Below are 46,110 nucleotides of genomic sequence, written 5' to 3'. Positions count from 1 at the left end.
CGGTAGTTCAGTTGGTTAGAATACCTGCCTGTCACGCAGGGGGTCGCGGGTTCGAGCCCCGTCCGTTCCGCCACTTAATTGATAAGCCCTGAGTCTCTGACTCAGGGCTTTTTCATATCTGCATTTTGCGCTTTTCAGGCCGAAATCCTTCTCCTTTACCGTCTTATTTCCCCATATTGTTGCTGGAAAATCAAAAGTCTTATGCCGAACCAGGCGTTTCTGATCAATAAAAAAGTTGCCATAATCTTTCGCATACCGCATCTACCCGCTAATGAGAGAAAATATTATGAGCATCCCTGCATTTGGTTTAGGTACTTTCCGCCTTCAGGATCAGGTTGTTATCGATTCCGTAAGCACCGCACTTGAGCTGGGTTATCGTACTATCGATACCGCACAGATCTATGAAAACGAAGCGGCTGTTGGTCAGGCTATCGCTGCCAGCGGCGTGAAACGCGAAGACCTGTTCATCACCACCAAGATTTGGATCGCGAACCTGGCGAAGGGCGCGCTGATCCCAAGCCTGCAAGAAAGTCTGAAAAAACTGCAGACGTCCTACGTCGATCTGACGCTGATCCACTGGCCATCGCCAAACGATGAAGTGCCGGTTGCCGAATTTATGGCTGAGTTGTTGGAAGCGAAAAAGCTGGGGCTGACTCGTCAAATCGGTGTATCTAACTTCACCATCGATTTGATGCAGCAAGCGATTGACGCGATTGGCGCAGATGAAATCGCCACCAACCAAATCGAGTTGTCACCGTTCTTGCAGAACCGCAAAGTGGTAGAATTCGCACAGCAGCACGGCATCGCCATCACCTCTTACATGACGTTGGCCTACGGCAAAGCGCTGCAGGATGAAACGATCAAAAGCATCGCCGCACGTCACAAGGCGACCCCTGCACAGGTAGTCCTGGCCTGGGCGCTGAAGCTGGGTTATGCGGTGATCCCGTCTTCGACCAAGCGTGAAAACCTGGCGAGCAACCTGTTGGCGCAGCAACTGACGCTGACCGACGAAGATATGGCGCAGATCGCCGCACTGGAGTGCAACGGCCGTCTGGTGAGCCCGGAAGGTCTGGCGCCAAACTGGGATTAATCATTCCTCACGGCATCAGCTTAAGGCGTCCCTCGGGGGCGCCTTTTTATCGTTTGAGGTATTCGCTCACAAAATCAATGAAGCTGCGCAGGCGGTTGCTGACGGCGCTGTCGCTGTAATACACCGCGTTGATCGGCATAGCGACCGGCAGTGTCGCTTCCACCAGAATCGGGACTAAATCTCCACGTTTGATATCTTCGTCGCTCATAAAGTCCGACAGGCAGGCGATGCCGTTGCCATGCAGGCAGAGATGACGCTGGGTCTCTCCGCTGTTGGTGGTCAATCCCGGGGTGATTTCCAGCTGGCTGCCGTCTGAACAAGCCAGCGGCCAGCGGTTCAGGCTGGGCAGGTCGTTGAAGCCTATGCAGCAGTGATGTTCAAGATCTTCCACCGTTTGTGGCGTGCCGTATTGGGCCAGATAGGCGGGGGAGGCGAGCACATGCCGGTAGCTGGTCATCAGTTTGCGCGCTTTCAGCGTGGAATCGGTCAGTTCGCCGACGCGGATTGCGATATCCACTTTTCGCTCGATCAAGTTGATAAAGTTTTCCGAAGACACCAGTGATAACGACATTTCAGGATAACGCTCGCGGAACTCCGCGACTAACGGTGTCAGCAAGTGCAGCACCACCGGTGTTGCCGCATCGACACGCAGCAGGCCTTGCGGGCGCTGACGGCTTTCCAATAGCGCATTTTCTGCCGCGGCCATATCGTTCAGTACCTTCTGCACCTGGCGAAAGTAATTTTCCCCTTCTTGGGTCAGACTGATTTGGCGCGTGGTTCGGTTGAGCAACGTCACGCCCAGTTTGCTTTCCAGCTTTTTCACCGTTCTGCTGACCACGGAGTTCGCTTGTTCCAGGCGCTCCGCCGCCCGGCTGAAGCTGCCGCTCTCCACTACCGTGACGAAAGTGATAAGTTCATCAGAATTCGCTTTCATTTTTGCTCCGCAGGCAAACTCTATTTTCGATTATTCGCGATCCTGTCATTTAAACACGATAGGCGCAGGGCCGCTATTCACTTGAATACAACAGACTGTAAAACGCTGGGGCACACACCATGCGTTTACGCGCAGGTTTTGCGGCCCTTTTCGCATTTTTCATCCTCCATGCCCAACCTTTACACAGCTATACCGTCAGAAGATTGAAATCGCCGCAGGCGGCCCCTATAACTGAAAAGGTTATGCCTGTAAAAGCCATGCCCTCCGCATGGCTCAGGCGTATAATCAATTCATCGTTGGCGAGTATTCATCGCCAGTTTCATGTTAATGGGTAATAGGCGAATCGCGTGCCGAAACGAACTTATGCAATGAGGTATGTTGCAGGTCAGCCAGTTGAGCGAATCTTTCCAGGCGCCGTTAACCAGCCGCTGCCGCCTGGGGCGGCGCTGCCGACGACCGGCGCCTTGCGCGTCATGGTATGGAATATCTTCAAGCAGCAGCGAGCCGACTGGCTTTCGGTGCTGAAAAATCATGGCAAAGACGCACAGTTGGTATTGTTGCAAGAGGCGCAAACCACGCCGGAGCTGGTGAGCTATGCGACCGCCAACTATCTGGCGGCCGATCAGGTGCCGGCCTTTGTCTTGCCGCAGCATCCTTCCGGCGTGATGACGCTGGCGGCCGCTCACCCGGTTTACTGTTGCCCGTTACGCGAGCGTGAGCCGTTGCTGCGGTTGTCCAAGTCGGCCTTGATCACCGTTTATCCGCTGTACAATGGCGAACTGTTGATGGTGGTGAATATCCATGCGGTGAACTTTAGTCTTGGAGTCGACGTCTACAGCAAGCAGCTGGGGCCGATCGGCGAACAGATCGCCAGCCATCGGGGGCCGGTGATCATGGCGGGGGATTTCAACGCCTGGAGCCGCAAGCGCATCAATGCGCTGTATGACTTTGCCGGCGAGATGGCGTTACGTGAGGTGAGCTTCACCGATGATCATCGCCGCAAGGCCTTTGGCCGCCCGTTGGACTTTGTGTTTTACCGTAACCTGGGCGTCGTGGAGGCTTCGGTGCTGGTGACCAGCGCGTCGGATCACAACCCGTTGTTGGTGGAGTTTCATCCGGAAAAAGACTCGCCCGTCTGGTGAATCGCAGATAATAAAAAAGCACCCCGAGGGGTGCTTTTTTTGTGCCGGAAACTTAGGTGTCCGGCGTGAGCTTGTTGCCGACAAACAGGGTCAGCTTCAGACCAGGTTGCAGGTTGCCTTTGGCGAGCGTTGAATTCCAACGCATCACGTCGTTAATATCGACGCCGTGACGACGTGCGATACTGGCGAGCGAATCACCTTTACGAACCTGATAGGTGATACTGCTGTTACTGCCAGTATTGCTGGCCACTTGCAGGGTTTGCCCAACTTTCAGAGCGCTCTTGGCGCGTAAGTTGTTCCAACTCTGCAAATCGCTGGTCTTAACGTTCAGCCGCTTGGCAATGCCCGATAAGGTGTCGCCTGAGCGCACTTTATACGAACTGCCGCCGGACAAACCGCTGTTCTTCGCCAACTGCGTCGTTGGCTGAGTCACGGCGATCTGGCCATCGGCCAGCGAGTCTTTCAGCTGATCGGCATGACCTTTGGGAACCATAATGTAATGGGGCCCGTTGGGTGCCGTAACGCCTTTCTTGTAGCCTGGGTTATACGCTTTCATCTTGGTGACCGAAAGCCCTGCCATCTCAGCCGCCTGAGTCAGCTGGATCTGCTGCCCAACATCGATACGAGCCAGCGCACGGGTTTCATCCGTTTTCGGGAGTTTCACGCCGTACTTCTTGCTGTTCTTGATGATGTCGCTCAGCGCCAGCATTTTCGGGACATAGATTGACGTTTCACGCGGAAGCGACAATGCCCAGAAATTGGTTGGCTTACCCTGACGTTTGTTTGCCTTCACCGCTTGCATCACGCGGCCTTCACCACTGTTATAGGCGGCTACGGTCAGTAACCAGTCGCCGTTAAACATGCGGTTCAAGCGTTGCATCATGTTAAGCGCAGCGGTTGTCGAAGCGACGACATCACGTCGACCGTCATACCACTGATTGTTTTTCAAACCATAATTGCGACCCGTTTGCGGCACGATTTGCCATAGCCCTGCGGCGTTGGCACTTGACGTGGCGTGTGGGTCAAAAGCGCTCTCCACTATGGGTAGCAGTACCAGTTCCATCGGCATATTACGTTTCTTAATCTGCCCGACTATCCAGTACATGTACGGCTCTGCCCGTAATGTTACATCGTGGAGATAGCTCTTACTTTTTAAGTACTTTCTTTTCTGATCACGGATCCGGGAATTTTCCGGAACCTCCATCTTCAGCTCGTCGCTAATGAAGTTCCACAGGTCCTGTTGCGCGGCGGGACTATTGTTATCTAGCCACCGCGCCGAGCTCGCTCGGCCATTTGCTGTGTACTCTCCTGCTTCACCATCTTGACCAGCCGAAGACAAACTCTGTGCATGCTGTTCTGGCGCCGGTGCGTCCTGCCTGGACGACTGGCAACCCACTAGCAAGACTGAGGCGAGAAATATCGCTTTAGCCTTCATGTGTGTGTCAATGTAGTTGCTTAAAAGACGAGCAATAATACTTTGCTTCGCCAAATAACACAACTAAAAGCTTAGAAGTTATCTTTCCGCAGGCGTAATTCGGAAAAAACTGAATGAAGGCTTTCCGGTGGTGAATTAAAGCCTAATTTCTTTTGTAAATCAGCGTCATGGCAACGTAAAAACAGGTTAATTTTACGCTCTAATTGCAACGTGGTCGGCACGCTGGCTTGGCCTTTTGCCCTTAACGCTTCAACATGTTGTTGATATGTTTCAATCTCTCGATCTTCCGGCAAAATAGCCCGCGCAAACTTAAGATTTGAAAGAGTATATTCATGCGCGCAGCAAATTAAAGTGTTATCGGGAAGTTGCGCGAGTTGTTGAAATGAGTCGTACATTTGTTTGGCGGTGCCTTCAAACAGCCTGCCGCAGCCGGCGGAGAAAATTGTGTCGCCGCAGAACAGATAAGGGGCGCTATAGAATGCTACGTGGCCCAGCGTATGGCCGGGAACGGCGATGGTCCGGTACTGACGGCCATCGATGTTAAAGGTGTCGCCGTCACGGACGATGTGGTTAGCGCCTTTATCCGCGGTTTCCTGCGGTCCGTAGACCGCAAGATCCGGGTATTGCGCTACGATTTGGGCCACGCCGCCGACGTGATCGTGGTGGTGGTGGGTCAACAGGATCGCCGAAGGTGCCAGCTGCAGGCGCTGCAGCGCCTCGAGCACTGGCCGCGCCTCACCCGGATCGACAATAACGCAGTGCCCCTGCCGGTCATCCAATAACCAAATGTAATTGTCCTGGAAGGCGGGAATGCTGATAAGATTCATGGTGTACCTCTCGTTGGCAACGGCTTGAAAGAAGATAATAAATCATGAAACCAGCCCATACTCTACAAAAGCTTACCGGCCCGAAGTCCTGGGCTGAGCTGCCGTGGGGGGAGTACTATCGTGAAGCGCTCGAACGGCAGTTGCAACCCTGGTGGCCGAAGCTGTTTGGTTTTCATCTGCTGAAGATGGGGATGCTTAGCGCCGAGCTGGCCACGGACAAATGCGCGATTTCCCACCAGGTCAACGTCGGGCTGGAGGGGGAAGGGCTGCAGGTGATCGCCGATGCCTATCAACTGCCGTTTGCCGCCAAGTCGGTGGATGCCTGCCTGCTGGCGCACACGTTGTCCTACGCGGACGATCCGCACCGCATGCTGCGTGAAGTGGACAGGGTGTTGATCGACGACGGCTGGCTGGTGATCAGCAGTTTCAACCCGTTCAGCCTGTTGGGACTGGGCAAGTTGGTGCCCGGATTACGCCATCGCCAGCCCTATGTCAGCCGCATGTTTACCCAAATGCGACTGCTGGACTGGCTTAGCCTGCTGAATTACGAGGTGTTGTACCAGGCGCGTTTTCACGTGCTGCCGTGGCACCGCAAGGGCGGCAAATTTTTATGCACCCATTTGCCGGCGTTGGGCTGTATGAGCGTGATTGTGGCGCGCAAGCGCACCCTGCCGTTGACGCCCACGCCGATGAAACTGGGGGCGAGAAAACCGTCTCTCAGCCGCGCGGTGGGCGCGACCAAGAGCTATCGCAAGCTGCCTTAGGCTTCCGGTTGGTAACCGACATCTTCCTGCGTCGGCTTACCGGCCGCTTCGCGCGCCAACACGTCGCAACGTTCGTTCTCCGGGTGGCCGGCGTGGCCCTTGACCCATTCCCATTTCACGTCGTGGCGTTGAATGGCCAGATCCAGGCGCTGCCACAGATCGACATTCTTGACCGGCTTTTTGTCGGCGGTTTTCCAGCCGCGCTTTTTCCAGTTATGGATCCAGCTGGTGATGCCCTGGCGCACATACTGGCTGTCGGTGCTGAGCGTCACGGCGCAAGGCACGGTCAGCGCTTCCAGCGCCACGATCGCCGCCATCATTTCCATGCGGTTATTGGTGGTCAGACGAAAACCCTCGCTGAAGGTTTTTTCCGTCTGCTTATAGCGTAATATCGCGCCGTAGCCACCGGGGCCGGGGTTGCCAAGGCAGGAGCCGTCGGTGAAAATTTCTACCTGTTTGAGCATCTCTGGTAGACTCTTCCTATTAGTTTTACAAAAGCCAAGTCTGACATAAACGAGCGCTGTGAGCACTGCAATATGATCTCAACAACCACCAGACAGATTGTCCTCGATACCGAAACCACCGGTATGAACAAGCTTGGGGTGCACTACGAAGGGCACCGCATCATCGAAATCGGTGCGGTGGAAGTGATTAACCGCCGCCTGACCGGGCGCAACTTCCACGTTTACATCAAGCCGGATCGGCTGGTGGATCCGGAAGCGTACGGCGTACACGGCATCAGCGATGACTTCCTGGCCGACAAACCGACCTTCGATCAGGTTGCCGACGAATTCCTCGAGTTTATCCGCGGCGGCGAGCTGGTGATCCATAACGCGGCGTTCGATATCGGCTTTATGGATCACGAATTCCGCATGCTGCAGCAGGGGATTCCGAAAACCGAGACCTTCTGCACCATTACCGACAGCCTGTTGATGGCGCGTCGCCTGTTCCCGGGCAAGCGCAACAACCTCGATGCCTTGTGCAGCCGCTATGAGATAGACAACAGCAAGCGTACGCTGCACGGCGCATTGCTCGATGCCGAGATCCTGGCTGAAGTCTATCTGGCGATGACCGGCGGTCAGACCTCGATAGCGTTCCAGATGGAAGGCGACTCTCAGCAAAACGACGATGCGCAAGAAATCCAGCGCATTGTCCGCCCGGCGACGGCGATGAAAGTGGTCTATGCCAGCGATGAAGAAGTGAAGGCGCACGAAGCGCGTCTGGATCTGGTGGCAAAGAAGGGCGGCAGCTGCCTGTGGCGCGGGGCGTCGGCCGAATAACGGCGTTTTTGCGCGAAAAAACCTCATCGGGTGATGCTTCGTTGAAAAACTGTGCAAACGGTTCATTTGCGGAGAAAAAGGCGTTGACGGAACCGAGAGGCGTCCGTAATATGCGCCTCGTTCCCCCGCAAGAGGGAATGGCGCGGAGCGGTAGTTCAGTTGGTTAGAATACCTGCCTGTCACGCAGGGGGTCGCGGGTTCGAGCCCCGTCCGTTCCGCCACTATTCAGAAGCCCTGAGTTAGCGATAACTCAGGGCTTCGTCGTTTCTGCGCTCGGCAAAACGGCGCGGCCCAATCAACGGGGCCGGCAGGCCGGCCCCTTATTCTCAGAACAACACCGAGTAGTTCAAACCGAAAGTGCGTCCGCGGCCCTTATAGCTGTACAGCTCAGGCGAACCGTAAGTCGGGCTGTACAGGATCGGCGCGCGCTGGCCCCAGACGGTGGTGTACTCCTTGTCCAGCAGGTTTTCCACGCTGAAGCTGATTTTCCCTACCGGCAGGGCATAGCTGCCGAGGAAGTCGAGGGTGTTGTAGCCCTCGATCTTGCGGCCCTGGGTGGCGTTGGCCTTGGTGTAATCGCCATCGTCCGACACGTCGAAAGTTTGCTGAGATTGTAAGCGCAGATTCCAGTCGCCCGGCGCCCAGGCGACATAGGCGGTAACTTTGGATGGGCTGGCGGTATCGACCACCAGTTTCTTCCATTCGCCGTTGACCTTGGTTTCGGAGCGGATGAAGTTGAAGTTGGTGCCGGCGCTCCAGTCGCTGTCTTCAAAGAAATAATCCACCGCGCCTTCCAGCCCGTAGATACGGCGCTTATCCGCATTGACGTTGATGGTCATGTCGGTTTTATTGATGGCGATGCTCTTGTCGGACAACGAATAGTAGGCGGCGATCTGCGTGCGCAGGTTATCGCCGGTATAGCGCCAGCCCAGTTCGTAGGAATTGACTTTGATGCCTTCCAGTTTGGAATCGCCGACGTTAACGCTCTTCAGCAGCCGGTAGTGGCCGCCGTTCAGCGCGTAGGTGCCGTTGCCGTAATACTTGCCCGGATCCGGGATCTCGAAACCCTGAGAGAAGTTGAACCAGGTTTGCTGGCGCTCGGTCAGGTGCGCCAGCAGGCCGGCGTTGAACAACGCATTGTTGTAGTCGGTTTTCCCTCCCGGTATAGCGTCGGCGGAGGCGGCGGCGCCGGTGGCGATCGCCTGCTGTTGATTGTAGCCGATAAAGTCGTCGATCTTGTTTTCGGTGTACTGATAACGCACGCCGCCGCTCAGGGTGAAGATCGGGTTGATGTCGTAGCTGGCCTGCAGGAACGACGCCAGGTTGCTGGTGGTATAGCTGGGGTAACGGCCGGTGTTGTAAGCGTTCTCCAGCGTCATGCCGCCGGACTGTTGGGCCTTCGCCAGGTTGAAGAACTGTTGGTTGGCGTTGAAGCTCTCATGCTCGGCGTCGATGCCGTAAGTCAGCGTCAGCGCGTCGAGCGGTTTGCTGTTCAGCGTCAGTTTGCCGCCGTAGAAATCGGTTTTTTGCTGTGAAGCGCCAATGCTGCTGACGTAATAGTTCGGCGCTTTGCCCGCCAGCGTCGGGAACGGATAGAAGGTCAAGGTTTCGTCACGGTAATAGACCTGAGCCACCAGATCCTGGCCGAGGAAATCGGTGTTGGAGTACTGCAGGTTGATCAGGTGGCGTTCGGTGCCGGGGATGCGGTCGGAGTTTAAGTTGCCGCTGTTGTAAGCCTTGGCGTTGCCGGTCACCGCTGCGAAGTTTTCCCCCAGGAACAGGCCATGATCGCCGTCGGACTGGCTTTTGTAATATTGGGTGGTCAGTTGCAGCTGTTGGTGGTCGTCGATGTTGAGGGTGCCGGTGCCCATGACGTCAAGGCGATCGGAATACTGCAGGCCGGTTTGGGTATTGTCGATCAGCACCTCGTTGCCTTTGCCGTCGTACCAGCCGCCATAGCGCTGGTAAGAAACGGACAGGCGTCCCGAGGCGTTGTCGTTGCCGCCGCTGACCGCCGCCGCGACGTTCTCGTCGTGATCGCTATGGCCGCCAAAGCCGGTTTTGCCGCCGACCTGCAATTCGACCTGCTGCTCTTTCTGCCCTTTTTTGGTCACGATGTTGATCAGGCCGCCGGTGCTGCCGCCACCATAGAGTGCGGTGGCGCCGGAGATCACCTCAATATGATCGATATTGAACGGATCGATCGAATCCAGTTGGCGGCTGTCGCTGCGCGATGAGTTCAGACGTACGCCGTCGATCATCACCATCATCGAACGGCCGCGCATATTCATGCCATAGTTGGTGCGGCCCTGGCCACTGACGTCCATGCCGGGGATCAGCTGCGCCAACATGTCCTTGATCTCTTTGCCGCCCTGAACCTGCTGTTCGATCTCCTGGCTTTCGATCACCCAGGTGGTCTGCGCCATTTCCGCCGTGCTGCGGTGTGAACGGCTGGCGGAGACCACCATCTGCTCTTCGGCGCCGGCTTTCTGATCTTCTGCCCAAGCCGTCGGCGCAAGCATCGCCAGCAGACAAGGGTTCAAAACCCAAAGGTGTTTGCGTTTCATCGTTATTTATTTCCCAGGTGATATTGTTATTGCGTTATTTTTGAGAATGATTCTTTTATCAATAACGTTTCTTGTTATCAATAAAATCGTGATATGATTTTTTGCGATACATTAACGTAATTAATTAGTTTTATTAACATTTTACCCGCTGCGCGATCGAGCAACCCACGCCGTCAACACGGCAGCCGATCGGCCATAGGTGCAAGCGACAGCCGTTGCCGGAGAATCGAGAACATGTCCGCCAGCTATAGAATTTTTGATATCACCTTGAAAAGCAAAACGCTGATTTCACCTTCGCTGGTGCGCTGCGTGTTTGAAGGTGCGGATATTCATCGGATGAAGTTGGAAGCGCCGGATCAGCGCATCAAACTGCTGTTCCCGGCGGCGGACGGCCAGATCCCGCAGTTGGCCAATAGCCCGGACTGGTACGGCGATTACATGGCGATCCCCAAAGAGCGGCGCCCGGTGATGCGCACCTATACGCTGCGTGCGCTGCGCCGCGAACAGAATCAGATGGACGTCGAGTTCGTGCTGCATGGTGTGAACGGCCCGGCCTCCGCCTGGGCGACTCACGCCGAGCCGGGCGATGCCATCCAGACGGTCGCCCCCAACGCTGACTTCGATGGCGATAGCGGCGGCTACGAATGGGCGCCGCCGGCGCAGTTGCAGCAGGCGCTGTTGATCGCCGATGAAACGGCGGTGCCGGCGGCGATGGGCATTCTGGAGCAATTGGCGCAGCAGGCCAATCCGCCGCGCGTGCAGGCGTTCTTCGAAGTGCCGCAGGCGGGGGATTGTCTGGATTTGGTCCGTTTCCCGTTCGCCGAGGTTTACTGGCTGCCGCGCGACGTGGGCCGCCAGCTGGCGCACGGCACGTTGCTGGTGGAAGCGGTGCGGCAGCGGGTGGATATTCCCGCTTCGGCGTGCGCGCAAGCGCAGTCTTTGGCGGAAAGCAGCCTGAGCGATGAAGTCTTGTGGGAGCGGGCAGCGGGCGGCAACGCTTTTTATGCCTGGGTGGCGGCCGAGTCTTCGGCGGTGAAAACCCTGCGCCGTTATCTGATCGGCGAACGCGATCTGGACCGCGCTACCGTTAACTTTATGGCCTACTGGTGCTGAACGCGCCGCCCTTTTCCGGCGACGCTGCCGGAGAGGGGCAGGCCGCTGTTATTTCCCATCAACGAAGAATCGCTTGCCAGCGGGTAGTTCGGCCGTGCTATGTTCCGCTGAAACAAAGGTTACAGCGAGAACGATAATGCAACGGTTCGACGAACGCCTGCGCCGCGACTACCCACAGCTGACGCCGCAGGAGCAGCGGGTGGCCGACTTCATCTTCGATCACTATGACGATTTGATCGGCTACAACAGCGCCGAGCTGGCGCGCCTGAGCGGCGTTTCCAAAGCCACGGTCAGCCGCTTGTTCAAACGGCTGGGCTACCCCAACTATCGCGCCATGCGCGATGAGCTGCGTACCTTGCGCCAGAGCGGCATGCCGCTGACCGATAGCCGCGATGCGGTGCAGGGCGATACGCTGCTGGCGCGGCACTATAAGCAGGAAATGGCCAATCTCACCCGCTGGGTAAAACATATCGATGCCGAACAGTTCAGTGCGACAATCGCCGCGCTGGCGCGAGCGCGCGGCGTGATGCTGTTGGGGCTGCGCAACAGCTATCCGGTGGCGATGCACCTGCGTCAACAACTGATGCAGGTGCGTGAACAGGTGCTGCTGGCGCCGCAGCCGGGGCAGACGCTGGCGGAAGATCTGGCGGGCCTGACACCGCAGGACATGGCGGTGGTGGTGGCGTTCCGCCGCCGGCCGCGCCAGATAAAGGCGGTGCTGACGCTGTTGCAAAGCCGCGGGGTACCGACGCTGCTGATCTGCGAGCCGCAGGCGCAGGCGTTGTTTTCGTTGGCCGACTGGCAATTGACCGTGCCGCTCGACAGCGTGTCGGCCTTCGACAGCTATGCCGCCGCCATGAGCCTGGCCAGTTTGCTCAGCAATGCGTTGCTGCATGAGAGGCTGGCGCAGGGGCGGCAGCGCATTCATCACGTCGCTGAACTGTTCCAGACGCTGGACGAACTGGAGCTGCGTTAAGCACGGCAGATCATTTCCCTTCCTTCCCCCCTCCGCCGTTTAAGGCGGATCGGTCATCTCATTGTGTTACTTTGGTTTCATTAATTGATCATAAGAATCTTTTGTTTCAACTGAATCCCTATCGGGAGTAGGCTGTTGGGCAGCAAACAAACGTCATGTCGACGCTGAAGGCATAACTCAATAACTTACTAAGCTGACAGGGAATGAACATGTTGGATATCTCGCAATTCGATCAGATTAACCCGCCGGCGCGCCTGCTGATGGGGCCGGGGCCGATCAACGCCGATCCGCGCGTGCTGCGTGCCATGTCGAGCCAGCTGATCGGCCAGTACGATCCGGCGATGACCGGCTACATGAATCAGGTCATGGCGCTGTATCGCGCGCTGTTCCGCACCGAAAACCGCTGGACGATGCTGGTGGACGGCACCTCGCGCGCCGGTATCGAAGCGCTGCTGGTTTCCGCCATTCGCCCGGGCGATAAGGTGCTGGTGCCGGTATTCGGCCGCTTCGGACATCTGCTGTGCGAGATCGCTCGCCGTTGCCGTGCCGAGGTGCATACGATCGAGGTGCCGTGGGGTGAGGTGTTCAGTGCCGATCGCATCGAAGACGCGATTAAGCGGGTTCGTCCGCGCCTGCTGCTGACGGTGCAGGGCGACACCTCCACCACCATGCTGCAGCCGCTGCATGAGCTGGGCGATATCTGCCGCCGTCACGGCGTGCTGTTCTACACTGATGCGACCGCTTCCTTCGGCGGCAACCCGCTGGAGACCGATGCCTGGGGGCTGGATGCGGTCTCTGCCGGGCTGCAGAAGTGTCTGGGCGGCCCCTCCGGCAGTTCACCGGTCACCCTCAGCCCGCAGTTTGAAGAAATCGTGCGCCGCCGTAAATGCGTGGAGCAGGGGATCCGCACCGCCGAGCACGCCGACGGCGACGACGAGATGATCTACTCCAACTATTTCGATATCGGCATGATCATGGATTATTGGGGGCCGGAACGCCTGAATCACCACACCGAAGCCACCAGCATGCTGTTCGCGGCGCGAGAATGCGCACGGGTGATCCTCGAAGAAGGGCTGGATCGCGCCATCGCCCGCCACCGGCTGCACGGCGCGGCGCTGCTGGCGGGCATCCTGGGCATGGGGCTGGCGGTGTTCGGGGATCTTGAACACCGCATGAATAACGTGCTCGGCGTGATGATCCCGCCGCAGGTGCATGGCGAACAGGTGCGGCAGATGATGCTGAACGACTTCGCCATCGAAATCGGCACCTCGTTCGGCCCGCTACAGGGAAAAATCTGGCGCATCGGCACCATGGGCTACAACGCGCGCAAGGATTGCGTGTTGCAAACGCTGGCGGCGCTGGAGGCGGTGTTGAACCGCCTCGGTTTCGTCAGCAAGCAGGGCGAGGCATTGCAGGCCGCCTGGAACGTTTATGATGCAGGACATCATGGATGACGCCACTGGAGGCGCAACAGGCCGCCGCGCGGGTGATGGCGCGCTGTGACGAGCTGGCGGCGATCAGCGCGGAGCCCGATCGGCTCACGCGCCTTTATCTTTCTGCGGAACATCGGCGCGCCAACCGCCTGGTTGGCGAGTGGATGCGCGAGAGCGGCATGGCGGTTTGGCAGGACAGCGTCGGCAATATCTGCGGCCGCTATGAAGGGCTCATGCCCGGCGCTCCGGCGCTGCTGCTCGGCTCGCATCTGGACACGGTGCGTAACGCCGGGCGCTATGACGGTATGCTCGGCGTGCTTACGGCGCTGGAAGTGGTGGCGCGCTATCACCGCCAGGGGCGCCGATTGCCGCTGGCGCTGGAGGTGATCGGTTTTGCCGACGAAGAGGGCGCGCGCTTCGGCGTCACGCTGCTGGGCAGCCGCGGCCTGACCGGCCAGTGGCCCGCAGAGTGGCTGGCGCGCACCGATGCCGACGGCGTCAGCATCGCCCAGGCAATGCGCGAATTCGGGCTGGATCCGGCGGCGATTGCACAGGCGCACCGTGCGCCGCAGGAAATCTGCGCCTATCTCGAGCTGCATATCGAACAGGGCCCGTGCCTGGAGGCGGCCGATTTGGCGCTGGGCGTGGTGACGGCGATCAACGGCGCGCGTCGCCTCAACTGTATCTTTAGCGGGGAGGCGGGCCACGCCGGCACGGTGCCGATGGGGCAGCGCAAAGATGCGCTGATGGCCGCGGCGGAATGGATCACGGCGCTGGAAACTTTGACCTGCAACGCCGATCCGCACCTGGTGGCCACCGTGGGCTGCATCGAGAGCCTGCCGGGCGCGGTCAACGTGATCCCCGGCGAGGTGCGGTTGACGCTCGACGTGCGCGGCCCGCAGGATGCGCCGCTGACGGCGCTATTGGCGACGTTGCTGGCGCAGGCGCAGGCGATCTGTGCGCGGCGCGGATTGCGCTTCGCCAGCGAGGAGTTTTATCGCATCGACGCCACCGCCTGCGACGCGGACCTGCAGCATCGTTGGCTGGCGGCCGTCGCACAAGTACAGGGCCGCAGCCTGACGCTGCCGAGCGGCGCCGGGCACGACGCCATCGCTGTGGCGGCGCACTGGCCGGTCGGCATGCTGTTTGTGCGTTGCGCCGGCGGCGTCAGCCATCATCCGGCCGAAGCGGTGCGGCAGGCGGACGTGGCGCTGGCGATCCAGGCCTATTGCCTGATGATCGCCGGCTGGGAGAGCGGTTGATCAGTCCAGGCGCAGAAAACTGTCGGCGTCGCGCCAGGCCGGGAAGGCGCTGCGGTAACTCTGCAGACTTTCCAGCGACAGCTCGGCGTCCAGCCGCGCGGCTGCGCCGGGCTCCGCATCTGCCAGGATCTCGCCCTGTGGGCTGATGATCAGGCTGTCTCCGCTGTAGTTTAGGCCGTTGGCATCTTCGCCCACCCGGTTGCAGCCCGCCACATACACCTGATTTTCAATCGCCCGCGCCGCCAGCAGCGTTTGCCAATGGTTGCTGCGCGGCGCCGGCCAGTTGGCAACGTACAGCGCCAGATCGTAATCCTGCTGATAGCGCGCCCAGACCGGGAAACGCAGGTCGTAACAGATCTGCGGCAGGATGCGCCAGCCGCGCCACTCGAAGATTTCACGCCGGTTGCCGGCCTGGTAGTGCAGATGTTCGCCGGCCATGCGGAACAGGTGGCGTTTGTCATAGGCGTGTACCTGGCCGCCCGGTTCCACCAACAGGAAGCGGTTGACCGCCCCCTCGTCAGTTTTCAGCGCCACGCTGCCGCCGATTAACGCATGGCTTTTCACCGCCCAACCGTGCAGCCAGTCGATCACCTGCTGTTCGGGCAGGGCGCTCTCGCCGGCATCCATGGCAAAACCGGTGGTGAACATTTCCGGCAAGACGATGAGATCGCGCCCGACGATCGGTGCCAGCAACGCGTCGAAGGCGGCCAGGTTAGCGAGGCCGTCGCGCCAGACCAGCGGTTGCTGCAACAGGGTAATTTTTAAAGTCGACATAACCGCTCCGCAGCTGCATCCAGCGTGGCGTCCTGTTTAGCGAAGCACAGCCGGATCAATTTATGGGGGAAAGGATCGGCACAGAAGACCGACAGCGGAATGGCCGCCACGCCCACGTGCTCGGTTAACCAATGGCAGAACGCCACATCGTCCAGATCGGAGATGGCGCTGTAGTCCGCCAGCAAGAAGTATGTACCCGCGCAGGGTAAAATTTCCAGTCGGCTGCTCGCCAGCGCCTGCACAAAGCGATCGCGCTTGGCGCGATAGAACGCCGGCAGCTGTCGCCAGTGCTCCGGCTCGGCGCGCAGGCTATCCGCCAGGGCCAGCTGCGCCGGGGTATTGACCGAAAAGGTCAGGTATTGATGCACCTTGCGCACTTCGGCGCTCAGCGCGGCGGGCGCCACGCAGTAACCCACTTTCCAGCCGGTCATGTGGAAGGTTTTGCCGAAGGAGGACACCGCGATCGCGCGCTGGCGCAGCTGCGGGTGGGCCAGCACGCTGGCGTGGCCGCCTTTGGCGAAGCAGATGTGTTCGTAAACCTCGTCGCTGAGCACGTAGATTTCGCGTTCGGCAATGGCGTGCCACAGCTGCTGCAGGTCTTCCGCCTGCCAGGCGGTGGCGGACGGATTGTGCGGCGTGTTGACGATCACCAGACGAGTGCGCGGCGACAGCGCGGCGGCGAACCGTTGCCAATCGACGGCAAAGGCCGGCGGCTGCAGGGCGATGCGTTTGAGGACGCCGCCGGCCAGCGTTACCGCCGGCGCATAGCTGTCGTAGCTGGGATCAAAACAGACCACCTCATCGCCGGGGCGCACCAGTGCACTGATGGCAGCGAACAGCGCTTCGGTGGCGCCGGCGGTGATGGTCACTTCGCTGTTGGCGTCCGGCTGCCAGCCATACAGCTCGGCGGTTTTGTCGGCGATGGCTTCACGCAGCGGCGCCACGCCGGTCATCGGCGCATATTGGTTGGCGCCCTGGGCGACGTGCCAGGCCAGACGTTCTTTCAGATAGTCCGGCCCGTCGAAATCGGGGAAGCCCTGCGACAGATTGATCGCCTGGTGCTGCTGCGCCAGTGCGCTCATCTGGGTGAAAATGGTGGTGCCCAGAGCGGGCAGCTTACTGTCGGGAATCAATGCGGAAGTGCTCATAGCAGGTGAATACTCCAGGCGCTTATATTGCCGTCAATATAACACGATGCTAGTATTTGGCAATCAAGACGCTTAGATGGCTAAATGCGAAAAAGTGCTTAGCCTGCCTGCTGACTGCTTTAGCGAACGGGAAACGATAATAATGACGGAGAATCCGCAACTTGCCGCGTTACTGGCGGCCTGCCACTGGATTGGCGACAAAGGCTGGTGTCCGGCGACCGGCGGCAACATGTCGCTGCGCCTCGACGAACGTCAATGCCTGGTTACCGAGTCCGGCAAAGACAAGGGCAGCCTGAGCGCCGCCGATTTTCTGCGGGTGAATATCGCCGACAATCACGTGCCGAGCGGCCGCACGCCATCGGCGGAAACCGGGCTGCACACGCTGCTCTACCGCCTGTCTGCGCACATCGGCGCGGTGCTGCATACCCATTCCGTTAACGCTACCGTCCTGTCGCGGGTGGAACGCGGCGATGCGCTGGTGCTGCAGGGGTACGAAATGCAAAAGTCGCTGGCCGGCCAATGCAGCCACCTGGACAGCGTGGCGATCCCCATTTTCGACAACGATCAGGACATTCCCCGGCTGGCGGCGCGGGTGGCGGCCTATGCCGAGGCTACGCCGCTGCGGTACGGTTTTCTGGTGCGCGGGCACGGCCTCTATTGCTGGGGAAGCCAGGTGGCGGAAGCCCGCCGCCATCTCGAAGGGCTGGAATTCCTGTTCCAGTGTGAACTGCAACGTCGCTTGCTGGAGGCGAAATGATCCGCGCTATCGTGACCGATATTGAAGGCACCACCAGCGATATTCGCTTTGTGCATCAGGTGCTGTTTCCCTATGCCCGTGAACGGCTGGCTGATTTTGTACGCCGTCATGCCTCAGAGGACGAAGTCGCCGCGCCGCTGGCCGCGCTGCGCGCTGAAATTGGCGAGCCGCAGGCGGATCTCGATGCACTGATCGCCGCGCTGTACCGCTTTATGGATGAAGACCGCAAATCCACCGCGCTCAAGGCGCTGCAAGGCATCATCTGGCGCAGCGGTTATCACGAGGGCGACTTCCGCGGGCATCTTTATCCGGAGGTCGCCGGGCAATTGGCCGCCTGGCAGCGGCAGGGGCTGAAGCTCTACGTCTACTCTTCCGGTTCGGTGGAGGCGCAGAAGCTGCTGTTTGGCTACAGCGACGCCGGCGATCTGCAGCCGCTGTTCAGCGGCTATTTCGATACGCACGTCGGCGCCAAGCGTGAAACTGCGTCGTACCGCAACATCGCGCAGGCTATCGGCACCGCGCCTGACGAGCTGCTGTTCCTGTCCGACATCCGCCAGGAACTGGACGCGGCGCAGGCCGCCGGCTGGCATACCTGCCAGCTGATCCGCGATGAGGGGGATACGCAGAGCCGGCACCCGCAGGTAGGCCGTTTTGATCACATCGATTTAAGGGAGTTCGTCTCATGAGTGGATTGACCATTTTCAGCGATAAAGCGCCGCAGCAGCCGTTGTGGCAGAGCCGCGATGCGCTGGAGATCCAGCAGCAGTTGGCGCAGATCGGCGTACGCTTTGAGCGCTGGCAGGCGGATCGCGAGCTGGGTGACAACCCGCAGCCGGAGGCGGTGATCGCCGCCTATCAGCATGAGATAGACCGGCTGGTGGCGGAAAAGGGTTACCAGAGCTGGGATGTGATCAGCATGCGGCCGGACCATGAGCAGCGCCACGCGCTGCGCGAAAAATTCCTGTCCGAACATACGCACGGCGAAGATGAAGTACGCTTTTTCGTTGAAGGGGCGGGGCTGTTTTGCCTGCACCTGGACGGCAAGATCTTCCAGATCCTGTGCGAAAAGAACGATCTGATCTCAGTGCCGGCCAATACCCGCCACTGGTTCGATATGGGATCGGCACCGCATTTCACCGCGATCCGGGTGTTCGATAACCCGGAAGGCTGGGTGGCGCATTTCACCGGTGACAAGATCGCCGATGCTTATCCGCGCCTGGACTGAGCGCCGACGGGCGGGCGTTAACCCAACGCCCGCTGGAAAATCCCCGCTTTAACCTGCTGCGGCGTAATCACGCCGCTGTCGAATACCCACCCGCTGATGAGTGCCGCCGGCGTGACGTCGAACGCCGGATTGTAGACCGGCGCATCGGTCGGCGCCCACTGGCAGGCACCGAAGCTGCCTGAAACGCCGGTCACCTCGGCCGCGGCGCGTTGCTCGATCGGGATGGCGGCGCCGTCCGGGCAGTGCGGATCGTGGGTGGTGTGTGGGGCGGCCACGTAGAACGGGATGCCGTGATAGTGCGCCAGCACCGCCAGGCTGTAAGTGCCGATCTTGTTGGCGACGTCGCCGTTGGCGGCGATGCGATCCGCGCCGACCCATACCGCATCGATCTGGCCCTGCGCCATCAGGCTGGCAGCCATCGAATCGCAGATCAGGCGATAGGGAATGCCCAGCTCGCCCAGTTCCCAGGCGGTCAGGCGGCCGCCTTGCAGCAGCGGCCGGGTTTCATCGACCCACACCTGCTGCACTTTACCCTGCTGGTGGGCGCGCAACAGCACGCCGATGGCGGTGCCGACACCGGCGGTGGCCAACCCGCCGGTATTGCAGTGGGTCAGCAGGCGGCTGTCGGGCTTGACCAGTTCCGCGCCGTGTTCGGCGATGCGATCGCAAAGCTGACGATCTTCTTCTACCAACCGCAGTGCTTCGTGCGCCATTGCCGGCGCCCAGTCTGGCGCCGCCAGCGCCAGTTTCATGCGATCCAGATTGTTCATCAGGTTGACCGCCGTCGGGCGGGCGGCGCGCAGCGTGTGCAGCGCCTGTTCCAGTTCGGCGCGCGGCAGACCGCGTTCCGCGAGCAGCGCCAGCAGCAGGCTGGCGGATAGCCCGATCAGTGGCGCGCCGCGTACACGCAGGCTGTGAATGTGGCCCACCAATTCCTCCACGCTGTCGCAGGCGCGCCACCGCTTTTCCTGCGGCAGGGCTTGCTGATCGAGGATCCAAAGGCGGTTGTCTCGCAGGGTCAAACTGGTGGTGTTAAGCGCTTGCATCGGCGGTTAATTCCTTGTTGCGTGGTTATTGCATCTGAAACGCTATTCTGCCAACATGACTTCCGGATGTATAGACGTCCAGATGCTTTTACGTCTAAATAGATAAAATCGCTGGGGCCAGTGAGAGAGAACAGAGGGGTTGGGGAATGTCGCTTTATCGTACGTTTACGGCTGCCGATGCCGTTGAATACGCCCGTCAATACGGACAGGTGGCCGATCCGCAGGCGCTGGTGAGCGCCGACGAGATCGGTGACGGCAACCTGAACCTGGTGTTCAAGATCCGCGATCGCGAAGGCGTAAGCCGGGTGATCGTCAAACAGGCGTTGCCGTACGTGCGCTGCGTGGGCGAATCCTGGCCGCTGACGCTGGATCGGGCGCGCATCGAAGCGGAAACGCTGCTGATCCACGGTGATTTCTGTCCGCGACATACGGTGAAGGTGCTGCATCACGATCCCGAGTTGGCGGTGATGGTGCAGGAAGATCTCTCCGATCACCGCATTTGGCGCAGCGAGCTGGTACAGGGGCATTACCACCCGCTGGCGGCTGGGCAGCTGGCGGAATACCTGGCGCAGACGCTGTTCCATACCTCCGACTTTTATCAATCGGCGCAACAGAAAAAAGCGGAAGTCAGCCGCTTCACCAACCCCGAGCTGTGCCAGATCACCGAAGATCTGTTCTTTACCGACCCTTACATCGACCATGAACGCAATCAGTTCGAGGCGGCGCTGTTGCCGCAGGTGCAGGCGCTGCGTGAGGATGCGCCGCTAAGACTGGCGGTCGCCGGCCTGAAACATCGCTTCCTCAGCAAGGCGGAGGCGCTGCTACACGGAGATATTCACAGCGGTTCGATCTTCGTGGCGGAAGGACGGTTAAAAGCGATCGACGCTGAATTCGGTTTCTACGGCCCTATCGGCTTCGATATCGGCACGGCGCTAGGTAACCTGCTGCTCAACTACTGCGGCCTGCCGGGGCTATTCGGGCCGCGCGACGCCGCCGCCGGGCGCGAGCAGCGGCTGCAGGATGTGCGCGAGCTGTGGTTGATTTTCGCCGATCGTTTCCTGGCCCTGTGCCACCAGCAAAGCCGCGATGCGGCGCTGGCGGCGCCGGGTTATGCCGAGCAGTTTCTGCAGCAGGTCTGGAGCGACGCGATAGGGTACTGCGGCACCGAACTGATTCGGCGCACTATCGGCCTGGCGCACGTCGCCGATCTGGACAGCATCGCCGACGCCGATATGCGCCTCGACTGCCAGCGCCACGCACTGGGATTGGGGCGCACGCTGATCGTCAATGCGCCACATATAGAGCATATTGACGCGCTGTTGGCGCGTATTCGTCAGCAAGGCTGAAAGTCTTGGCAATGAGGCAAACCCGGCTGCGGCCGGGTTTTTTATTTTTTAATAACTTATAGGTATCAGCAATAGAATAGATAAATTCTTTTTAACTAAAAATATATTTTTCTCGCGTCTAATTTGTAAATTTAATTATATTTTTTGACCGTTGGTTACATGTCATTAATATTGTGCGAGACGTATCATTGATGATTATTTTTCAGGCCTCTGTTGAGGTGGCAAAAATAATAAATGGTAGCCTGTGCTTTTTTTGATCGTTTTATTGTGGGGGCGCAAAGAGAAAATAAGATTTTTTATAGATAAAATCTATCACGCCGCCGTTACTTTTTTGTGGCGTGGGTGCGTCTTGTTTTTGCATGAATAAAGTTGCGGCTTGATTATCTCAATATTACCTCCTAGATTGTTCGAAGGTCAGATAAGCACAAATAAATAACGCAAGGTTATTAACTATTAATCACCTTTGGCCTCGGCTTGTCTGATTATTTCTATTAAGACTGGAGTCCTCCATGCAATTAACGCCTAGAGAAATCGAAAAGCTAATGGTCTATACGCTGGCCGACGTCGCCTTAAAGCGAAAGTCCAGAGGGATAAAGCTTAATTACCCCGAGGCGGTGGCGATTATTACCACCGCGGCACTGGAAGGCGCCCGCGAGGGCAAAACGCTGGAAGAGGTCATGAACGACACGCGGCAGGTGTTAAGCCGCGACGACGTGATGGATGGCGTGGCGGATCTGATCCCGCACGTGCAGGTTGAAGCGATTTTCAGCGACGGTAGTCGTCTGGTGACGGTGCACGATCCGATCCAATAAGCGCGTCCCCTGAGAGCCACGGATAAACTTTATCAGCGCAGGTATTTTCGATGAAAAAGCATGACCAAGAAAAGCACGTGCCGCCGGGCGGCTATATCCTGTCCGAAAGTCCCATCACCTTCAATGAAGATCGCGCGGCCATTGTTTTAACGGTGCGTAATACCGGCGACAGGCCTATTCAGGTCGGCTCGCATTTTCATTTCTTTGAAGCCAACAAAGCGTTGCAGTTCGATCGTGCTGCCGCCTTTGGTAAACGTTTAAATATCACCGCTACGACGGCGATCCGTTTTGAACCCGGCGATGAGATCGAAGTGGCGCTTATTGCCATCGGCGGTAAACAAACGGTGTATGGCTTTAATAATCTGGTGGACGGCTGGGCGGGGGATAGCCCGGTAGCCGCCGGTGAAAGAGTAAAGAAAACTGTAGATGTAAAGCGAGCTATTGAACTGGGTTATAAAAATGTCGAACAGACGCCGACGAAGACGAACGGGGAATAAAGCATGCCAACCATTTCCAGGCAGGAATATGCCGGGCTGTTCGGCCCGACCACCGGCGATAAAATTCGCTTGGGCGACACGCAGCTGTTTATTGAAATAGAAAAAGACCTGCGCGGTTACGGTGAGGAATCGGTCTACGGCGGCGGTAAGTCGCTGCGTGACGGCATGGGCGCCGATAACCGATTAACCAGCGATAACGTTCTGGATCTGGTCATTACCAACGTGACCATCCTGGATGCCCGGCAAGGGGTGATCAAGGCGGACGTCGGCATTAAAAACGGCCTGATCGCCGGCATCGGCAAAAGCGGCAACCCGGCGGTGATGAACGGCGTCACGCCTGGCATGGTGGTGGGCGTCAGCACTGACGCCATCTCAGGGGAGCACCTGATCCTGACCGCCGCCGGCATCGATACGCATATCCATTTCATTTCGCCGCAGCAGGCCGCGCACGCGCTCTCCAACGGCGTGACGACCTTCTTCGGCGGCGGCGTCGGGCCGACCGACGGCTCTAACGGCACCACCGTGACCGCCGGCCCCTGGCATATCCATCGTATGCTGCGCGCCTTCGAAAATATGCCGGTCAACGTGGGGATGCTCGGCAAAGGGCATGCTTCCCATGCCGCGCCGTTGGTCGAACAAATTACCGCCGGCGTGGCCGGATTGAAAGTGCACGAAGACTGGGGCGCCACCAATTCCGCACTGCGCCATGCGTTGCGGGTGGCCGATGATATGGATATTCAGGTGGCGGTGCACACCGACAGCCTGAATGAGGGCGGCTACGTCGAGGACACCATCGACGCCTTCGAAGGGCGCACCATCCACACCTTCCACACCGAAGGCGCCGGCGGCGGGCACTCGCCGGATATCATCAAAGTCGCCGCGCAGATGAACGTTTTGCCGAGTTCTACCAACCCCACGCTGCCGTTCGGCATCAACAGCCAGGCCGAACTGTTCGACATGATCATGGTGTGCCACAACCTCAATCCCAATGTGCCGGCCGACGTGGCGTTCTCCGAAAGTCGGGTGCGCCCGGAAACCATCGCTGCGGAAAACGTGCTGCATGACATGGGCGTGCTGTCGATGTTTTCCAGCGATTCACAGGCGATGGGGCGGGTCGGTGAAAACTGGCTGCGGGTGATGCAGACGGCGCATGCGATGAAAGTCGCCCGAGGCAAGCTGCCGGAGGATGCGGCGGAGCACGATAACTTCCGCGTGTTGCGTTACGTGGCGAAGATCACCATCAACCCGGCGATCGCGCAGGGGATCAGCCATGTGCTGGGCTCGGTCGAGGTCGGCAAGATGGCCGATCTGGTGCTGTGGGAGCCGCGTTTCTTCGGCGCCAAGCCGAAGCTGGTGATCAAGGGTGGCATGATCAACTGGGCGGTGATGGGCGATCCCAATGCGTCGCTGCCGACGCCGCAGCCTACTTTCTACCGCCCGATGTTCGGCGCCATGGGCAAATCGTTGCAGGAAACCTGCGTCACTTTCGTCTCCGGCGCTGCGTTGCACGACGGCATCAAAGAGAAGCTGGGGCTGGAGCGGCAGGTGATGGCGGTGCATAACTGCCGGGCGATCTCCAAGCAGGACATGGTGCGCAATGCGGAAACGCCGCACATCGAGGTGGATCCCGAGACCTTCGCCGTCAAGGTTAACGGCGAACATGCCACGGTGAAACCGATCGCCACCGCCGTGCTTAATCAACGCTACTTCTTCAGCTAGGGATCGCCGCTCATGATCGTGATTGAAAAGATACTCGGCAATATCAAACGGGATGCCGACTGGCGCGAGCGCTTGCAACACGCCTCGCTGGACATGCTGACGCTCTCGCAGTGGGAGGCGCAAAAAAGCCGGTGTCGCAAAACCACCCGCGACGGTCGGGACCTCGGCATTTCCCTCGATCGTCATCAGGTGCTGGCTGACGGCGACGTACTGCTCTGGGACGAAGCGAACCGCAGCGCGGTGGTGGTGCAGATGAACCTGCGCGACGTGATGGTGATCCATCTGCAGTCGCTGTTGGCGACCGATATGGCGACGGTGCTGAAGACCGCGTTCGAACTGGGGCATGCGTTGGGCAACCAGCACTGGAAATCGGTCATCAAGGGGGACCGCATTTTTATTCCGCTGACGGTGGCGACCAAGGTGATGGATTCGGTGATGAAAACCCACGGTTTCCATGCGCTGCCTTATTCGTTCGTGAAGGGCGAGAGCATATTGCCCCATTTGACCCAGCCCGAAGCGCGCCTGCTGTTCGGCGGCGCGGAGGATTCCGCCACCCATGTGCATGTCGACAGCCCGTTCCTCGGTCAGCATGTGATCAAACTGAAATGAACGCCGTTCAGTTGATACGCATCCTGCAATTTGCCGACTCGGTGCTGCCGGTGGGGGCGTTCGCCTTTTCCAACGGCGTCGAGTCGGCGATCCAGGCCGGCATCGTGCGCGATGCCGACACGCTGCAATCGTTCACCCGCACCGCCTTGCAGCAGGCGGCGGGCGGCGACGGCAGGGCGGTGGTGGCGGCCTGTCGGGCGCTGCAGGCGGACGATCGCGAGGCGGCTCTCGGCCACGACTGGGCGCTGTTCAACCGCAAGCTGAACGAAGAAGGGCGCAGCATGGTGGTGCGAATGGGAAAAAAGCTGGCGGAAATGACGGCGGCCATCTGCGATGAGCCCCAGGTGCTCTGGTGGCTTGAGCAGATCAAAACCGGCCGCGCCGCCGGCACCTATCCGGTGACGCAGGCGGTGGTGATGACGGCGCTGGGCGTCGGCCCGCGCGAGGTGGCGGTGATGCACCAGTATGGGGTGGCGATGACCATTCTCAGCGCCGCCATGCGCCTGATGCGCATCACCCATATCGACACCCAACGCATCCTGTTTCAACTCAACCGCGACATCGATGTTTTTTGTGACGAAGCCGAACGCGGCGGCGTTGAACAAATGGCCTCTTACGCGCCGGTGACCGATGTCCTGGCCGCGCTGCACGTCGGCGCATTTACCCGACTGTTCAGCAACTAATGAATAAGGAACGATCAGAGTGAAAAAAATTACCCGCATTGGCATCGGCGGCCCGGTAGGTTCGGGCAAAACCGCAATCATTGAAGTCATCACGCCGCGCTTGATCGAACGGGGCGTCAGCCCGTTGATCATCACCAACGATATCGTCACCACCGAAGACGCCAAACAGGTCAAGCGCACGCTCAAGGGGATTCTGGACGAGGAAAAAATCCTGGGCGTAGAAACCGGCGCCTGTCCGCATACCGCCGTGCGTGAAGATCCGAGCATGAATATCGCGGCGGTGGAGGAGATGGAGGCCCGTTTTCCGGAAAGCGACGTGGTGATGATCGAGAGCGGCGGCGATAACCTGACGCTGACTTTCAGCCCGGCGCTGGCGGACTTTTACATCTATGTCATCGACGTCGCCGAAGGGGAAAAGATCCCGCGCAAAAATGGCCCGGGTCTGGTGCAGGCCGACATTCTGGTGATCAACAAAATCGATTTGGCCCCCTACGTCGGCGCCAGCCTGGCGGTGATGGAGCACGACACCCGCGTGGTGCGCGGCGAGCGGCCCTATATTCTCACCAACTGCAAAACCGGCGAAGGCATCGATGAACTGGTGGACATGATCATGCGTGATTTTCTGTTTACCCACGCGCCGTCGGCGGCGGTATGACGGCGGTCAGCGAAGCGGCGAGGCGCGTTGCCCAGCTCGGCGCCGACGCGCCGGAGTTGGCCGACTATCAGGATGAGCCGCCGCAGATGGCCAGCGGCGGCGTAGGCAAAACCGGTTATCTGCGGCTGGAGTTTGCACTGAACGGGCATCGCAGCGTGCTGCGGCGGATGGAGCGGCGGGTGCCTTTTCTGGTACAGCGGGCGCTGTATTGGGATGAAGCGCTGCCGCAGATGCCGTGCGTGTTCGTCATCTCCACCTCGGGGTGCATCTTGCAGGGCGATCGCCTGACGCTCGAGGTGCAGGTTGCCCCCCAGGCCTGCGGGCATATCACCACCCAGTCGGCGACCAAGATCCACGCCATGGAAAATAACTACGCGGCGCAGATGCAAATGCTGAGGCTGGAAGCCGGCAGCTATCTGGAGATGATGCCCGATCCGGTGATCCCCCACTGCGGTTCGCGCTTCATTACCGATACCCGCATTACGCTGCATCCGACGGCAACGCTGCTCTACGGCGAGATCCTGATGTCCGGGCGCAAACACCATCAGGCGGATCGCGGGTTCAGATTCGACGTTTACTCCTCACGCATCAGCGCCTGCAGCCCCGATGGCAAGACGCTGTTTGTCGAACGTTATGTGCTGGAACCGCATAAGCATCCGTTGCACGGCGTTGGCGTGATGGGGCCGTTCGATGTGTTCGGCAATGTCATCCTGCTGACGCCGCGCGAGCATCATCAGCGGATCCTCGATCGCATCGCACCCCGCTATGACGAGGTTGAAGGGATCGCCAGCGGCGTCAGCCGATTGCCCAACGAGTGCGGCCTGATCTTTAAGGCATTGGGCAAAGAGGCGCGTCAGGTGAAGGCGGCCATTCGCGTTTTTTGGCGCGTCGCGCGGGAAGAGATCCTGGGCGTGACGCTGCCCGAGCCCTTTATCTGGCGCTAATCTGCAGCGGGAAACGGTCATGACGACAAAGTGGGATTGGGCGGGGCTGTGCGTTCGCTGCCGGGTGGTGGCGGCGACGGATGCGGTGCTGCGCGGCTGTTCGCAGGTGATGTTTCAAAATAATCCGTTGACCGGATTGCTGTTTTTCATCGCCATTTTCGTCGGTGCCTGGGAGGAAGGGCTGCCGCAGGTGGCCTTCGGCTGCCTGTTGGGCACCGCCACGGCGACGCTGAGTGCGGCGTGGCTGGTGGACGACCGCGCTGCGTTGCGTTCCGGCCTGTATGGCTATAACGGCTGCCTGGTCGGCGCCGCGCTACCGACTTTTTTGTTGCCTTCCGCCTGGCTGTGGGTCGGCGTGATCTTCTGCGGCGCGATCTCGGTGATCGTCACCGTCGGCCTCAATCGGCTGCTGCGCACCTGGCAGATCGCCGCGCTGACCGCGCCTTTCGTGCTGACCACCTGGACGGTGCTGCTGGCCAGCTATCCGTTCAGCCATCTGCGACATGTGCGGCTGCCACCGGCGACCATTCCGGCCGATGGCGCGGTGTTCAACGCGCATCTCGAGATGATGGAGATGCTGAACGGCGCGTTGCACGGCGTCTCCCAGGTTTTTTTGTGCAGCAGCGTGAGCGGTGGTCTGCTGCTGCTGCTCGGGCTGGCGGTTTCGTCGCCGCGCGCGATGCTGCTGGCCTTTTCCGGCGCTTTGCTGGCGGTGGCGACCGCACTGGCGATCGGCGCCGATCCGCAGGCGGTTTTCGCCGGCCTGTACGCCTTCAGCGCAGTGTTGACGGCGGTGGCGCTGGGCTCCGTCTTCAATCCACCCGGCTGGCGGGTGCTGATCTATACGCTGCTTGGCGTGATTTTCACGGTGCTGGTGCAGGGGGCTTTCAATACCTTGCTGGCCCCACTGGGTATGCCGTCGCTGACCATGCCGTTCGTGATCGCATCCTGGCTGTTCTTGAGCGCCAATCCGGCGGTGATCGCGGCGCGGCGTTAATCCCTCGATTTGAACATAACGATAAAACAGGAGTGTGGGTATGACGGTAGTTTCTGAAGGATTGCACGGTGCGGCCCGGCGGCGGGCGGCATATCTGCTGCTGGGGCTGTTGGCGGTCAACGTCGGCGTCTGGCTGCTGGCGCTGGCGGTGTTCAAAGACAACGCCGCGCTGATGGGCACCGCCTTGCTGGCCTACAGCTTTGGTCTGCGCCATGCGGTGGACGCCGACCACATCGCCGCGATCGACAACGTGACCCGCAAGCTGATGCAGCAGGGCAAAACGCCGGTGGCGGTCGGCACCTTCTTCTCGCTCGGCCACTCGACCATCGTGGTGCTGGCCTCCGCCGCCATTGCCGCGACGGCGATGATGTTCAGCCGCCAGATGAGCTGGTTTCACGAGACCGGCGGCTTGATCGGCACGCTGGTATCCGCGCTGTTTCTGCTGACGGTGGCCTTTATCAATCTGCTGGTGCTGATCTCCGTGTGGCGCGCTTTCCGGCAGGTGAAAGCGGGGGCGCTGCCTGCGCATCAATCGCTGGATGCGCTGATGAGTGGTGGCGGTGCGCTGGCGCGCTGTTTCCGCCCGCTGTTCAGGCTGGTGAATAAGAGTTGGCACATGTACCTGGTGGGCTTCTTGTTTGGCCTGGGCTTCGACACCGCCACCGAGGTTGGGTTGCTGGGCATTTCGGCCGCCGGCGCCGGCCACGGCATGAATCTGTGGAGCATCATGCTGTTCCCGGCGCTGTTCGCCGCCGGCATGGCGCTGATCGACTCCATCGACAACTTCGTGATGATCGGCGCTTACGGCTGGGCGTTTTCCAAACCGATCCGCAAGCTGTACTACAACATGACGATCACGGCGGCATCGGTGCTCATCGCGGTGTTTATCGGCGGCATCGAAGCGCTCGGGCTCATCGCCGACAAGCTGACGCTGTCCGGCCCGCTGTGGGACGCCGTCGCGCGGCTCAACGATCATCTGGGGGAGATGGGGTATTGGGTGATCGCCGTGTTCATCTTCTGCTGGCTGGTGTCGGTGGTGAATTACCGCCTGCGCGGCTATGACAAATTGACGGTCAGCGGCTGAAAAGACGGGTGCTCGTGGATCCTGCCTGACACCATCGGCCAACGGGCGGGGCGAACCCCGCCGTTGGGTTGCCTTACAGTTCGGATTCGTAAGCCAAAGTGGCCGCAACCTCCGAGTCTCCCAGCCTGATGCGCAGTTCGCATAGAGAACCGCGGGTTAGCCAGATGAACGCGATCAGCGTCATACAGACGATCACCAGCTTAAGCACGACCCGTTTTTGCTGCATTTTTGACCTCCCTATCCTTGCCTTGCGGCGGGTAAGAGGCTAACCTGATGTTGCTAGGCATCAGAGTGGCCTCGGGTTGATAATATCGACTCGGGGCCTTTCTCTTTCTTTCCTTTGCCAAGGCTCCGGACAGAAAGATCCAGAGCACCCGCCGCGCAGTCTACTCGAACTTCCTTCCGGTGAAATCCGCCGCTGCGCCAACCTGCGGCGCGGTGCGCAGTTTGTGATGCAAGAAAAGAAAAAGGGGCGATGATGATCGCCCCTTGGATGCGTGGAGTTGGACTTGGCGTTAAGCCGCTTCGGTCTGCTGTTGGCGCTTAGACTGCGCCGCCGGCTTTTCCGGCTTGGCGGCCGCCAGCGCGTCCGGCGCGAAGTCGTCCACGTTGATGGAGCGCAGGCGGCTCTCTTCGGCTTTCACCAAGATCTTCGCCTCGTCGGCGCTGATCTTGCCTTCTTCCAGCGCGCGTTCCGCCAAACGATTCAGACGGGTGAACGGCAGATTTTTGCCGGCCGCCTTGCACAGGCGTTCGTGAATCGGCTCGGCGGCCATCACGTCGGCCAGCGCCGCTTCCAGCAGGCCGATTGGGTTATGCTCGCTCGGCGTCAGATACTGACCGCGCCCCAGACGGCTGCGGGTGGCGGAAGGCACCTGCAGGATCTTGGCCAGCTGATGGTCCAGACGATCGGACGGTGCGGTATGCACGCGGCCGAGCGGGAAGACCACGAAGCGCATCGCGCCGGCGATAAAGCGGTTCGGGAAGTTGCGCAGCAGGTCATCCAGTGCCTGTTCAGCTTTATGCAGGCTGTCTTGCACGCCCCAATGCACCAGCGGCAGATCTTCTTTCTGACGGCCTTCGTCGTCAAAGCGTTTCAGCACGGCGGAAGCCAGGTACATCTGGCTGAGGATATCCCCCAGGCGAGCGGAGATGCGCTCACGGCGCTTCAGGCTGCCGCCCAGCACGCCCATGGAAACGTCCGACAGCAACGCCAGGTTGGCGCTCAGACGGTTCAACTGCTGATAGTAACGACGGGTCGCGTCCTTGGTCGGCGTGGCGCTGGTGCGGCCATTGGTCAGGCCCAGCCAGAAGCTGCGCACCTTGTTGCTGCCGACGTGGCCCAGGTGGCCGAACAGCGATTTATCGAAAGCGTTCAGATCGTTGTTTTGCGCGGCCGCCATTTCATCCAGCACATAAGGATGGCAGCGGATCGCGCCCTGACCGAAGATCATCATGGTGCGAGTCAGGATGTTCGCGCCTTCCACCGTGATGGCGATCGGTGCGCCCTGATAAGCGCGAGCCAGGAAGTTGGATTCGCCCAGCATGATGCCTTTACCGCCGGCGATGTCCATGGCGTCAACGATCGACTGCTGGCCGCGGTGCGTACAGTGGTATTTGACGATGGCCGACAGTACGGCCGGCTTCTCGCCCTGCACCAGCGCATAGGTGATCAATGAAGCGGCGGCGTCCATCACATAGGTGTTGCCGGCAATGCGCGCCAACGGCTCTTCGATCCCTTCCATCTTGCCGATGGAGATCTTGAACTGACGGCGAATGTGCGCGTAGGCGCCGGTCGCCAGGGCAATGGATTTCAGGCTGCCGGTGGAGTTGGACGGCAGGGTGATGCCGCGACCGACCGACAGACATTCAACCAGCATGCGCCAGCCCTGGCCGGCCATTTTCGGGCCGCCGATGATGTAATCGATCGGCACGAATACGTCGGTGCCGCGGGTCGGGCCGTTCTGGAACGGCACGTTCAGCGGGAAGTGGCGGTTGCCGATCTCCACGCCCGGCGTGCTGGTCGGGATCAGCGCACAGGTGATGCCCGGGGATTCGTTGTCGCTCAGCAGGCGATTCGGGTCATGCAGTTTGAACGCCAGGCCCAGTACGGTAGCGACCGGTGCCAGCGTGATGTAGCGCTTGTTCCAGGTCAGGCGCATGCCCAGCACCTGTTTGCCTTGCCATTCGCCCATGCAGACGGTGCCGACGTCCGGGATCGCACCGGCATCGGAACCCGCTTCCGGGCTGGTCAGCGCGAAGCAAGGGATCTCGTCGCCGCGCGCCAGGCCCGGCAGATAGTGATTTTTCTGTTCTTCAGTGCCGTAGTGCTGCAGCAGTTCGCCCGGGCCGAGGGAGTTCGGCACGCCGACGGTGATCGCCAGGATGCCGGAAACGCCGGCCAGTTTTTGCAGCACCTGCGCCTGAGCATAAGGCGAGAATTCCAGGCCGCCGTACTCTTTCTTGATGATCATCGCGAAGAAACGGTGTTCTTTCAGGTACGCCCACAGTTCAGGCGGCAGATCGGCCAGTTCGTGGGTGATTTGGAAGTCGTTGGCCATGCGACAGGCTTCTTCCACCGGGCCGTCGATAAACGCCTGCTCTTCTGCCGTCAGGCGCGGTTTCGGGTAGTTGTGCAGCTTGTTCCAGTCCGGCGCGCCGCGGAACAGATCGCCTTCCCACCAGGTGGTGCCGGCGTCGATCGCCTCCTTTTCGGTGGTGGACATCGGCGGCATCACTTTGCGGAATGCGCGCAGCGCCGGCGCGGAAAGCAGGGAACGGCGCACGGAGGAAAGGTTCAGCGGCAGCAGCACGATAGCCAACGGCAGCAACAGCCAGAAGCTCCACAGGCCGATAGCGCCCATGGCGGCGGTGTACGCCACCAGGATCAGGCTGCTGAGGGTAAGGTTCACCCGGTGGTAGAACACCACGCCGAGGAGAGCCAGTAAAACGACAATACTAAGAACCATCATAAGAAGCTCCGAAGTAGTAAGAGGTCTGACCTGTTGTGTGTATGTAATAGGTTTTAGTACAAGGCAGAATTTTTATCAATGCGTTTACAGTTTAATTACAACTCAGGTCACAAACTGACAGCACCAATCATCAAAAACCTCTCCGCTTCCTTAACCGGCGCGCTGTTTGGCTGAGAATGCTTCTCGCTGTTTCCGCGATCCGGTACACTGCGGAGCGGAAGATTTGACGATAACAAGAGGTTCCTCATGTACCACGACCTTATTCGCAGTGAACTGAACGAAGCGGCTGATACCCTGGCGAAATTTATCAATGACGACGCCAACATCGACGCCATCCAACGCGCGGCGGTGCTGCTGGCGGATTCCTTCAAAGCCGGCGGTAAAGTGATTTCCTGCGGCAACGGCGGTTCCCATTGCGACGCGATGCACTTCGCCGAAGAGCTGACCGGCCGCTACCGCGAAAACCGCCCGGGCTACCCGGCGATTGCCATCTCGGACGTCAGCCACCTGTCCTGCGTCAGCAACGATTTCGGCTATGAGTATGTGTTCTCCCGCTATGTGGAAGCAGTGGGCCGCGAAGGTGACGTGCTGTTGGGCATTTCCACCTCCGGCAACTCCGGCAACATCATCAAGGCCATCGACGCGGCGCGCGCCAAAGGGATGAAAGTGATCACCCTGACCGGCAAGGACGGCGGCAAGATGGCGGGTTCTGCCGATGTGGAAATTCGCGTGCCGCACTTCGGTTACGCCGACCGCATTCAGGAAATCCACATCAAAGCGATCCACATCTTGATTCAGCTGATCGAAAAAGAGATGGTTAAGGCGTAATAGCCTTCGGGGGGCCGCGGCTCCCCATGAATAAGACGGCGGGCGCCGCATGTTGCGCCCGCTCGGCGTGTGTCAGTGTGGTTAAGGAGTGCTGGCGATGTGTGAACTGCTCGGGATGAGCGCAAACGTACCGACCGATATCTGCTTCAGCTTTACCGGTTTGGTTCAGCGCGGCGGCCGCACCGGGCCGCATAAAGATGGCTGGGGCATTACCTTCTATGAAGGGAACGGTTGCCGCACCTTCAAGGATCCGCAGCCGAGCTTCAACTCGCCGATCGCCCGCCTGGTGCAGGACTATCCGATCAAGTCCTGCGCGGTGGTGTCTCATATTCGTCAGGCCAACCGCGGTGAAGTGGCGCTGGAAAACACCCATCCGTTCACCCGCGAACTTTGGGGCCGCAACTGGACCTACGCGCACAACGGTCAATTGAAAGGCTATCGTCAGCTGGATACCGGCACGTTTCGTCCGGTCGGTCAGACCGACAGCGAATATGCGTTCTGTTGGCTGCTGCATCAGCTGGCGCTGAAATACCCGCGCACCCCGAGCCAGTGGCCGGCGGTCTTCCGCTATATCGGCCTGTTGGCGAGCCAGCTGCGCAAGAAAGGGGTGTTCAATATGCTGTTGTCGGACGGGCGCTTCGTGATGGCCTATTGCTCCACCAATCTGTATTGGATCACGCGCCGCGCGCCGTTCGGCAAGGCGACGCTGCTCGATCAGGACGTGGAAATCGATTTTCAGCAGCAGACCACACCGAACGATGTGGTCACGGTGATCGCCACCCAACCGCTAACCGCCAACGAAACCTGGCACAAGATTGAGCCAGGCGAGTTCGCGTTATTTCACTTCGGTGAGCGGCTTGTTCTGAGCGAAGGGATTGGTGTTGGGCGTCGGGCTGGCTGACGCGTACTGCGTCATCTGGCCGCTGCTCATCAACGGTTGACCCAGCACATACTGGCCGTTGTCTACGGTCATCATCGGCGGCTGGTGGTTCTTGGCGAAGTAATCGTAACCCGGTTTCAGCTGGCGCCAGAAGGCGATATAGCTGGATGACGCATGGCGCTTGAGGTTCTGATCGGTCATGCGGAACGGGTAGATGCTGATGTCGACGCGGCTTTGGCCATAGGCGAAGGCGGCTTCGACGTAGCGATAGATTTCATCCATATAGGTGTTGGTCATCGCGTAACAGCCGATCGATTTGCATTCACCGTGGATCATCAGATAAGCGCCGGAATAGCCCTGCGATTTATCGTAATCATTAGGGAAACCGATATTGATCGCCCGATAATACTTGCTGTCGGGTTTCAGATGGCGCGCGTCAACGCTATAAAAGCCTTCAGGACTTTTAAAGTCGCCTTCACGACGTTTAGGACCCAGCCCGCCGGAAAAATTACAGATCGGGAACGTGTTGACCAGACGGAATTCATTGCCCATTCTGGCATACAATTCCAGCTTGCGTTCCTCTTTGAAGATCTGAATATAGACCGGCGAACCTAATAATTGCTGTTTAACTACCGGCGCTTCGGGTACCTGCTCGCTGGCGCTGCAGGCCGTGATCATCGGCATAGAAACAAGCATCGCAAACAACAGCGCGATTTTGCTCATTATAATTCCTGCTTATATTTATCTGCCGGCGCAATCAAGCTGGCCAGCATGCCACTGATTATTGTTTTTACTGCTGCAAAACACCGCCAGATTACCAGCGCGTTTATTTTTAGCAATACGTGATATGTATAAAAAAACGACAAAGCTCGATAAAAGTGAAATGACCGGCAGATTTTAACGATAAGTAGTGAAAAACAGGCGAAATTTAATTGCGTTTGCTTGACCCAAGTCACGACGGAACGCAGAACAATGTTGCGAACAATGTTAATATTCCCTCTTCAATTTAACGCGCTGTGGCGATTGAAGCTGCAGGGGTTATGGCATATAACCCGGTTGCTTTGAAGGTTATTTGGCTACAGGCCGTTAACACATCGACTGTCGCGCAAACAACGGAAAGGGGGAATCAAAGGAATGCGCGTTACCCCATATATTCACTGCGAGAAAGTTCATGTTGGGCGTGCCGTCGTGCGCACTGCCCGGCAATCCTGGCATCGTCAGCACCCGCCTCTGGGGCCGGGCAGACGTGTAAACCAAACTACATCGTATAAATCCTATGATTAAGATCAGAAAAGGGTTAGATCTGCCGATAGCCGGGGCTCCGGTTCAGGCGATCCAAGACGGCCCGAACATTCAGCATGTCGCCCTGCTTGGGGAAGAGTATGTCGGAATGCGCCCCTCCATGCTGGTGCAGGAAGGCGATACCGTTAAGAAAGGCCAGGCGTTGTTCGAAGACAAGAAAAACCCCGGGGTTTTCTTCACGGCTCCCGCCAGCGGCCGCATCGCCGCGATTAACCGCGGCGAGCGGCGCGTATTGCAATCGGTGGTGATTGCGCTGGAAAACGGCGGCGACGATCAGCTCGAGTTCGCGCACTACCCGCTGGGTGAACTGGCCCAGCTGCCGCGCGAGCAGGTCGAGAGCGAACTGATCGCCAGCGGCCTGTGGACCGCGCTGCGCACCCGCCCGTTCAGCAAGACGCCGGCTCCCGGCAGCGAACCGCGCGCCATTTTCGTCACCGCTATGGACACCCAGCCGTTGGCCGCCGATCCGCAGGTGATCATCGCCGAGCAGCAGGCGGCGTTCAACGCCGGGCTGGTGGTGCTGGCGCGCCTGACGGCGGGCAAGGTGCACGTGTGCCATGCCGCCGGCGCTTCGGTTGGCCAGCAGAGCGGCCCGCAGATCGCTTACAGCGAATTCGCCGGCCCGCATCCCGCCGGGTTGGCAGGCACTCACATTCACTTCCTCGAACCGGTCAGCCTGAAGAAAACCGTTTGGCACATCGGCTACCAGGATGCGATCGCCATCGGCACGCTGTTCACTACCGGCAAGCTCGACACCCGCCGGGTCGTGGCGCTGGCCGGGCCACAGGTGGCGAAGCCGGCGCTGCTGCGCACTCGTCTGGGGGCCAGCCTCAATGAGCTGACTGCCGGCCGCCTGAAAGGCGGCGAGAACCGGGTGATCTCCGGTTCGGTGCTGAACGGCATGCACGCCGCCGGGCCGAACGCCTGGCTCGGCCGCTTCCACTCGCAGGTGTCGGTGCTGGAAGAAGGGCGCGACAAAGAGCTGTTCGGTTGGATCGTGCCTTCGCCGAACAAGTTCTCCATTACCCGCACCACGCTGGGCCACTTCCTGAAGAACAAACTGTTCGCCTTCTCGACCACCACCAACGGCGGCGAGCGCGCCATGGTGCCGATCGGCAACTACGAGCGGGTGATGCCGCTGGATATTCTGCCGACGCTGCTGCTGCGCGATCTGCTGGCGGGCGACAGCGACAGCGCGCAGGCGCTGGGTTGTCTGGAGCTGGACGAGGAAGATCTGGCGCTGTGCACCTTCGTTTGCCCCGGCAAATATGAGTACGCGCCGGTGCTGCGCGAGGTGCTGACCAAGATTGAGCAGGAAGGATAACCGATGGGCCTGAAGAATTATTTTGAGAAGATAGAGCATCACTTCACGCCGGGCGGCAAATTGGAAAAGTGGTATCCGCTGTATGAAGCGACCACCACGGTGTTTTACACCCCCGGCACGGTGACGCGCGGCGCTTCGCACGTGCGCGACGCCATCGATTTGAAACGCATGATGATCCTGGTGTGGCTGGCGGTGTTCCCGGCGATGTTCTGGGGCATGTACAACGTCGGCCAGCAGGCGATCCCGGCGCTGCATCATCTGTACAGCGGCGACGAGCTGCAACAGGTGTTGGCGGGCGACTGGCATTATCGTCTGGCGCAGTGGCTCGGCGCCTCGCTGGCGGCCGACGCCGGCTGGGTCAGCAAAATGGTGCTGGGCGCCTGTTACTTCCTGCCGATCTACGCCGTGGTGTTTGTCGTCGGCGGTTTCTGGGAAGTGCTGTTCGCCATCATCCGCAAGCATGAGGTCAACGAAGGTTTCTTCGTCACCTCTATCCTGTTCGCGCTGATCGTGCCGCCGACCCTGCCGCTGTGGCAGGCCGCGCTGGGTATCACCTTCGGCGTGGTCGTGGCCAAAGAGATCTTCGGCGGCACCGGGCGCAACTTCCTCAACCCGGCGCTGGCCGGCCGCGCCTTCCTGTTCTTCGCCTATCCGGCGCAGATCTCCGGCGATCTGGTGTGGACTTCCGCTGACGGTTTCTCCGGCGCGACGCCGCTGGCGCAGTGGAGCGCTGGCGGGGCGCACAGCCTGAGCAACGTAGCCACCGGCCAGTCCATCAGCTGGATGGACGCTTTCCTCGGCAACATTCCCGGCTCGATCGGTGAGGTGTCCACGCTGATGATCCTGATCGGCGGGGCGATTATCCTGTTCGGCCGCGTGGCCTCCTGGCGCATCGTCGCCGGCGTGATGCTCGGCATGGTGGCTTCCGCCATGCTGTTCAACGCCATCGGTTCCGACACCAACCCGATGTTCGCCATGCCGTGGTACTGGCACCTGGTGCTGGGCGGTTTCGCCTTCGGCATGATCTTTATGGCGACCGACCCGGTTTCCGCCTCCTTCACCAACAAGGGGAAATGGTGGTACGGCATTCTGATCGGCGTGATGTGCGTGCTGATCCGGGTGGTCAACCCCGCCTATCCGGAAGGCATGATGCTGGCGATCCTGTTCGCCAACCTGTTCGCGCCGCTGTTCGATTACCTGGTGGTGCAGGCCAACATCAAGCGGAGAAAAGCCCGTGGCGAATGAAGCGAAAAACGACGGCATCGGTAAAACGCTGCTGGTAGTGCTGCTGCTGTGTCTGGTGTGTTCAGTGGTGGTGGCGGGCTCCGCCGTCGGCCTGAAGTCCAAACAGCAGGAGCAAAAGCTGCTCGATAAGCAGCGCAATATTCTCGACGTAGCCGGCCTGTTGCAGCCGAAAATGGAGAGCGAGCAGGTTAAACACCTGTACAGCGAGCGCATCGAGCCGCGTTTGGTGGATCTGAGCAGCGGCGAGTTTGTCGCCGGCAAGGCGGCGGCGTTCGATCTGGGCGCTGCGCTGCGCGACGACGCCAAAAGCGTGGCGCTGGCGGCGGGCGACGATCCGGCCGGCATCAAGCGCCGCAGCAACCAGGCGGAAATCTATCTGGTGCGCAACGAAAGCGGCCAGGTGAACAAGATTGTGCTGCCGGTATACGGCACCGGTCTGTGGTCGATGATGTACGCCTTCGTGGCGCTGGATAACGATGGCAACACGGTCAAGGGCATCACCTACTACGACCAGGGGGAAACCCCGGGGCTGGGCGGTGAGGTCGAGAACCCGTCCTGGCGCCAGCAGTGGGTCGGCAAGCAACTGTTCGACGACAACGGCCAGCCGGCGATCCGCGTGGTGAAAGGCGGCGCGCGTCAGGGAGATGTGCACGGGGTGGACGGCCTGTCCGGCGCCACGCTGACCTCCAACGGCGTGCAGCATACGTTTGATTTCTGGTTGGGCGAGCACGGCTTCGGCCCGTTCCTGAAAAAAGTTCGTGAAGGAGCGCTGAAAAATGGCTGATTCCAAAGAGATAAAGCGGGTCCTGCTGGGGCCGCTGTTCGACAATAACCCGATCGCCCTGCAGGTGCTGGGCGTTTGCTCCGCGCTGGCGGTGACCACCAAGCTGGAGACGGCGGTGGTGATGACCATTGCGGTGACGCTGGTGACGGCGTTCTCCAGCTTCTTCATCTCGCTGATCCGTCATCACATTCCCAACAGCGTGCGCATTATCGTGCAGATGGCGATTATCGCTTCGCTGGTGATCGTGGTCGATCAGCTGCTGCGCGCCTATGCGTTCGAGATCTCCAAGCAGCTGTCGGTGTTCGTTGGCCTTATCATCACCAACTGTATCGTGATGGGGCGCGCCGAGGCCTACGCCATGAAATCGCCGCCGATCGAGAGCTTTATGGACGGCATCGGCAACGGGCTGGGCTACGGGGTGATCCTGGTGCTGGTCGGTTTCCTGCGCGAGCTGATCGGCTCCGGCAAGCTGTTCGGCGTGCCGGTGCTGGAAACGGTGCAGAACGGCGGCTGGTACCAGCCGAACGGCCTGTTCCTGCTGGCGCCGAGCGCGTTCTTCATCATCGGCCTGCTGATCTGGGTGCTGCGCACCCTGAAGCCGGCGCAGATCGAAAAGGAGTAAAGGCCGATGGAACACTATATCAGCCTGTTTGTGCGCGCGGTGTTCGTTGAGAACATGGCGCTGGCGTTCTTCCTCGGGATGTGTACCTTCCTGGCGGTGTCGAAGAAGGTCTCGACCGCCTTTGGCCTGGGCATCGCGGTGACCATCGTGCTCGGCATTTCGGTGCCGGTGAACAACCTGGTCTACAACCTGATCCTGCGCGACGGCGCGCTGGTGGACGGCGTCGATCTGAGCTTCCTCAACTTCATCACCTTCATCGGCGTGATCGCGGCACTGGTGCAGATTCTGGAGATGATCCTCGATCGCTTCTTCCCATCGCTGTATAACGCGCTCGGCATCTTCCTGCCGCTCATCACCGTGAACTGCGCCATCTTTGGCGGCGTGTCCTTCATGGTGCAGCGCGACTACAACTTCGCCGAATCGGTGGTGTACGGCATCGGCTCCGGCACCGGCTGGATGCTGGCGATCGTCGCCATGGCGGGGATCCGCGAAAAACTCAAATATGCCAACGTGCCGGCGGGACTGCGCGGCCTGGGCATTACCTTTATCACCACCGGACTGATGGCGCTGGGCTTCATGTCCTTCTCCGGTGTTCAGTTGTAAAGGCGGGAAGAATTTATGGAAATTATTTTAGGCGTAGCAATGTTCACCACCATCGTGATGGTGCTGGTGTTGCTGATCCTGTTTGCCAAATCGAAGCTGGTGAATACCGGCGACATCGCGGTGGAGATCAACGGCGATCTGGATAAGAGCTTCCATGCGCCGGCGGGCGACAAGCTGCTCAACGTGCTCTCCAGCCAGGGGATCTTCGTCTCCTCGGCCTGCGGCGGTGGTGGCTCCTGCGGCCAGTGCCGGGTGGTGATCAAAGAGGGCGGCGGCGATATCCTGCCGACCGAGCTCTCGCACATCAACAAGCGCGAAGCGAAAGAGGGTTGCCGCCTGGCGTGCCAGGTGAACGTGAAGCAAAACCTGAAGATCGAGCTGCCGGAAGAGATCTTCGGCGTGAAGAAATGGGAGTGCGAGGTTATCTCCAACGATAACAAAGCCACCTTTATCAAAGAGCTGAAGCTGAAGATCCCCGATGGCGAAGACGTGCCGTTCCGCGCGGGCGGCTTCATCCAGATCGAAGCGCCGGCGCACGACATCAGCTACGCCGACTTCGACGTGCCGCAGGAATATCGCGGCGACTGGGACAAGTTCAACCTGTTCCGCTACCGCTCGACGGTAAACGACACCACGGTGCGCGCCTACTCGATGGCCAACTACCCGGAAGAGAAGGGCATCATCATGCTCAACGTGCGTATCGCCACGCCGCCGCCGAACAATCCGGAGGTGCCGCCGGGCATCATGTCTTCCTATATCTGGTCGCTGAAGGCCGGCGACAAGGTGACCATCTCCGGGCCGTTCGGCGAGTTCTTCGCCAAGGACACCGACGCCGAAATGATCTTTATCGGCGGCGGCGCGGGCATGGCGCCGATGCGCTCGCATATCTTCGATCAGCTCAAGCGCCTGAACTCGAAGCGCAAGATCACCTTCTGGTACGGCGCGCGTTCGCTGCGCGAGATGTTCTATGAAGACGACTTCAACCAGCTGCAGGCGGAGAACGACAACTTCACCTGGCACGTGGCGCTGTCGGATCCGCAGCCGGAAGATAACTGGACCGGCTACACCGGCTTTATCCATAATGTTCTGCTGGAGAACTATCTGAAGAACCACCCGGCGCCGGAGGACTGCGAGTTTTACATGTGCGGGCCGCCGATGATGAACGCCGCGGTGATCAAGATGCTGAAAGATCTGGGCGTCGAAGACGAAAACATCATGCTGGATGACTTTGGTGGCTAAATGCGCGCATTGGCGATGAAGAACTGGCTGACGGGCGTGGTGCTGAGCGCCACCCTGCTGCTGACCGGCTGCGGGCCGGAACAGGTGAACCTGGCGGGTAAAACCATGGGCACCTCGTATTCGATCCGTTATGTGACCGGCGACGATACGCCGTCGGCGCGCGAGATGCAGGCGGAGATCGACAAACGGCTGGAGCAGGTGAACGACCAAATGTCCACCTACCGGCCGGATTCCGAGCTGAGCCGCTTCAACGCCAGCCGCGACATTGAGCGGCCGTTCCCGGTTTCACCGGCGACCGCCGAGGTGGTGCGCGAAGCGCTGCGCATCAACCGTGTCACCGACGGCGCGCTGGACGTGACCGTCGGGCCGCTGGTCAATCTGTGGGGCTTCGGCCCGGAAGGGCGGCCGGATAAAGTGCCGAGCGAGGCGGAGCTGGAGCACCGTCGCGCCTGGACCGGCGCCGACAAGCTGTCGGTGCAGGGCAGCGCGCTGGTGAAAAGCATCCCCGAGCTGTATGTCGACCTGTCGTCGATCGCCAAGGGGTATGGCGTAGACGTGGTGGCGGAATACCTGCAATCGCAGCACGTGCAAAACTACATGGTGGATATTGGCGGCGAAGTGCGCACCCGCGGGCGCAACGGCGAGCAAAAGCCGTGGCGTATTGCCATCGAACGCCCGACCGCCGGCGCGCAGCAGCAGGCGCAGCTGGTGATCCAGCCGGGAGATATGTCGATCGCCACCTCGGGTGACTATCGCAACTACTTCGAGCAGGACGGGGTGCGCTATTCGCACACTATCGATCCGGTCACCGGCCGGCCCATTCATCACCGTTTGGTGTCGATCACCGTGCTGAGCCCGACCTGCATGACCGCCGACGGCCTGTCCACCGGCCTGAACGTAATGGGGCCGGAGCGCGGGATGGCGCTGGCCAACCTGCTCGGTATCCCGGTGTTCATGATCGTGAAAACCGCCGACGGGTTTGAGGAGCGTTATTCGGATGCGTTCAAACCCTATCTGAAAAAGAGTTCGTGAGGTTGTTATGTTGACGGTATTCGCCGCCACCTTCGTGTTGTTCCTGCTGATCGTCGGCGGCATGTCGCTGGGCTATGTGTTTAAACGCAAAAGCCTGCAGGGCAGCTGCGGCGGCATCACTGCGCTGGGGATGGAGAAAGTCTGCGACTGCCCGGAACCCTGCGATGCGCGCAAAAAGCGCGAAGCCAAAGCGGCGCAGCGGCGCGAGCAGTTGGACAAGCACCGCATTCTGTAGCGAAGCGAAAACCCGGCCTTGGCCGGGTTTTTTTATTTCGCCTTGCGGAAGCTTTTCGCCTCGGCCGGCGAGTTGACCATCACGCCGTCGGCGCCCAGCGCCAGCGCCTGCTGATATTCCTGCGGCGTGTTGACGCCGAACAGAATGATGTGTGCCGGGCCCTGCGAGCGGAAACAGTCCATCGATTCTTTATCCCAGGTCAGAAACGCCTTCGAGCGCCCTTCGCCGAGGGTGTACTTCTCTACCACTTCCACCTCGCGCTTCAGCTCCAGCCCATACCAGCGCGGCTGTCGGTTGTCCGGTTTGACATCGCACTGGTGCGCCATGGTGACGTTGGCCAGCAGCGTGCGGGTCTCGTCGCGGCTTTCGAAGCGCGGGATGGCCGGCGGCAGCGCCTGCAGGTATTTGGCGTCGGTAGAGTAAACGCGGGTGCGGTTCAGGCTGTCGGTGCTTTCCAGCGTCGCCAGCAGCGCCTGGCCAAACTGCGCCGGATCGGCGTCCGGGGATTTGATGTCCAGATAGAAGGTGACGTGCGGAAACGCTTTTAGCACCTCGTCCAGCCGCGGAATGCCGATGCCCTGGCCGCGGAACGGATGCGCATCGCCTTTGGCGAACGCCCAGCCGGCATCGGTCTCGGCCAATTGTGCGGCGGTATACGCAGAGACCGGGCCCTGCCGGTTGGTCAGCGCCGTCAGATCCGAGGGGCGATACAGCACGATGACGCCGTCTTTGGATTCTTGCAGTGTGATCCAAACGGCGTCGGCACCGTTTTTCAGCGCGGTTTCGATGGCGATGCGGGTGTTTTCCGGCGCATCGGCGGTGCCGCCGCGATGGGCGACGATCGCCGGCGCGTGACCGGCGGCGGCGCTGGCCGCCAGCGCGCTCAGCGACAGCGCGGAAGCCAGCAGCCAATGAGAAAATCTGATCATGTAGAGTACCTTGTCGTTATCGTTGTGGTGAGCCGCACGGGATAGCGGAGATCATACTATTGAAAAATTAAGCTTTTTTAACAACGCGGAAATATCTGACGGAAGCGGTGCTTTCATCGAAGCCTGCGGCCTTGAGCTTTCGGTATCTGACTGTATACTTATACAGTGTTACTGGAGGGTGCGATGCGTAAAATCATTCATGTCGATATGGACTGCTTCTTCGCGGCGGTGGAAATGCGCGACGATCCCAGCCTGCGCGATATCCCATTGGCGATTGGCGGCAGCGCCGATCGGCGCGGGGTGATCAGCACCGCCAACTACCCGGCGCGGCGCTACGGCGTACACAGCGCCATGTCCACGGCGATGGCGCTAAAGCTGTGCCCGCATCTCACCCTGCTGCCGGGGCGCATGGCGGCCTACAAAGAGGCTTCGCTGCATATCCGTGAAATCTTCGCCCGCTATACCCCGTTGATCGAGCCGCTGTCGCTCGATGAAGCCTATCTCGACGTGACCGACAGCCCGCAATGCAACGGCTCGGCGACGCTGATCGCCCAGGAGATCCGTCAGGCGATCGCCGACGAGCTGAATCTCACCGCGTCGGCCGGTGTCGCGCCGATCAAGTTTCTCGCCAAAATCGCTTCCGAGATGAACAAGCCGAATGGGCAATACGTGATCACCCCGGCGCAGGTGCCGGCGTTTTTGCAGCAGCTGCCGCTCAGCAAGATCCCCGGCGTCGGCAAGGTGACCGCCAAACGGCTGGAGGAAGTGGGGCTTATCACCTGCGCCGACGTGCAGCAATACGATTTGGCGCAGCTGCTCAAGCGCTTCGGCAAGTTCGGCCGGGTGCTGTGGGAGCGGTGTCAGGGCATCGATCGGCGCGAAATCTCGGCGGAGCGGCTGCGTAAATCGGTGGGCGTGGAGCGCACGCTGGCGGAAGACATTCACGACTGGGAAGATTGCGAAACGCTGATTATCGACAAACTCTACCCCGAGCTGGAGATGCGGCTACGTAAGGTGAAGCCGGATCTGCACATCGCCCGGCAGGGCGTGAAGCTGAAGTTTCAGGATTTTCAGCAAACCACCCAGGAGCACGTGTTCCCGGTGCTGAATCAGCAGGATTTGCTGGCGGTGGCGCGGCAGGCGTGGCGCGAACGGCGTGAAGGACGCGGCGTGCGGCTGGTGGGGCTGCACGTGACGCTGCTCGATCCGCAGCTGGAGCGGCAGCTGGCGCTGTCGTGGGAATAAAAAAAGCCGGCGGGTGCCGGCTTTTTGCGTTAAGCGCGCAGATTACGCGCGCTCAGGGATAGCTTTCAGCAGCGAGGTCAGCAGCTTCCAGTACAGACCGACGCTTTCGATATGTACCTGCTCATCCGGCGAGTGCGGGCCGGTGATGGTTGGCCCGATCGATACCATATCCATGTTTGGATACGGTTTTTTGAACAGGCCGCATTCCAGGCCGGCGTGGATCACCATGATGTTCGGCGTCTTGTCGAACAGATCCTGATACAGCTCGCGCACCAGGTGCATCACCGGTGAATCGGCGTCCGGCTGCCAGCCCGGGTAGCCGCCCTTCGGCGCCACTTTGGCGCCGGCCAGCTGGCCCAGCGCGGTCAGCATTTCGACCACGTAGTCTTTGCCGCTGTCGATCAGAGAGCGGATCAGGCAGATGATTTCCGCTTCGTTTTCGCTGGTGGTGACCACGCCGACGTTCAGCGAGGTTTCCACTACGCCTTTTACCGTGTCGCTCATGCGGATCACGCCGTTCGGCGTGCCGTTCAGCAGCGCGAGGAAGCGCTGCTGGCTGTCGGCGCTCAGCGCCTGCGAAGCGCTGGTGGTCGGCTCCAGCAGCACGGTGATGTTCTTCTCTTTGGCGGAGAGTTCGTTCTGCAGCACCGCCAGGAACTCCTGGCTAAGCGCTTTCAGCGCGTCGGCTTTGTCCGCCGGCACCGCAACCACCGCAGAGGCTTCACGCGGAATGGCGTTGCGCAGGGTGCCGCCGTTCAGATCCAGCACGCGCAGGTTCAGCGCCGCCGCATGGGCGAACAGGAAGCGCGCCAGCAGTTTGTTGGCGTTGCCCAGCCCGACGTGGATCTCGGCGCCGGAGTGGCCGCCTTTCAGGCCCTTGAGGGTCAGCTTCAGGGTTTGATAACCGGCCGGCACCGCTTCGCGCTGCAGCGGCAGGGTGGTGATGAAGTCGATACCGCCGGCGCAACCCATGTAGATTTCGCCTTCTTCTTCGGAATCGGTATTGATCAGGATGTCCGCCTGCAGCCAGTTCGGCTGCAGCCCGAAGGCGCCGTCCATGCCGGCTTCTTCGGTCATGGTCAGCAGCACTTCCAGCGGGCCGTGCTCAACGCTGTCGTCGGCCAGCACCGCCAGGGCGGAGGCCATGCCGATGCCGTTGTCGGCGCCCAGCGTGGTGCCGCGCGCTTTCACCCACTCGCCGGCGATATAAGGCTGGATCGGATCCTTGGCGAAGTCGTGCACGGTGTCGTTATTCTTTTGCGGCACCATGTCCAGGTGCGCCTGCAGCGCGACCGGCTTGCGGTTTTCCATGCCTTTGGTGGCCGGCTTGCGCAGCAGGATATTGCCGACCTGATCACGCTCGGCGTGCAGGTTCTTCTCTTTGGCCCAGGTGAGGATGTGCTGCGCCAGCGCTTCTTCATGATAAGAAGGGTGCGGGATAGAACAGATCTTGGCGAAAATATCCCACAGCGGCTGTGGCGAAAGCTGAGACAATTCAGACACTATAAGTCTCCTGTGACGGCAGGCTCCGACAGGACGGGCGTGCCGCGCGGTTGAGGTGAGCGGGTATCTGTGCGTCGTGGCACGATCATCAGAGAATATCACTTTATTTCCGGCGGCGCGCGCCCCGTATTGTGCGGTTTAAGCGCTTGATCACACGGCTTCGCGGCGGGAACGTTCGCTTTTTCAGCATCAATCACCGAAAAGCCGCGCGGCGGAAATCGCGAGGTTTTCCTCGGTACAGCTGGAAT

The 46,110-nt window shown here is 59.9% G+C and carries 45 protein-coding genes and 1 tRNA gene; 33 read left to right on the top strand and 13 right to left on the bottom strand.

Going from position 1 to position 46,110, the window contains the following annotated elements; all coding sequences use genetic code 11:
• The first annotated feature begins 286 nt into the window (after positions 1 to 286).
• Positions 287 to 1,090, top strand: a complete 804-nt coding sequence (dkgB, locus tag ACRAWE_RS15530; RefSeq protein ID WP_063918756.1) for a 2,5-didehydrogluconate reductase DkgB — start codon at positions 287 to 289, stop codon at positions 1,088 to 1,090.
• A 46-nt stretch (positions 1,091 to 1,136) separates the two neighbouring features.
• Here dkgB and yafC read toward each other — a convergent pair whose 3' ends face one another.
• Positions 1,137 to 2,024, bottom strand: coding sequence for a DNA-binding transcriptional regulator YafC (gene yafC / locus ACRAWE_RS15525; protein ID WP_019454339.1), 888 nt, complete (start codon positions 2,022 to 2,024; stop codon positions 1,137 to 1,139).
• Between the two features lie 347 nt (positions 2,025 to 2,371).
• On the opposite strand from yafC, the gene ACRAWE_RS15520 reads away from it, so the two are divergent.
• Entirely contained in the window at positions 2,372 to 3,166 is a 795-nt protein-coding gene (locus ACRAWE_RS15520) for an endonuclease/exonuclease/phosphatase family protein (RefSeq protein WP_025160092.1), read from the top strand.
• A gap of 52 nt (positions 3,167 to 3,218) precedes the next feature.
• Here the strand turns inward: ACRAWE_RS15520 and mltD are convergent, their stop codons facing one another.
• Both mltD and gloB read right to left on the bottom strand, forming a co-directional pair.
• Positions 3,219 to 4,601: a murein transglycosylase D gene (gene mltD / locus ACRAWE_RS15515; protein WP_139285506.1), complete on the bottom strand. Its 1,383-nt coding sequence runs from the start codon at positions 4,599 to 4,601 to the stop codon at positions 3,219 to 3,221.
• Between the two features lie 71 nt (positions 4,602 to 4,672).
• On the bottom strand, positions 4,673 to 5,428 hold the full coding sequence (gene gloB / locus ACRAWE_RS15510) for a hydroxyacylglutathione hydrolase (RefSeq protein ID WP_432525554.1): 756 nt from the start codon (positions 5,426 to 5,428) through the stop codon (positions 4,673 to 4,675).
• Between the two features lie 44 nt (positions 5,429 to 5,472).
• Here gloB and ACRAWE_RS15505 point away from each other — a divergent pair, with 44 nt between their 5' ends.
• Positions 5,473 to 6,192 carry a class I SAM-dependent methyltransferase gene (locus tag ACRAWE_RS15505; RefSeq protein ID WP_432525553.1) on the top strand — a complete coding sequence of 240 codons (720 nt, stop codon included), beginning with the start codon at positions 5,473 to 5,475 and terminating at the stop codon, positions 6,190 to 6,192.
• Here the strand turns inward: ACRAWE_RS15505 and rnhA are convergent.
• The gene (gene rnhA / locus ACRAWE_RS15500) at positions 6,189 to 6,656 is read right to left on the bottom strand and encodes a ribonuclease HI (RefSeq protein WP_019454335.1); all 468 of its coding nucleotides are present in this window, start codon (positions 6,654 to 6,656) and stop codon (positions 6,189 to 6,191) included. The genes ACRAWE_RS15505 and rnhA overlap by 4 nt on opposite strands.
• Before the next feature lie 72 nt (positions 6,657 to 6,728).
• Between rnhA and dnaQ the strand changes: the two genes are divergently transcribed.
• Together dnaQ and ACRAWE_RS15490 are read left to right on the top strand one after the other, a co-directional pair.
• Complete coding sequence (gene dnaQ, locus ACRAWE_RS15495) at positions 6,729 to 7,472, top strand: DNA polymerase III subunit epsilon (protein ID WP_025160090.1); 744 nt, start codon at positions 6,729 to 6,731, stop codon at positions 7,470 to 7,472.
• 144 nt (positions 7,473 to 7,616) lie between these two features.
• A tRNA-Asp gene (locus ACRAWE_RS15490) sits at positions 7,617 to 7,693 on the top strand.
• A 105-nt stretch (positions 7,694 to 7,798) separates the two neighbouring features.
• Here the strand turns inward: ACRAWE_RS15490 and ACRAWE_RS15485 are convergent.
• Positions 7,799 to 10,039 carry a TonB-dependent siderophore receptor gene (locus ACRAWE_RS15485; protein WP_154747804.1) on the bottom strand — a complete coding sequence of 747 codons (2,241 nt, stop codon included), beginning with the start codon at positions 10,037 to 10,039 and terminating at the stop codon, positions 7,799 to 7,801.
• A 234-nt stretch (positions 10,040 to 10,273) separates the two neighbouring features.
• Between ACRAWE_RS15485 and ACRAWE_RS15480 the strand changes: the two genes are divergently transcribed.
• The 4 genes from ACRAWE_RS15480 to hpxK all read left to right on the top strand — a co-directional run bounded on the left by ACRAWE_RS15480 (position 10,274) and on the right by hpxK (position 14,823).
• Positions 10,274 to 11,152 (top strand): siderophore-interacting protein, encoded by an 879-nt coding sequence (locus ACRAWE_RS15480; protein ID WP_019454332.1) that lies wholly within the window; start codon positions 10,274 to 10,276, stop codon positions 11,150 to 11,152.
• 136 nt (positions 11,153 to 11,288) lie between these two features.
• Positions 11,289 to 12,128: a MurR/RpiR family transcriptional regulator gene (locus ACRAWE_RS15475; RefSeq protein ID WP_019454331.1), complete on the top strand. Its 840-nt coding sequence runs from the start codon at positions 11,289 to 11,291 to the stop codon at positions 12,126 to 12,128.
• A gap of 209 nt (positions 12,129 to 12,337) precedes the next feature.
• Positions 12,338 to 13,582, top strand: a complete 1,245-nt coding sequence (locus ACRAWE_RS15470) for a pyridoxal-phosphate-dependent aminotransferase family protein (RefSeq protein WP_025160089.1) — start codon at positions 12,338 to 12,340, stop codon at positions 13,580 to 13,582.
• Positions 13,579 to 14,823, top strand: coding sequence for an allantoate amidohydrolase (gene hpxK / locus ACRAWE_RS15465; protein WP_019454329.1), 1,245 nt, complete (start codon positions 13,579 to 13,581; stop codon positions 14,821 to 14,823). The genes ACRAWE_RS15470 and hpxK overlap by 4 nt, the downstream gene beginning before the upstream one ends.
• Here the strand turns inward: hpxK and ACRAWE_RS15460 are convergent, their stop codons facing one another.
• Complete coding sequence (locus tag ACRAWE_RS15460) at positions 14,824 to 15,597, bottom strand: amidohydrolase (protein ID WP_019454328.1); 774 nt, start codon at positions 15,595 to 15,597, stop codon at positions 14,824 to 14,826. It lies immediately after the preceding gene.
• A complete protein-coding gene (locus ACRAWE_RS15455) occupies positions 15,585 to 16,745 on the bottom strand; it encodes a pyridoxal phosphate-dependent aminotransferase (RefSeq protein WP_197667111.1) in 1,161 nt (386 codons plus the stop codon). Before ACRAWE_RS15455 ends, ACRAWE_RS15460 begins: the two co-directional genes overlap by 13 nt.
• Positions 16,746 to 16,887: 142 nt before the next feature.
• On the opposite strand from ACRAWE_RS15455, the gene ACRAWE_RS15450 reads away from it, so the two are divergent.
• Genes ACRAWE_RS15450 through ACRAWE_RS15440 form a run of 3 tightly spaced genes read left to right on the top strand, consistent with a single transcriptional unit; the run spans position 16,888 to position 18,727 of the window.
• On the top strand, positions 16,888 to 17,502 hold the full coding sequence (locus tag ACRAWE_RS15450; protein WP_063918761.1) for a methylthioribulose 1-phosphate dehydratase: 615 nt from the start codon (positions 16,888 to 16,890) through the stop codon (positions 17,500 to 17,502).
• Positions 17,499 to 18,188, top strand: coding sequence for an acireductone synthase (gene mtnC / locus ACRAWE_RS15445; RefSeq protein WP_063918762.1), 690 nt, complete (start codon positions 17,499 to 17,501; stop codon positions 18,186 to 18,188). The genes ACRAWE_RS15450 and mtnC overlap by 4 nt, the downstream gene beginning before the upstream one ends.
• Entirely contained in the window at positions 18,185 to 18,727 is a 543-nt protein-coding gene (locus ACRAWE_RS15440) for a 1,2-dihydroxy-3-keto-5-methylthiopentene dioxygenase (protein ID WP_063918763.1), read from the top strand. The genes mtnC and ACRAWE_RS15440 overlap by 4 nt, the downstream gene beginning before the upstream one ends.
• Before the next feature lie 17 nt (positions 18,728 to 18,744).
• Here the strand turns inward: ACRAWE_RS15440 and mtnA are convergent, their stop codons facing one another.
• Positions 18,745 to 19,773, bottom strand: a complete 1,029-nt coding sequence (mtnA, locus tag ACRAWE_RS15435) for an S-methyl-5-thioribose-1-phosphate isomerase (protein ID WP_154747800.1) — start codon at positions 19,771 to 19,773, stop codon at positions 18,745 to 18,747.
• Positions 19,774 to 19,919: 146 nt separating this feature from the next.
• On the opposite strand from mtnA, the gene mtnK reads away from it, so the two are divergent.
• The 10 genes from mtnK to ACRAWE_RS15385 all read left to right on the top strand — a co-directional run bounded on the left by mtnK (position 19,920) and on the right by ACRAWE_RS15385 (position 29,119).
• Positions 19,920 to 21,119: an S-methyl-5-thioribose kinase gene (gene mtnK, locus ACRAWE_RS15430; RefSeq protein WP_063918764.1), complete on the top strand. Its 1,200-nt coding sequence runs from the start codon at positions 19,920 to 19,922 to the stop codon at positions 21,117 to 21,119.
• 509 nt (positions 21,120 to 21,628) lie between these two features.
• A complete protein-coding gene (locus ACRAWE_RS15425) occupies positions 21,629 to 21,931 on the top strand; it encodes an urease subunit gamma (RefSeq protein ID WP_025160087.1) in 303 nt (100 codons plus the stop codon).
• A 50-nt stretch (positions 21,932 to 21,981) separates the two neighbouring features.
• The gene (locus ACRAWE_RS15420) at positions 21,982 to 22,428 is read left to right on the top strand and encodes an urease subunit beta (protein WP_432525552.1); all 447 of its coding nucleotides are present in this window, start codon (positions 21,982 to 21,984) and stop codon (positions 22,426 to 22,428) included.
• A 3-nt stretch (positions 22,429 to 22,431) separates the two neighbouring features.
• A complete protein-coding gene (locus ACRAWE_RS15415; protein WP_154747798.1) occupies positions 22,432 to 24,147 on the top strand; it encodes an urease subunit alpha in 1,716 nt (571 codons plus the stop codon).
• Positions 24,148 to 24,159: 12 nt separating this feature from the next.
• Positions 24,160 to 24,756, top strand: coding sequence for an urease accessory protein UreE (ureE, locus tag ACRAWE_RS15410; RefSeq protein ID WP_019454318.1), 597 nt, complete (start codon positions 24,160 to 24,162; stop codon positions 24,754 to 24,756).
• On the top strand, positions 24,753 to 25,439 hold the full coding sequence (locus ACRAWE_RS15405) for an urease accessory protein UreF (protein WP_063918766.1): 687 nt from the start codon (positions 24,753 to 24,755) through the stop codon (positions 25,437 to 25,439). The genes ureE and ACRAWE_RS15405 overlap by 4 nt, the downstream gene beginning before the upstream one ends.
• 13 nt (positions 25,440 to 25,452) lie before the next feature.
• A complete protein-coding gene (gene ureG / locus ACRAWE_RS15400) occupies positions 25,453 to 26,094 on the top strand; it encodes an urease accessory protein UreG (RefSeq protein WP_370520285.1) in 642 nt (213 codons plus the stop codon).
• The gene (locus ACRAWE_RS15395; RefSeq protein WP_019454315.1) at positions 26,091 to 27,038 is read left to right on the top strand and encodes an urease accessory protein UreD; all 948 of its coding nucleotides are present in this window, start codon (positions 26,091 to 26,093) and stop codon (positions 27,036 to 27,038) included. The genes ureG and ACRAWE_RS15395 overlap by 4 nt, the downstream gene beginning before the upstream one ends.
• 19 nt (positions 27,039 to 27,057) lie before the next feature.
• Positions 27,058 to 28,035, top strand: a complete 978-nt coding sequence (gene yut / locus ACRAWE_RS15390) for an urea transporter (RefSeq protein WP_197667116.1) — start codon at positions 27,058 to 27,060, stop codon at positions 28,033 to 28,035.
• 40 nt (positions 28,036 to 28,075) lie between these two features.
• Complete coding sequence (locus tag ACRAWE_RS15385) at positions 28,076 to 29,119, top strand: HoxN/HupN/NixA family nickel/cobalt transporter (protein WP_063918768.1); 1,044 nt, start codon at positions 28,076 to 28,078, stop codon at positions 29,117 to 29,119.
• A gap of 73 nt (positions 29,120 to 29,192) precedes the next feature.
• Here the strand turns inward: ACRAWE_RS15385 and ACRAWE_RS15380 are convergent, their stop codons facing one another.
• Entirely contained in the window at positions 29,193 to 29,345 is a 153-nt protein-coding gene (locus tag ACRAWE_RS15380; protein ID WP_063918769.1) for a Hok/Gef family protein, read from the bottom strand.
• A gap of 289 nt (positions 29,346 to 29,634) precedes the next feature.
• Positions 29,635 to 32,091 carry an acyl-CoA dehydrogenase FadE gene (fadE, locus tag ACRAWE_RS15375; protein ID WP_063918770.1) on the bottom strand — a complete coding sequence of 819 codons (2,457 nt, stop codon included), beginning with the start codon at positions 32,089 to 32,091 and terminating at the stop codon, positions 29,635 to 29,637.
• 246 nt (positions 32,092 to 32,337) lie between these two features.
• Here fadE and lpcA point away from each other — a divergent pair, with 246 nt between their 5' ends.
• Entirely contained in the window at positions 32,338 to 32,919 is a 582-nt protein-coding gene (gene lpcA / locus ACRAWE_RS15370) for a D-sedoheptulose 7-phosphate isomerase (protein WP_004930220.1), read from the top strand.
• A gap of 97 nt (positions 32,920 to 33,016) precedes the next feature.
• On the top strand, positions 33,017 to 33,820 hold the full coding sequence (locus tag ACRAWE_RS15365; RefSeq protein WP_019454310.1) for a class II glutamine amidotransferase: 804 nt from the start codon (positions 33,017 to 33,019) through the stop codon (positions 33,818 to 33,820).
• On the opposite strand, the gene dpaA is transcribed toward ACRAWE_RS15365, so the two are convergent.
• Positions 33,755 to 34,522, bottom strand: a complete 768-nt coding sequence (gene dpaA, locus ACRAWE_RS15360) for a peptidoglycan meso-diaminopimelic acid protein amidase (RefSeq protein ID WP_019454309.1) — start codon at positions 34,520 to 34,522, stop codon at positions 33,755 to 33,757. The two genes, ACRAWE_RS15365 and dpaA, sit on opposite strands and share 66 nt — an antisense overlap.
• Positions 34,523 to 35,075: 553 nt before the next feature.
• Here dpaA and ACRAWE_RS15355 point away from each other — a divergent pair.
• Genes ACRAWE_RS15355 through nqrM form a run of 8 tightly spaced genes read left to right on the top strand, consistent with a single transcriptional unit; the run spans position 35,076 to position 42,185 of the window.
• Positions 35,076 to 36,425 (top strand): Na(+)-translocating NADH-quinone reductase subunit A, encoded by a 1,350-nt coding sequence (locus ACRAWE_RS15355; RefSeq protein ID WP_063918771.1) that lies wholly within the window; start codon positions 35,076 to 35,078, stop codon positions 36,423 to 36,425.
• Between the two features lie 3 nt (positions 36,426 to 36,428).
• Entirely contained in the window at positions 36,429 to 37,670 is a 1,242-nt protein-coding gene (locus ACRAWE_RS15350) for an NADH:ubiquinone reductase (Na(+)-transporting) subunit B (protein WP_019454307.1), read from the top strand.
• Positions 37,660 to 38,454 carry a Na(+)-translocating NADH-quinone reductase subunit C gene (locus ACRAWE_RS15345; RefSeq protein ID WP_432525551.1) on the top strand — a complete coding sequence of 265 codons (795 nt, stop codon included), beginning with the start codon at positions 37,660 to 37,662 and terminating at the stop codon, positions 38,452 to 38,454. Before ACRAWE_RS15350 ends, ACRAWE_RS15345 begins: the two co-directional genes overlap by 11 nt.
• On the top strand, positions 38,447 to 39,076 hold the full coding sequence (locus ACRAWE_RS15340) for an NADH:ubiquinone reductase (Na(+)-transporting) subunit D (protein ID WP_004930232.1): 630 nt from the start codon (positions 38,447 to 38,449) through the stop codon (positions 39,074 to 39,076). Before ACRAWE_RS15345 ends, ACRAWE_RS15340 begins: the two co-directional genes overlap by 8 nt.
• Positions 39,077 to 39,082: 6 nt before the next feature.
• Positions 39,083 to 39,679 (top strand): NADH:ubiquinone reductase (Na(+)-transporting) subunit E, encoded by a 597-nt coding sequence (nqrE, locus tag ACRAWE_RS15335; RefSeq protein ID WP_211130475.1) that lies wholly within the window; start codon positions 39,083 to 39,085, stop codon positions 39,677 to 39,679.
• 15 nt (positions 39,680 to 39,694) lie between these two features.
• Entirely contained in the window at positions 39,695 to 40,918 is a 1,224-nt protein-coding gene (gene nqrF / locus ACRAWE_RS15330; protein WP_025160084.1) for an NADH:ubiquinone reductase (Na(+)-transporting) subunit F, read from the top strand.
• On the top strand, positions 40,919 to 41,950 hold the full coding sequence (locus ACRAWE_RS15325) for an FAD:protein FMN transferase (RefSeq protein ID WP_432525550.1): 1,032 nt from the start codon (positions 40,919 to 40,921) through the stop codon (positions 41,948 to 41,950).
• A gap of 7 nt (positions 41,951 to 41,957) precedes the next feature.
• Positions 41,958 to 42,185 (top strand): (Na+)-NQR maturation NqrM, encoded by a 228-nt coding sequence (nqrM, locus tag ACRAWE_RS15320; protein ID WP_004930244.1) that lies wholly within the window; start codon positions 41,958 to 41,960, stop codon positions 42,183 to 42,185.
• A gap of 32 nt (positions 42,186 to 42,217) precedes the next feature.
• Here nqrM and ACRAWE_RS15315 read toward each other — a convergent pair whose 3' ends face one another.
• On the bottom strand, positions 42,218 to 43,114 hold the full coding sequence (locus ACRAWE_RS15315; protein ID WP_432525549.1) for a glycerophosphodiester phosphodiesterase family protein: 897 nt from the start codon (positions 43,112 to 43,114) through the stop codon (positions 42,218 to 42,220).
• Positions 43,115 to 43,297: 183 nt separating this feature from the next.
• On the opposite strand from ACRAWE_RS15315, the gene dinB reads away from it, so the two are divergent.
• On the top strand, positions 43,298 to 44,359 hold the full coding sequence (dinB, locus tag ACRAWE_RS15310) for a DNA polymerase IV (protein WP_019454302.1): 1,062 nt from the start codon (positions 43,298 to 43,300) through the stop codon (positions 44,357 to 44,359).
• A gap of 42 nt (positions 44,360 to 44,401) precedes the next feature.
• Here the strand turns inward: dinB and pepD are convergent, their stop codons facing one another.
• The gene (pepD, locus tag ACRAWE_RS15305) at positions 44,402 to 45,862 is read right to left on the bottom strand and encodes a beta-Ala-His dipeptidase (RefSeq protein ID WP_432525547.1); all 1,461 of its coding nucleotides are present in this window, start codon (positions 45,860 to 45,862) and stop codon (positions 44,402 to 44,404) included.
• Positions 45,863 to 46,110: the final 248 nt, after the last annotated feature.

It is taken from the genome of Serratia sp. BFP-2025 (genome assembly GCF_050880365.1).
Lineage (GTDB): Bacteria > Pseudomonadota > Gammaproteobacteria > Enterobacterales > Enterobacteriaceae > Serratia > Serratia surfactantfaciens.
Note: the sequence above shows the minus strand (reverse complement) of the source record. Positions and strands in the feature narration are given on the sequence as shown.

Coding starts and splice junctions, on each gene's coding strand:
- mtnC (WP_063918762.1), top strand. CDS start 17,499: ATGATCCGCGCTATCGTGACCGATATTGAAGGCACCACCAGCGATATT.
- ACRAWE_RS15340 (WP_004930232.1), top strand. CDS start 38,447: ATGGCTGATTCCAAAGAGATAAAGCGGGTCCTGCTGGGGCCGCTGTTC.
- ACRAWE_RS15460 (WP_019454328.1), bottom strand. CDS start 15,597: ATGTCGACTTTAAAAATTACCCTGTTGCAGCAACCGCTGGTCTGGCGC.
- ACRAWE_RS15385 (WP_063918768.1), top strand. CDS start 28,076: ATGACGGTAGTTTCTGAAGGATTGCACGGTGCGGCCCGGCGGCGGGCG.
- ureE (WP_019454318.1), top strand. CDS start 24,160: ATGATCGTGATTGAAAAGATACTCGGCAATATCAAACGGGATGCCGAC.
- ACRAWE_RS15480 (WP_019454332.1), top strand. CDS start 10,274: ATGTCCGCCAGCTATAGAATTTTTGATATCACCTTGAAAAGCAAAACG.
- hpxK (WP_019454329.1), top strand. CDS start 13,579: ATGACGCCACTGGAGGCGCAACAGGCCGCCGCGCGGGTGATGGCGCGC.
- dpaA (WP_019454309.1), bottom strand. CDS start 34,522: ATGAGCAAAATCGCGCTGTTGTTTGCGATGCTTGTTTCTATGCCGATG.
- nqrE (WP_211130475.1), top strand. CDS start 39,083: ATGGAACACTATATCAGCCTGTTTGTGCGCGCGGTGTTCGTTGAGAAC.
- ACRAWE_RS15485 (WP_154747804.1), bottom strand. CDS start 10,039: ATGAAACGCAAACACCTTTGGGTTTTGAACCCTTGTCTGCTGGCGATG.
- ACRAWE_RS15455 (WP_197667111.1), bottom strand. CDS start 16,745: ATGAGCACTTCCGCATTGATTCCCGACAGTAAGCTGCCCGCTCTGGGC.
- fadE (WP_063918770.1), bottom strand. CDS start 32,091: ATGATGGTTCTTAGTATTGTCGTTTTACTGGCTCTCCTCGGCGTGGTG.
- nqrF (WP_025160084.1), top strand. CDS start 39,695: ATGGAAATTATTTTAGGCGTAGCAATGTTCACCACCATCGTGATGGTG.
- ACRAWE_RS15420 (WP_432525552.1), top strand. CDS start 21,982: ATGAAAAAGCATGACCAAGAAAAGCACGTGCCGCCGGGCGGCTATATC.
- ACRAWE_RS15365 (WP_019454310.1), top strand. CDS start 33,017: ATGTGTGAACTGCTCGGGATGAGCGCAAACGTACCGACCGATATCTGC.
- ACRAWE_RS15505 (WP_432525553.1), top strand. CDS start 5,473: ATGAAACCAGCCCATACTCTACAAAAGCTTACCGGCCCGAAGTCCTGG.
- dkgB (WP_063918756.1), top strand. CDS start 287: ATGAGCATCCCTGCATTTGGTTTAGGTACTTTCCGCCTTCAGGATCAG.
- ACRAWE_RS15450 (WP_063918761.1), top strand. CDS start 16,888: ATGACGGAGAATCCGCAACTTGCCGCGTTACTGGCGGCCTGCCACTGG.
- yafC (WP_019454339.1), bottom strand. CDS start 2,024: ATGAAAGCGAATTCTGATGAACTTATCACTTTCGTCACGGTAGTGGAG.
- ACRAWE_RS15405 (WP_063918766.1), top strand. CDS start 24,753: ATGAACGCCGTTCAGTTGATACGCATCCTGCAATTTGCCGACTCGGTG.
- mtnK (WP_063918764.1), top strand. CDS start 19,920: ATGTCGCTTTATCGTACGTTTACGGCTGCCGATGCCGTTGAATACGCC.
- ACRAWE_RS15470 (WP_025160089.1), top strand. CDS start 12,338: ATGTTGGATATCTCGCAATTCGATCAGATTAACCCGCCGGCGCGCCTG.
- ACRAWE_RS15440 (WP_063918763.1), top strand. CDS start 18,185: ATGAGTGGATTGACCATTTTCAGCGATAAAGCGCCGCAGCAGCCGTTG.
- rnhA (WP_019454335.1), bottom strand. CDS start 6,656: ATGCTCAAACAGGTAGAAATTTTCACCGACGGCTCCTGCCTTGGCAAC.
- lpcA (WP_004930220.1), top strand. CDS start 32,338: ATGTACCACGACCTTATTCGCAGTGAACTGAACGAAGCGGCTGATACC.
- dinB (WP_019454302.1), top strand. CDS start 43,298: ATGCGTAAAATCATTCATGTCGATATGGACTGCTTCTTCGCGGCGGTG.
- ACRAWE_RS15325 (WP_432525550.1), top strand. CDS start 40,919: ATGCGCGCATTGGCGATGAAGAACTGGCTGACGGGCGTGGTGCTGAGC.
- ACRAWE_RS15425 (WP_025160087.1), top strand. CDS start 21,629: ATGCAATTAACGCCTAGAGAAATCGAAAAGCTAATGGTCTATACGCTG.
- nqrM (WP_004930244.1), top strand. CDS start 41,958: ATGTTGACGGTATTCGCCGCCACCTTCGTGTTGTTCCTGCTGATCGTC.
- ACRAWE_RS15395 (WP_019454315.1), top strand. CDS start 26,091: ATGACGGCGGTCAGCGAAGCGGCGAGGCGCGTTGCCCAGCTCGGCGCC.
- yut (WP_197667116.1), top strand. CDS start 27,058: ATGACGACAAAGTGGGATTGGGCGGGGCTGTGCGTTCGCTGCCGGGTG.
- dnaQ (WP_025160090.1), top strand. CDS start 6,729: ATGATCTCAACAACCACCAGACAGATTGTCCTCGATACCGAAACCACC.
- ACRAWE_RS15415 (WP_154747798.1), top strand. CDS start 22,432: ATGCCAACCATTTCCAGGCAGGAATATGCCGGGCTGTTCGGCCCGACC.
- gloB (WP_432525554.1), bottom strand. CDS start 5,428: ATGAATCTTATCAGCATTCCCGCCTTCCAGGACAATTACATTTGGTTA.
- ACRAWE_RS15475 (WP_019454331.1), top strand. CDS start 11,289: ATGCAACGGTTCGACGAACGCCTGCGCCGCGACTACCCACAGCTGACG.
- ACRAWE_RS15380 (WP_063918769.1), bottom strand. CDS start 29,345: ATGCAGCAAAAACGGGTCGTGCTTAAGCTGGTGATCGTCTGTATGACG.
- ACRAWE_RS15350 (WP_019454307.1), top strand. CDS start 36,429: ATGGGCCTGAAGAATTATTTTGAGAAGATAGAGCATCACTTCACGCCG.
- ACRAWE_RS15315 (WP_432525549.1), bottom strand. CDS start 43,114: ATGATCAGATTTTCTCATTGGCTGCTGGCTTCCGCGCTGTCGCTGAGC.
- ACRAWE_RS15355 (WP_063918771.1), top strand. CDS start 35,076: ATGATTAAGATCAGAAAAGGGTTAGATCTGCCGATAGCCGGGGCTCCG.
- mltD (WP_139285506.1), bottom strand. CDS start 4,601: ATGAAGGCTAAAGCGATATTTCTCGCCTCAGTCTTGCTAGTGGGTTGC.
- mtnA (WP_154747800.1), bottom strand. CDS start 19,773: ATGCAAGCGCTTAACACCACCAGTTTGACCCTGCGAGACAACCGCCTT.